We start from the raw sequence: 50184 nt of genomic DNA, 5'->3' as shown, positions 1-50184 counted from the left end.
TGGAATTGTTTAACGTGATTTTCCATCACGATAAGGTTCCGTTCAAGCTTCGATATTGTTCAATTTTCAAGGTCCTGTGCCGCTCCCCCTCGCGGGACAGCTTGTTTATTATATCTCGCGAAGTTCTTTTTGTCAAGCACTTTTTGAAATATTTTTTCAAGCTCTTTCGAGCGGCTTGCCGTCGTTGACGGCTCAGTTATAATATCACAGCCGCGGGGCAGAAGTCAACACCTTTTTTCAAATTTCTTTGAAAAAAGTCATATTTTTCTTTTTGGGCCAAAAACAGCCTTTTCTCTTATATATTGTATATATATGAACCTGTTTTTCCCTGTGCAATCTGTTTTGCACAAAAAAGCCCGGAGGCAATGCTGCCTCCGGGCCCATGAAACGTTTTTTCAGAGATTACAGCTTTTTGTTCTGTTCCTTCACCCAGTCGAACACCTGCTGTGCCACCGGTGCAATGGCCCCCTGCTCAAAGGGAACCGTAAAGCCCGCGGCTTTGACCAGGCCTGCATAGGTGTCGCCGCCACCCTTCTTCACCAAAGCCAGGTAACGCTGCCAGGCGTCTTTCGGATCGTTCAGATGAGCAGCAAAGAACTGCAGCGACACGATCTGCGCCAGGCAGTAGTCGATGTAGTAGAAGGGGTACTGATAGACGTGCAGCTGCCGCTGCCAGCCCGCGCCCCGGCCATAGAAGGGCAGGCCGGCAAAGTCGTTCCAGGGGCGGTACTTGCGCTCCAGCTCCAGCCAGATACCATTGCGCTCATCCGGGGTCAGATGGGGCTGGCTGTAGACGATGTGCTGGAACTCATCCACCATGCAGCCATAGGGCAGGAAGGTGAGCGCCTCCTGGGCATGGGCCAGGGCATACTTGGCGGTGTCTTTGCCGAAGAACAGGTGATGCCAGGGGCTGGTGAGGAACTCCATGGACATGCTGTGGATCTCGCAGCTCTCCAGCCCGGGGTTGGCCAGCTCCTGGCACATCCCCTGGCCGGCCGCCACCCATGCCTGGAAGGCGTGTCCTGCCTCATGGGTGAGCACATCCACGTCGCCGGAGGTGCCGTTGAAGTTGGAGAACACAAAGGGCGCACCGTAGCCGGGGATGGTCTCGCAGTAGCCGCCGGGGGCCTTACCGGGGCGGCTCTCCAGATCAAACAGCTGGCTCTCGGTCATAAAGTCGATGAAGCGGGCGGTCTCGGGGCTCAGCTCCCGGTACATCTGCACCGCCTTGGCCAGCAGATCGGGGGCGGTGCCCTGCGGAATGGGGTTACCGTCCTTAAAGCTGACGGTGGTATCGTAGAATTTTGCGTCAGGCAGGCCGATGCGGGCAAACTGCTCCTTCATGGCCTCGTGAGCCAGCGGGGTCACGCTCTGGGCCACCTGATCCCGGAAGCTCTTCACATCCGCCTCATTGTAGCCCAGCCGGCCCATCCGCAGGTAGGACAGGGGCACATAGCTCTCGTAGCCCAGCTTGCAGGCCTGGGCGTTGCGGTTCTCGATCATCTTGGTGTAGATCTCGTCCAGCTCTTCCCGGTTGTCGTCGAAGAAGCGGCCGTCCGCTTCAAAGGCGGCCTTGCGCACCGCCCGGTCCAGGCTCTGCTTGTAGGGGCCCATCTCGGGCAAGGTCAGGCTCTTGCCGTCGAACTGCACCTGACCGCCCGCGTACAGCTTCTGGTAGCGGCTGGCCAGTGCGTTCTCCTGCTGCATCAGCTCCAGCACTTCCTCGCTGGCGCTGGCAGCGGCCACCTCCATCTTCTGCAGCAAGATCTCGCCGTACTCCGCCGCCAGGCCTTCCTTGTGAGGGCTGGCCAGCAGCGCCCGGTACAGCGCCAGCTGGGCGTTGCCCACGCCGGGGGCCTCCTGGTCGAAAAAGTCGTTTTCCGCATCATAGAATTCATCCCGGGTATCCAGAGTGTGGCGGATCTGCGCCAGGCGGGCCGCGGTGCTGAATTCATCGTCCAGCTTGGTGTGCTCTTTGAAAATGTCCGCCAGCTCACGACCGCTTTCGGCCTTTTCGGCCCGGGCGGTGAGCTGCCGGTAAGCTTCGGTCACCCGCTGCACGTCCGGGCGGGTGTATTCCATCTCGCTGAATTTGCAAACTGCCATAGTCTTGTTCCTTTCCGGCCCTTTCGGCAAGGGCCCTGCCGGAGCTGCCCGCCGGACAATGCTTCCGGCGCGCGGCTTTACTTTTTTCTGATAACATTTTATACTTTTCCAGTGGATATTTCAAACCCTGAGAGGTGGATTGTTGTATATGAAGGAGTCTTCTCCCCTTTCCCGTCCGGCAGTGGCCGCCGCTCTGGCCCTGATTCCCTGCTTTTTGTGGGGCAGCGCGGTGCCCTGCATCAAGATCGGCTGCCAGCTGTTCCAGCTGGCGTCCAGCGACATTCCCGGCCAGCTGGTGTTCGCCGGGATTCGCTTTTCCATTGCCGGGCTGATGGTCATTGTCTTTGCCAGCATCCGGGCTCACCGTCTGGCCGCCCCCAGCAAAGCGACCCTGCCGATGGTCCTCAAGCTTGGCTGCGTGCAGACCATTCTGCAGTACGTATTTTATTACGCCGGTGTAGCCAACACCAGCGGCGTGAACGCGGCCATCATCACCGCCACCAACACCTTTTTCTGCATTTTGCTGGCCACGCTGGTGTTCCGCTACGAAGCCCTCACCGCCCAGAAGCTGATCGGCTGTGCCGTGGGCTTTGCCGGGGTGGCGCTCATCAACCTGAGCAGCTCCTCCGGCGGGCAGAGCAGCCTGCTGGGTGACGGCCTGGTGCTTATCGCCGCCATTGCCTACGCCTTTTCCAGCGTACTGGTAAAACGCTACTCCCGGAAGGAGGACACCTTCGTGCTCTGCGGCTGGCAGTTTTTGTTCGGCGGCGTGGTCATGACCCTGCTGGGTCTTGTGCTGGGCGGGCGGCTGGCCGCACCCACCGCCGGTTCGGCAGCACTGCTGGTCTACATGGGCTTTATTTCGGCAGTAGCCTACTCGCTGTGGTCGGTGCTGCTGGCTCACAACCCGGTAGCCCGCATCTCGGTGTTCGGCTTCATGAACCCGGTATTCGGCGTGCTGCTCAGCGCCCTTTTGCTGGGTGAGGGCGCGGCGGCCTTCCGCCCCCAGGGGCTGGCGGCGCTGGCGCTGATCTGCGCGGGCATCCTGGTGGTAAACAAGGCGGCGGACAAAAAAGACTGACTCTTCAAATTTGCCGTCGGGGCTTGTTTTCCCTTTGCAGCGGGTCTATAATGGAGCGTGCAGAGTAAAAGCCTGTGCGTCAAGTGCCAGCCCGACGGGGAGTTGCGGGCCGGACGAAGAAGCACTCCGCTTCGCGGTACAGGCTTTGCATCCCGCTGCTGCATAAACGAAGTGTGTGCAGGCAAATGCGGGGCGCTGTGCCCTTGCCGCGCCGTGCCCTCCTTTTGTACCCTCACCTCCTTTTGTGCGGCATCCGCGTTCAAAGGAGGTTTTTTCATGTCCAAAATCAAGCAACTCTTTCAGGATTCCGCCGCCCGGTTCCACCAGCCCCGCACTCTGGCGGTGGTGGCGCTGCTCATCGCGCTGAACATCACGCTGGATGCACTGAACATCCGGCTGCAGCTCACCCCCCAGCTGCGCATCGGCTTCGGCTTTCTGACCAGCGCCATGGCCGGTATGCTGTTCGGCCCCGCGGTGGCCATGACCGCCGGTGCCGCCAGCGATTTTCTGGGCTGGGTGGTGAACAACGGCGGCGGCGCCTATTTCCCCGGCTTTACCCTCACTGCCATTCTGGCCGGAATGATCTGGGGCCTGGCCCTCTACCGCCAGCCGCTGCGCTGGTACCGGGTGCTGGCCGCCAAGCTGAGCATCAACATTCTGCTGAACATCTTTTTGAACAGCTTCTGGCTGTATCTTTATTATGGCCAGAATTTTCAGCTGGCCACCCTGCCGCTGCGCATCGGAAAAAATCTGGTGCTGCTGCCGGTGGAGATTCTGCTCACCCTGTTTGTTGGCCGGGTGGTGCTGCGGGTGGAGCAGCAGAGCGTCTACAACCGGGGCAGGCAGTAACGCCCCCGCAAAACCGCATAAAAAAAGAAGGAGCTTCACCCCGGGCTCCTTCTTTTTCTTTTGTTCTGTTCAAGTCCAGCCGAACCAGCCGGCCAGAACCGCCAGCTGCCCGGCCAGTGACAACAAAAACCACAGGCTCACCAGCACACACAAAGCCCCGTAAAACAGCTTCATGCCCTTTGCCGGTTCCCGGTGCAGGCGCATCGCCAGACTGACCGCCCACAGCGCCAGCCCCGCCAGAAACAGCGGCCTGAAAAACAGCAGCCCGGCGATCAGGCAGAGGTTCGCCGCAATGACGCCCTTTTCCCGCAAGAAATCCACCAGCACATCACCTGCCCAGCACGTATTTTTCCAGCGCCAGGGCCACGCCGTCCTCGTCGTTGGTGGCGGTGACCGCCGCAGCCTTCTCCTGAATGAAGCGGGGCGCATTGCCCATGGCCACGCCCAGGCCCACCGTCTCCAGCATGGGCAGATCATTTTCCGAATCGCCGCAGGCCATCACCTGGCTTTTCTCCAGGCCCAGCATCCGGCCCAGCTCCAGCAGGGCCAGCCCCTTGGTCGCTCCCTCGTCGCTGATCTCCAGATTGTTGGATTCGCTGGACACGATGGAAAAGCCGCCCATCTCCTGAGCGATCTGCCGGACCTTCTGCCGGTTTTCCTCACTGGTAAAGAACATGCTGCACTTCTCAAAGCCCTCCTGGGCGGCAATGAAGTCCGGAATGCTCTCCACCGGCTGGCGGCTTATCCGCATATAGGGAGCCATATTGCGGGGGGCCCACTCCTCGGCGGCATCCAGATTTTTCTTCTCGCTGTAGCCGCTGCCGCCCACAAACACGTCGAACACCCGCCAAAGGCCCTGAGTGGCCTCATACAGCTTCTGAAGGCGCGCCCGGCTGAGCCAGTTTTTGATCACGAACTCGCCGTCACTCAGCCGCACCACGGTGGCGCCGTTGGCGGTGACCGCATAATCCACGCCGGGAATCTGAATAAATTCCGGCAGCACGCCCCGCAGCGGCCGGCCGGTGGCCGGGATCACCCGGCAGCCCGCGTCAATGGCCGCCCGAATGGCCGCATGGTTGCGGGGACTGATCTGGTTTTTGGTGTTCAGCAGGGTGCCGTCGATGTCCAGCCCCACCAGCTTGATGTTATACTCGCTCACTGTTTGCCCAGCTCCTTGTTCTTTTCAAAGCTTTTGACCACTGCGTTGATGGCCGCGGCCCGCAGGCCGCCCTCCTCCAGTGCATGGACTCCGGCGATGGTGCTGCCGCCGGGGCTGCACACCTCGTCCTTCAGCTGGCCGGGATGCTTGCCGGTCTCCAATACCATCTGGGCCGCGCCCGCCAGGGTCTGGGCAGCGTATTCCAGAGCCTTCGCCCGGGGCAGGCCGCATTCCACGCCGCCGTCCGCCAGGGCCTCGATGAACTGGTATACATAAGCGGGGCCGCAGCCGGACACCGAGCTGCCCGCGTCCATCAGCTTTTCGTCGATGGAATCGAACCGGCCGGCGGCGTCCATCTTAATGAGGAACTCTTCCAGATCCTCCCGGTCCACACCGGGACCGGCGGTGTACAGGATCATGCCCTCGCCGATGGCCACCGGCGTATTGGGCATGATGCGCAGCATGGGGGCGGGCCGTCCCAGCATCTGGGCCAGCCGGTCCAGCTGCAGGCCCGCGGCCATGCTCACCAGCACGAACTGGTCGGTCCGCTGGGCCAGCACCGGGGCCAGCTCGGCCAGCACCTGGCCCATACCGGCGGGCTTCACGCCCAAAAAGATGAATTTGGCTTCCCGGGCAACGGTGGCGTTGTCCATCGCCACGTCGCAGTCCAGCTCCTCAGCCAGAGAGATGGCCTTTTCCATGCTCCGGTTGGTCAGCACCACCTGGCGGGGGTTCCAGCGGCAGGCCGCCCGGGCCAGCGCGCCGCCCATGTTGCCCACACCGATGAATCCAAAGGTATAGCTCATCGCAAAACGCCTCATTTCCTGATTGATTAACAGCCGCAAAAAGGCGGCAGAGTATGCTGCTTTCAGTATACTCTGCCGCCTTGCGGTTTGTAAAGGCGCGGGGGGCGCTTCTCTTATTCCACCGTCTTTGCCGGGTGGTTCAGCAGGCGCTTGTAGCTCAGATCAATCCCGATTGCCCCCAGCGGCGCGGTGATCAGGATGCCAACCACCGCCACCGACAGCACGATCTGCCCGCAGGCAAGGCCCATGGCCAGCGGCACCGAGCCCATGGCCGCCTGCACCGTGGCCTTGGGCAGGTAGGCGATCACGCAGAACAGCCGCTCCTTCCAGCACAGGGGGGTGGCGGTCACGCAGAGCAGAACGCCCACCGACCGGAAGCACAGCGCGGCCAGGATCATGGCCACAGCCGCAAGGCCCGCGCCCAGAGTATAGCGGATGTCCACCGCCGCGCCCACCAGCACGAAGAGGATCACCTCGGCAGCGATCCACAGCTTGCCGAATTTTTCCGAAAGCCGCTTGGACACAAAGGCCACGCTTTTCAGCTTCAGCACACAGGCCATGCTCACCACCGCCAGCAGACCGGACACCGGCACCACCGGCTTGGCCCAGGTCTCCACAGCCATCAGGAGAAAGGCGGTCCCCAGCAGGATCACTACCTTGGTGCTGTTGCGCACACAGCGCCGCCGGGCGTGGGCCGCCTCAAAAAAGGTGCTCAGTGCCCAGCCCACCGCCGCGCCCAGCAGCACACCCAGGCCAATGGACACCGGGATGGACGCAAAGCTGGACAGCTGCACGCTGCCGCCCTGGGCCATGCCCGCGAAGGTAGAGAACAGCACGATCACGAAGATATCATCGCAGGATGCCCCCGCCATGATGAGCTGTGGGATGCTCTTGTCGGTGCCGTAGCCGGTCTCCATCAGATGGACCATCCGGGGCACCACCACCGCCGGGGAGACCGCCGCCAGCACCGCGCCCATCACCGCGGCCTCCACCCGGTTCACGCCCAACAGCATGGGCGCAAACAGCACAAAGGCCAGGATCTCGAAGCTGGCGGGCACACAGGCCATCATCACCGCCGGCCGGCCCACCTTTTTCAGATCGGCCAGATTCAGCGAAAGCCCCGCCTTCAGCAGAATGATGATCAGCGCCATCTGGCGCAGATCGCCGGAGACGGACAAGATGGAATCATCCAGAAGATTCAGCGCGTAGGGTCCCAGCAAAATGCCGGTGGCCAGCATGCCGATGATGCGCGGCAGGTGCAGCCGCTGGCAGAGCGCCGCCGCGGCAAGCCCCACCAAAAAGATAAATGCAAGTGATGTCAACATAATTCTTCCCTCTCTGTTCTTCCGTTTTTGGACGCAAAAAAGCCGATGGCTTCTGCGTCTGGTTTCGTCGCAGAAGTCATCAGCTTAAAGCAAAGCGGTTTAGGACAGGCCTGTCACGCCCGCCCACGGGAGAACTTCATTCCCGGATATACAAAGCATGATTAAGGATACCGCCGCTTCACGGTTTTGTCAAGGATTTATTCATAACGCAGCGCCTCGATGGGGTCCATCTTGGCTGCCTTGCCCGCTGGGTAATAACCGAAGAACACGCCGATGAGCATGGAGAAGCCCACCGCCAGTCCGATGGCGGCAGGGCTGGGCTTTGCCGCGTAGCCCAAAAGGCCCGCGCCTGCCGCGCCCAGGCCCACACCCAGGGCCACGCCCAGCGCGCCGCCCACCAGACAGATCACCACCGCCTCGGTGATGAACTGCATCCGGATGGCAAAGCCCGGCGCGCCCAGCGCCTTGCGGGTGCCGATCTCCCGGGTGCGTTCGGTGATGCTCACCAGCATAATGTTCATCACGCCGATGCCGCCCACCAGCAGGCTGATGGCCGCGATGGCGCTGATGGCCAGTTTGACGGTGTTCAGCATGCTGGTCATCTCCTCCAGCATGCTCTCCATGCTGGAAGCGGTAGCGGTGTAGCTCTCGTTGCGGGTATAGAAGCTGGCGAAGAAGCTCTCCACCTGCTCCAGGAAGGCGGCGGTATCGGTGCCGGTGGAGGCCACCACGGTGAAGCTCTGGTAGCCGGTCTCACCGGTCAGCTTTTGCGCCGCTTCCATGGGCAGGTACAGCTCGGTCACCGGGTCGGCGCCGGTCATGCTCACAAAGCCGTCGTCATCGTATTCATAAACGCCTGCCACATAGAACTTGAGCAGCTGACCGTTCACCGTCAAATCAAATTCACGCCCCAGCACCGACGCGCCGCTTTGGCCGAACACGCTCTCGCAGAATACGTCGCTCACCACAGCGATCTGGCGCTCGCCGTCGGAATCCTTGATAAAGCGTCCGTGCAGCAGGTTCAGGTCATTGGCCAGCGCGTATTCCTCGTTCACGCCCATGGCGTTCACCTGCGCGGTGGTGTCGCTCTGCTGCACCTGACCGCTGCCCAGGCTCTGGTCCAGAGCGATGGCGTAGATCTGCTCCGGGTAGGCCGCCCGGAACTCCTCGATCATGGCGTCGGTGAACAGGTCCTCGCTGGTGGGGTTTGTCATACTGAACATGCGCACCGCGCCGCCGCTGGTCTCGTCGTCCTCGGTTTTCTGCTGCAGGCTCACGGTGATGTTGTTGATGCCGAAGCTCTGCAGGCTGTCGGTGATGGAGCCGGTAAGCGAGTCGCCCAGCGTAACGATGGCGATCACCGAGCCGATGCCGATGATGATGCCCAGCATGGTGAGCAGCGCCCGCAGCTTGTTGGCCCACAGGCTGCCGAAGGCCAGGCGGATGTTGTCAAACAGCTGCACTGCGTCCCGCCCCCTTTCGCTCGCCCACGAACCGGCCGTCCCGCAGGGTCAGGATGCGTTCGCACTCGGCAGCCAGCTCCTGGCTGTGGGTGATGAGCACGATGGTCATGCCCCTGGCGTGCAGCTGGTGGAAAATATCCATCACGGTGCGGCTGGTGGCGGAGTCCAGCGCGCCGGTGGGCTCGTCCGCCAGCAGCAAAGCGGGCTGGTTCACCAGCGCCCGGGCAATGGCCACCCGCTGCTTCTGACCGCCGGAAAGTTCATTGGGCTGGTGGCGGGCCCGCTCGGTCATGTTCACCATCTCCAGCAGCTCTTTGGCCCGCTGGGTGCGCTGCCGGGCGGGCACCCCGGCGTAGAGCATGGGCAGCTCCACATTTTTCAGAGCGCTGGTGCGCCCGATCAGGTTAAAGGTCTGGAACACAAACCCGATTTTCCGGTTGCGGATGACCGAGAGCTCCTTGTCCTTTGCGCTGGTGATGTCCACGCCGTCCAGCTTGTAGCTGCCCTCGGTGGGCCGGTCCAGCGCACCGATGATATTCATTAAGGTGGACTTGCCGCTGCCGGACTCGCCCACGATGGCCACGAATTCGCCGGGATATACCTGCAGGTCGATGCCGTGCAGGATCTCCAGCTCGTTGGGCTTGCCGATGTAATACCGTTTCACAATGCCCTGCATGTCAATGATCGGCTGCATCTGCATCAGCCTCCCATCGCCGGGCCGCCGGCCATGCCGCCCCGGCCGCCGCCACCGCCATCCGCGGGGGCCGCGATAACCACCGAGCCCTGCATGCCGCCCTCTTCGGCGGGGGCCATGCCGCTCATCTCGCCGGGCATCATGGTGCCCATGTCCAGCTCCTCGGTGGCTTCGTCCGCGTTGGCCGAGGCGCGCACCACCAGACCCTCTTCCAGCTCTGCGCCGCTGATCTGGGCATAGTAGTCGTTTTCCTCGCCCACAGTCACGGCCATCTCCTCAAACACAGGCTCACCGTTCTCCTCGCCGGTCTGCACATAGATCACGCTCTCGCCCGCCTCGTTTTCGCCGATGGCGTCCAGCGGAACGGTGAACACGTCCTCGGTAGTGGAGAGGATGATCTCCACCTTGGCGTTGGTGCCGATCAGCAGGCCGCTGTCCGCGTCATCCACGGTCACCTCCGCCGCAAAGCTGCTGGAGGAGGAACCGCCGCCGGTGGCAGTGGGCGAGATCTGACTCAGGGTGCCGTTCACCTCTTTGTCGGTCACGTCGCTGGTGATGCGGGCGGTCATGCCCACCTTCACGCTCTCAATATCGTATTCCGGAATGGTGATGGCCACCTTCAGGGATTCAGTGTTCTGAATGGTGGCGGCCGCACCCTCGATCATGCTGCCCACAGTGGCGTTCACCGCAGTCACCTTGCCGCTGGTCTCGGCGGTCAGCGTGCACTGCTCCAGCTGCTCCTGCAGGTCGGCCAGCTCGTCGCTCTCGCCGGATTTATTATAGCTCTCCAGCGCATCGTCGCAGGTCTCCTGGGCGGTCTCCTGGTTCTTCACCGCCTGGTCATAGGCGGTCTGGGCCTGCTCGTAGGCAGCCTGTGCCTGCTGGTAGGCGGTTTGCAGGCCGGTCAGGCCCACCGTGCTCTGGGCATCGCTCAGCGCCTTCTGCTTTTCCTGTGCCTGGAGGGAGGTCTGGTCGTAGCTCTCCTGGGCCTTGGTCTGGGCCTCGTTTGCCGCATCCAGCTGGGCCTGGGCATTGTTCATGGCGGTCTGCAGCCCGGCCAGCTTTTCCGCGTCGCCCTCGGCGGGCTCATAGTCCGCCGCCAGCTGACGGTCGCTCTCGGTCTTCCAGGCGCCGTAGGCGTCGTTGTAGGCGGTCTGCTTTTGGGCCGTAACCGCCATGGCATCGTTCAGGGCGCTCAAAGCGTTCTCCTGCCGGGCGGCGGCATCGTCCGCCTCGGTCTGGAAGGAGCTCACCTTGCTGCAAGCGCTGTCGTAGGCGGACCAGGCGTCGTCCTTGGCGCTCTGGGCTTCATCCATATCGGTCTTGGCCTCGCTGGTCTTGGTCTGCGCTTCGGCCAGGCTCTCCTGCGCCTTCTGGTAGGTCTTTTCCGCCTGGGCCATGCTGTCCGCCAGGGCTTCCTTGGCCTTCTCAATGCTCTTTTCCAGGCTCTCGGTGTCCAGGATGCAGATCACATCCCCTGCCTCGACCATATCGCCCACCTGTACATTCACCGTCTTCACGGTGTACTTCAGGTCGGTGGTCACATTGGACACATCACTGCTCTCCACGGTGCCGCTGGCGCTGATGGAGTCGTCCAGGTTGCCCTTCTGCAGGGTCACGGTGCGCACATAGCTGCCCCCCTGCGCCTCCGCGGGCAGCGCGGGCCGCCGCATGCGGAAATACCACAGCCCGGCCACCGCAACCGCCAGGATCAATACTGCCGCAATCAGGGCCTTTTTGTGCCGTCCGAGGCTTCCGCCCACCCGGCCAAGAGCCGTTTTCACCTTACTCATCAATCACGATTCCCCCTTATGGATCATTCAAACTTTCCCCATTCGGGGAAAAGCCGAACTTATTTTAGCCGCCGTTTGTGAAAAGGCTCCGTGCAAAGGGTGAAAGATATGTGAGGGGAAACCTTTACGCAACCTTTATGGGCTGTAAACCTATTGTAAATTCCGGGGGATCGGGCCGGTTTTGGTCTTTTCTTTTTCCCATCGGCTTCGTATAATAAAGCCACATTTCCCTTGCCGCGGCTCCCCCTGCCGTGTTTTCATCCCTGTAAACGGAGGACTCCCCCATGATCAAACGCTGTATCGCCGCCCTGCTCACTCTGGTGCTTTGTCTTGCGCCCACCGGCGCCCTTCTTCTGCCCGCCCGGGCGGAGGACCGGCAGCCCCGGGACTTTGCCAACCTGGTGCTGTTCGCCTATTTCCGCGACGAGCCGGACAAGGACTACTTCAACGCCCCCTCGTCCCAGCCGGGCAAGAGCCGGGCGCAGGCGCTGATGGAGCTTTACGACGGCGAACAGGGCCGCTCCTTCCGGCAGTACATGAACACCATCTCCGGCGGCCAGTTCCGGGTGCACAACCTCTTCCCCCAGTGGGACGGCAAGACCCTGACCGCCTGTGAGCTGCCCTTCACCCGCCAGCAGGCCCAGAGCAGCAGCATGGATTCCTCGATTCTCACCGAGCTGGTGCGCCAGCTGCCCGAGCTGCAGGGCCAGACCCTGGATTACGACGGCGACGGCTGCATCGACAACCTGAGCGTGGTGCTCTTGGGCAAGGCGGACAACGCCACCGGCTCGCCGCCCTCGCTGTATCCCCATCAGAACACCCTCCCCGCGGGCCTGCGCTACAGCGGCAAGGAGGTGGCGGACTACAACATGCTGAACACCGACCGGCTGCTGGACTCCGCCCAGGCGGACGGCTCCGGGCTGATCTGCCACGAATTTCTGCACACGCTGGGCTATCCGGACCTGTACGCCCGGGACGGCTCGGTTCCGGTGGGCACCTGGGACATCATGGCCTTCTCTTCCCGGTATCTGAGCTGGCCGCTGGCCTATCTGCGGTCTCATTTCACCGGCTGGTGCCAGCTGCCCAAGCTGACTGCTTCGGCCCAGAGCATTTCCGTCAGCGCCCCCGGCGAAGCGGGCAATCAGGCCTATGTGATCCGCTCAAAGCGCAATCCCTATGAGGTCTTTGTGGTGGAGATGCGCCGCCAGAACGCCCAGCAGAGCGAGGACACGCTGGACGCACGCATCGGCGGCACCGGTCTCATCGTCTACCGGGTGGACACCACGGTGGACAGCCTGAGCAACTATTTCGGCTCCACCGGCGTGTATGTGTTCCGCCCCCAGCCGGGCCAAAGCGGCTACGTGGAGGGCAGCGAGCGGGCCACCGTGGGCAACGCCTTCCTCTCCGCCGAGAGCGGGCGCACCTCCATTGGCAGCGCGGACCCGAACGCCGGGCTGGCCCAGGGCGCGCTCACCTTCTCGGACGGCACCAACTCCGGCATCGTGATCTCGGATGTCTCCTCTGCCCAAAGCGGAACCATGACCTTCTCGGTCACCATCCCCGAGGCGGACCCTCAGGTTCTCTGGCAGGATGCCCAGTTCCCCGCCCACACCGGCGCGGCGCTGGCCCAGGGGCCGATCCGGGGCCAGATCATGGCCGCCGGATATGACCTGCCCTACACCGGCGACCAGCTGCAGCTTTATGCCTTTGCGGACCCGGGCTGGGCCCCGGTGACCGGGGAGCCCCTCACCCAGGCAGGCGGCTTTGACCGGGTGACTCTGACCAGCCTGCGCGATGCTCCGGTGGTGGCCTGGCGCGCCAGCGACGGCGCGCTGTACCTCTCCATGCTGGCGGACGGCGCCTGGAAGTCTCTGGGCAGCCTGCCGGACGTGGATGACTATGCCCTCACCGCCCAGGGCGGAACCCTGCATCTTGCCTATGTGACCCGCGGCTACGCCCAGGCGGGCTATGCCACCATCACCAGCAGCGGTCTCAGCCGCCAGGGCTTCTGCGCATCCGGCCGGATGTTCGGCAACCCGAAGGCCGCAGTGACCGGGCAGGGCCAGGTGTATCTGGCCTTCCGGGATGTGACCAACAACGACGATCTTCTGGTCTATCAGGTGCAGGACGGCGGCTTTTCCCGGCTGCCGAGCCCGGGCAGCGCCTCCTCCTATGACCTGGCCGCCGGCAGCGGCGGACTTTTGGCCGCTCTGGGCGGCGACGCCCCGGTGGTAAAGCAGCTGGACGGCGATTCCTGGAAAGAGCTGGCCCGGCTGGACAAGGCGGCCCATGAACCCCGGCTGGCCTTTGGCGCAGACACCGCCTTCCTGCTGGCCGCTCCAAACGGCGCTTCCGCCAAGGACCTGCGGGCCTACCAACTGAAGGACGGCGCTCTCACCCCGGTGGGCGACCGGGTGGACAAGGGCGGCGACAGCGCCAGCCTGACGGTGTTCGGCGACCGGCTGTTCACCGCCTACCGGATGGACGGCAAGGCCATGGTACGGTTCAACGGTCCCGACTCAGCCGATGCGCTGCTGTCCCTGTCGGTCACACCGCCCGCTCTCACCTCCTACCGCCTGGGGGACTCGGTCTCCACGCAGGGGCTGCGGGTGTTTGCCAACTACCTCTCCGGCCCCAAAGAGCTGGCCGCCGGAGAATACACTCTGACCGGCTTTGACGCCAGCCAGCCCGGGACCCGGCAGGCCACCGTGACCTACCAGGGCATGAGCGCCAGCTTCTCCTTCACGGTCTTCGAGGCTGCGGCCCCCACCGCACAGCCCACGGCCGAACCGACAGCGGTTCCCACCGCGGAACCCACGGCCGTTCCCACCGCGGAACCCACTGCTGTTCCCACGGCGGAACCTACTGCTGTTCCCACGGCGAAGCCCACCGCCGTTCCCTCGGCGAAGCCTACCGCTGTTCCCACGGCGAAGCCTACCGCTGTTCCCACGGCGAAGCCCACCGCTGTTCCCACGGCGAAGCCCACCGCTGTTCCCACGGCGAAGCCCACCGCTGTTCCCTCGGCGAAGCCTACCGCTGTTCCCTCGGCGAAGCCTACCGCTGTTCCCTCGGCGAAGCCTACCGCTGTTCCCGCAGCGCAGCCCACTGCGGCTCCTGCGGTACAGCCCACTGCGGCTCCTGCCGGTCCGACTTCCGCACCGGCCACTCCCGCGCCTGCGGCCACAATTCCCCCCAGCACTGCGGTGATCCGCCCGGCGCGGCCCACCGCACAGCCCACGGCAGCTCCCTCCGCCTCTCCCTCGGCGGCACCCACGGCCGTTCCCACAGCGCGGCCCACGGAGCAGCCCTCCCCCACGCCGACCCCGTCCAATGACTCCTCCGCCGATTTCTCCTCCGGCGGTGTGCGCCGCCCCAAGGCCGCCCTCGTGCTGGCCGGTGCGGCCGGAGCATGCGCCTGCGGCGCAATTGGACTGTGGTTCTTCTTCAAGCGCCGCTGATCTCCTCCCCACCCGGGGCTTTTCTCCCCCTGCCCCGGGAAACGATCCCCGGCGCGCAAAGCCTGAAAGAGGCGGGGCAGTCCGAAATGGACCTGCACCCGCCTCTTTTGGCAGGCGGCGCAAAATGCGCCGCATTTTCTTTTCTTTCCCGTCCCGGCTGGTACACAGCCGGGCATTTTTTTGTGATATAATCAAAAAGACAGGGATCGGGCGGCAGGGCCGCCGGAAGCACAGAGGGGAGAACCGATGCATTATGATGGAGCATCTGCAACGCTTTTTTGAGGAGATGGACGAGTTCGTCTACATCTCGGATACCCAAACGCACCAGCTGGTCTACATGAACCGCAGAATGCGGGAATCGCTGGGCTACCAGCGCCCGGAGGACTACATGGGCAAGCTCTGCTACGAAGTGCTGCAGGGCAGCGCGCGCCCCTGCGCGTTCTGCAACAACCAGCAGCTGAAGGAGGGGCAGTTTCTTTCCTGGGTCCACAAAAACCCGGTCTTCAACAAGCGCTATCTGGTCAAGGACAGTCTGCTCACCGACCAGGGCCGCAGCTACCGGATCGAGGTAGCCGTGGATGTGGACGCCGAGGTCGTGTGCAACACACCTTATTACTACGCCCGCAGCGAGACCATTCTGAACGAGTGCATGCGGCAGATGTTTTCCACCACCCATCCGAACGATGCGCTGGAGCTGCTGCTGAGCTATCTGGGCCGGACCTTCCAGTGCGACCGGGCCTATGTGTTCGAGATCGACTCCGACGAGCGGGTGGACAACACCTACGAATGGTGCCGGGAAGGAGTCGAGCCCCAGAAGGACATCCTGCAAAAGGTGCCGCTGTCCAGCATTGACTGGTGGATGCAGGTATTCTCCCGGGACGAGGTGATCCTGATCCGGGACCTGGAGGACATCCGCGCCCAGTACCCCATGGTTTACGCCATGCTCAAGCCCCAGAACGTGAACACTTTGGCGGCGGGCCCGGTGAGCAGCGAGGGCAAGGTGACCGGTTTCCTTGGGGTGGACAATCCCAACCGGGAAATGATGGGCATGCTCGCGCCCATCATCAACGTGGTGGGCCGCTTTGTGGCCTCGCTGCTCAGCCGCCGGGACCTGCTGCGCCGTCTGCATGCCCTGAGCTACCACGACCCGCTCACCAACCTTTACAACCGCAACGCCATGAACGCCATGTTCGAGCAGGGCGCCCGGCTGGGCAGCCTGAAGCAGCTGGGCGTGGTCTACTGCGACATCACCAGCCTCAAGCAGACCAACGACTCCATGGGGCACGACGCGGGCGACCGGCTGATCCGTCACTGCGTAAGTCTTTTGCAGGAGACTCTGCAAACGCCCTGGATCTACCGCTCCGGCGGCGACGAGTTTGTGGCCCTGTTCGGGGATTTTTCCCGGGAGCGTTTTGAGGAGAACGTGCAGGCGCTGCGCCATCGCATCCAGCAGGACCAGCATCACATGGCGGTGGGCTATGCCTGGTCCGATCAGCCCCCCTTCGATCTGGACGACCTGATCTGCCGGGCCGACCAGGTCATGTATCAGGACAAGCGGGATTACTACCGCATCAACGGTTCCATCCCCGGCATCGACCGGCGCAAAAGCGACCGCCGGCAGGAGAGCGCCGTGCAGGATAAGGGCAGCCTGTTCTACCACTTCCTGGCCTCCACCTACCATGACATGGAGTTTCTGTTCCAGTCCATCTCCCAGCAGAACACGGTGGGCTACTTCTATTTCGGCGACATGGCCAAGGACCTTTTCTATATTTCCGACAACATGCGGGACGAATTCGGCTTCCGCAGCAATGTGGTGCCGGGTCTTTTGAAGGAATGGGCCAAGCGCATCCCCTCGCCCCAGTACCGGGACATGTACCGCCGCCAGATCCAGACCATGCTGCTGGAAAAGCGCACGGTGCACGATCTGCGCTACCAGATCCGCAACGCCGCGGGCAAGACCATCTGGATTCGCTGCTTCGGCCTTTTAAAATGGAACGAGGACAAGACCCAGCCTTTGTTTTTCGCCGGCCGCGTCACCCATCAGGACGACGACTTCGTGGTGGACCCGGTGACCAACTTTCCCCGGGCCACCGCCATGTTCAGCCGGGTGGAGCAGCTGCGCCAGGCCGGGCGGCAATGCCTTGCCATCGGCTTCAGCTTGAACAGCATCACCGAGCTGAACAACGCCCGCGGCCGCACCTCCAGCGACCATCTGGTGAGCAATATCGCCGATGAGCTGATGAAAAATCTGATGGACAAGATGTCCTTCTACCGGCTGGAGGGCATGCGGTACATGGCTCTGGTGGACCCGGCCTGTGCCGAGAGCCGGGAGGAGCTGGTGCACCAGATCCGCGAGATCGTGGAGAACGGCTACAAGAGCGTGGGGCTTTCGGTGCACCACCCCTGCTCCTTCGCGCTGATGGAATGCCCCAAGGCCCGGCTGACCCCCTCGGATTTCGTGGAGAACATGGTCTCGCTCATCAAGGTGGCCAAGCAGGATTCCAAACAGCTGTTCGTGGTAGATTCCCAGGAAAACAGCGAAAAGATTCGGAACATGTCCAACATTGCCCTGGCTCTGAGCCGCGACGTGCTGCGAGGCATGGAGAATTTCCGCATCGTGATCCAGCCGGTGGTCTCGGTCCAGACCGGCCAGGTGGTGGGCGGCGAGGTTTTGCTGCGCTGGACCTTCCAGGGGCAGGACATTTCCCCCGCCGTCTTCATCCCGCTGCTGGAAAAGGGGAACCTGATCCAGCTGGCGGGCCGGTGGGTCTTTGAGCAGGCCGCCTGCAACTGCATGCGCCTTGCGGCCTGTATGCCGGAATTCTACCTCACCTTCAACATGAGCCTGCAGCAGCTGTCCGACGATCAGTTCACCGACTTCATGCGCGCCACTCTGGAAAAATACCGGGTGAGCGGCAGCAATCTGGTGGCGGAGATGACCGAGAGCTCCATGGACGAGCGTCCTGAGCAGCTGATGCGCTTTGTGGATGCCTGCCGCGAGCTGGACATCGGCATCGCGCTGGACGATTTCGGCAGCGGGTATTCCTCGCTGCGCATGCTGCTGCAATATCCCTCCAGCATCATCAAGCTGGACCGTTCGCTGCTGCTGGAGATGGTCGCCTCGGAGGACAAGATGAACTTCATTTCCAGCATCGTGTACGCCTGCCACCGGTTCGGCAAAAAGGTGTGCATGGAGGGCGTGGAGACCTGGGCCCAGGACGGCATCATCCGGGAATGCGGCTGTGACATGATCCAGGGCTTCTACTATTACTGTCCCATGGAGCTGGAGGACGTGTACAGCCTGGTGTCCAAGGAGGCGGAAGCCGCCCCGGAAAAACCGGAAAAGGAGGAGCAATGACCAACAACACTGTGCCAAACGGCCAGGTCTATGCCTGGCTGAATGAATTCTGCCGCCGGTACTTCCAGCTGCGGGACCCGGAAGGAACGCTGGAGCTGCTCTCTCCCGGATTTCTCAGCGTGGGGACCGGCGAAGGCGAGGTGGCCGTGGGCAAGGAGCAGTTCCGCCGCCTTTTGCTGGAGGAGCTCCAGGTCCTGCCCTGGCCCATGAGCTATCAGATCGAGGATTATGCCCAGAACCAGCGGGCCCCCTCCTGCTGGGACTGCTTTTGCAGCGTGCGCCTGGGGCTGGACCAGCCCGAGCACGGGCTGCACGTGACCTACCGCATCCGCCTGACCGCCGGTGTGCATCAGGAGGAGGACGGCAGCTGGTTTTTCGACACCATGCACGCCTCGGAGGCCAGCCGCACCCAGGAGGAGGGCGAGTTCTTCCCGCTGTCCTTCGTTTTGCAGGGCGCGGAGCAGATCAACCGCAGCACCCAGAAGGAGCTGATCGAGATCCTGGTACAGGTCATGCCCGGCGGCGTGGTGGGCGGCTATGTGGAGGAGGGCTTCCCGCTGTACGTGGCCAACGACCGGATGCTGCAGATGGCCGGTTACCAGAGCTACGAGGAATTCTCCCGCGAGATTCAGGGCCTGGTGATCAACAGCATCCACCCGGATGACCGAGAGTTCGTGAAGATGGTGGTGATGCAGGCCCTGTCCAAGGGGGACCAGTACGAGGTGCAGTACCGGATGAAGCGCCGGGACGGCTCCGACATGTGGGTCCACGACATCGGCCGGAAAACCGTCGCCGACAACGGCCGCGAGGCCATTATCAGCGTACTGGTGGACATCTCCGCTCAGGTCAACGCCAAAAAGGACCTGGAAAAGGCCGCGGACAAGGACCCCCTCACCGGTCTTTACAACCGCAAGGCGGGCCAGACCCGCATTGAAACCGCCATGCAAAGCAGCGGCGGCTACCTGTTCGCTATCCTGGATCTGGACAATTTCAAGCTGGTGAACGATCTGTACGGCCACCAGCAGGGCGATCGGGCGCTGCATGAGTTCGCGGCCCTGCTCACCCACACCTTCCGCCGCACCGACATTTTGTTCCGGCTGGGCGGCGATGAGTTCGGGGTATTTTTCTCCGCACCCCGGGATCTGGGCGTGCTGGAGCGCAAGCTGAACAGCGTAGTCCAGAACTATCGGGCCCTCACCCAAAAGCATTGGCCCGCCGCCGGGTCCGCTGTTTCCATCGGGGGCGTGTACGGTCAGCTGCCCCGGGAATTCTCCGAGCTCTACCGCACGGCGGACCAGGTCCTCTATGAGGTAAAAAATGCGGGCAAGGGCGCGGTGCTCATCCGCCCCTTATAATTCCTTATAATAAATACCGCTTTCTCACAAAAAAAGCAGAGCCTGACGGCTCTGCTTTTTTGTTTGCCCGGTCACAGCTCCGGGCAGATGATGTATTTGCCCCGAGTCCGCAGCTGCGGGTCGGCCAGGATGGCCTGCAGCTGGTCCAGTCCGCAGGGCGGGCAGACCATGCTGCTCACATCCAGACGGCCGGAATCGATCAGCGCCAGCGCCCGGGCCTGGGTATAGGGATTGATGAAGGACGCGGTGATCTCCAGTTCCTTCTGGAACACCTCGAAGGGCTTGAGGGGAATCTCGTCATCCGGCTTGGTGAGGCCGAACATCATCACCACCGCCTTGGGCCCCGCGATCTGGATCGCCTGCCGGATGGTCTCGGTGCGGCCCACACATTCGATCACAGTGTTCACCCAGGTGAAACCAGCCCGGGCCAGGCATTCGTTCACATCCTCGTTCATGGGGTCGATGCACACATCCGCCCCCAGCTGCAGGCCGGTCTCCCGCTTGGCGGCCACCGGCTCGATCAGGGCGACCTTGGCCGCGCCCGCCTGCCGAGCCAGCTGCAGCATCAGCAGGCCGATCATGCCGCCGCCGATCACCACCACCTGGTGTCCCGGCTGGATGCGGCACAGGTCGATGCCGTGCAAACAGCAGGCCACCGGCTCCGCCATGGCGCCCTGGGCATAGGTGGTGTTTTCCCCCAGCTTGTAGACCTGGCGCTGGTTCACCGCGCAGTATTCCGCAAAGCCGCCGTTCACCGTGGTGCCGTAGCCGATCATGTGCTCGCAGAAATGGGCCGTGCCGTTGCGGCAGGGCGCGCAGCTGCCGCAGTAGCAGTTGGGGTCCACGCAGACCCGGTCCCCTACCTGGCAGTTTGTCACCTGCTCGCCCACCTGTACCACCAGGCCGGCAAACTCGTGGCCCAGAATGGTGGGCGGCGTCACCTGGGCCGCGCCCTTGTCGCCTTCATAAATATGTACGTCGGTACCGCATACGCCGCAGGCCTTCACCTGGATCAGCACATCCTGTGGTCCCAGCCGGGGCGTCGGGCTTTCCTCGATGCGAAGATCATGCCTGCCATAAAAAACCGCGCTTTTCATGTTCAAATCCCTCACTTTGCTTGATTTCGAGCGTTTTCCGCCTTCCTGTATAGTGTAGCGCGCGCAGGGGAACATATCCATTGACAGATACCCCAATCTTTTCAATTTATTCTAATTGAAATTGACGATTATTAACTTTATCAAATCAAGCTGCTCATTTTCTCATTATTTCCCGTTTTTCTTTCACTCCTTTCCACGGCTCAGCCGGTCTTTTCCCGCATAAAACCGCTTGTCTCCTTGGTTTTTCCACCATTTCTTTCCAGTGCCCTCTTCGTTAAAAAATCGGCTATTTACTTGAAAAATATGGTTTTCCGTTGTTCAATTGCACAAATTCAAGTTATGTAATGCGTCAAAACGATGAAAATTCAAGTACTTGCTTGACTTTCACTTGAAAATACAGTACCCTAAGACCAGCAAAACAAGTGAATCTCAAACACAAAATCAAGTTGAATTCACTCGAAAATGTGAAAAAGGTACAGAACACAAGGGGGCTTTTACATGGAAAACACCCAAACCCTTCGCCGCTGCTTGGACCTGGTGGAAGAATTCGGCCAGCGGAACGAAAAGGACGCGGCCAGCCGTCTCCATTTTTACGGCGCAGGCGAAAACAAGGACGTTTACAACATCACCGCACCTTTCGAGGACGGCGGCGCCCAGTACATCGCCGGCCGGGTGGAAAGCCGGGACAGCGAATATTCCCAGGTGGTGTTTTTCAAGGGCAGCGGTTATGAGTGGACCGCAGACGACGCCCTGCCCCGCCTGGATCTGCAGGACCCCTTCGTGTGCCGCATCGACGGCCAGCTGGTGGTGGGCGGCGTGGAGGTTTTCGACGACGAGGAAAACCCCGGCCAGCTGAACTACCGCACCGTTTTCTATAAAGGCGAGCATCTGGCAGGCCTTCAGCGCTTCACCCACGGCCCGGACCGGATGAAGGACATCCGCCTGCACCAGCTGGCGGACGGCCGGGTGCTGGTGATGACCCGTCCCCAGGGCGCCGTGGGCGGCCGGGGCAAGATCGGCTGGATCATCCTGGACGATCTCTCCCAGCTGGACATCGCCCACATCGAGCAGGCCACCATTCTGGAGCAGCAGTTCCTGCCCGAGGAGTGGGGCGGCGCCAACGAGCTGCACGCTCTGGGCGGCAGCAAGGTGGGCGTTCTGGCCCACATCGCCCGCTACGATGAAAAGGGCGACCGGCACTACCATTCCGCGGCCTTTGTGTTCGACTGGAGCACCGGCGAATACAGCCCCATGAAGATCATCGCCATGCGGTGCAACTTCCAGGACGGCCCCAGCAAGCGCCCCGACCTGGAGGACGTGATCTTCAGCGGCGGCCTTGTGCGGCTGGAGGGCGACAAAGCCCGGCTGTACTGCGGCGTAAGCGACGCCGAGGGCCACATGATCACCATCGACGATCCCTTCCAAACCGTTTGATAAGAGCCGGTTCAACAACGACGGCTCTTTGAAATAAAAATTCTAAGGAGGAAAACAACGTGAAAATCAAACAGTGCGCCGCCTTGCTCATGGCGGCAACCATGGCAGCCGTTTCTCTGGTAGGTTGCGGCGGCTCCAGCAGCGCGTCCGGCTCCACCGCCGCGAGCGGCGACAGCATCGTGGTGGATTTCTGGACCGCTCCCCAGCAGGTACAGTACAATCTGTGGGAATCCCGTGCACAGGCATTCAACGCCACCGGCACTCAGGTGAACGGCAAGACCGTTACCGTGAAGGTGCAGCAGATGCCCGAAACTCCTTCTTCTGAGGCTGGCATCCAGAATGCCATCGCCACCGGCACCGCTCCCGCCGTGTCCGAGAACGTGAACCGCGGCTTCGCCGCCACCCTGGCTGCTTCCGACGTGGTGTACGATCTGTCCAGCGAGGAATGGTTCAACGACGTGGTGGAATCCCGCGCCATGGGCGAGACCATGAACGCCTGGGCCATCGACGGCAAGCAGTACGTTCTGCCCCTGTACGTGAACCCCATGGTCTGGCAGTGGAACATGAAGGGCCTGCAGGCTCTGGGCTACGATAAGGCTCCCGAGACCGTGGCCGAGTTCACCGAGGTCATGAAGGCCTTCGCCGCGGGCAAGGACGCCCTTGCCGAGGTTGGCGTGACCCATTCCTTCTACCGTCCCTCTCTGACCCGTCCCGACCAGTACTGGGATCGCTGGTTCGACTTCATGATGATCTACAACGGCGTGTCCGGCGGCAAGAGCATCGTGGAAGGCAACAAGCTGACCATGGACCGTGACGCTGCCATCCAGGCGATGGAAGTGATCGGCACCTTCGGCAACACCATCCAGCAGGGCGAACTGTCCAGCATCTGGCTGGAGGAGCAGCCCTCCGTGCTGGTTTCCATCAACGCTCCCTGGGAGATCTCCCTGTACCGCGAGAACAACGTGGTTTACGGTGAGGACTACGTCTACGGCCCCGCTTTCGTGAACAACGCCGGCGACAAGCCCTACAACTACGCTGACTCCAAGGGCCTGGCCTTCTACAAGGCCGACAACATCTCCGAGGAGGAGCACCTGGGCGCCGTGGAATTCGTAAAGTGGGTCTACAACGCTGAAAATTCCGCTCAGTCCGATCTGGAGTGGCTGGAAGCCACCACCATGCTGCCCGTCCGCGGCGACCTGAACACCAACGAGACCTTTACCGCCATCATGGAAGAGTACCCCGAGCTGGCTGCTCTGGCCCAGTGGGTTCCCTACTCCATCCCTGGCCTGGCCACCGATAAGGACGCCGACATCTGGACTGCCTTCACCGAAACCTGCACCGGTCCCTACATGAACGACGTGATGCAGGCTGAGGCGGGCAATGCCCCCGACGCATCCAGCTACGTGGATGCGGCCATGGAAGCCATGAAGACCGCTGGCGGCCTGGAGTAATCGTACCTTTTGTGCGGGGCCGCGCGAGCCGTTTGAAGGCATTGCGCGGCCCCGCATTTTTTTGAACAGGAGTGTTGCATGATGAAGAAAAACAACGCGACCAACCGCCGCCGCGAACTGGTGGGCTGGGCGCTCAACGCGCCTTACCTGCTGTATTCGCTGGTGTTCTTTTTACTGCCCCTGATCTGGGCGTTCTGGCTGTCCATGATGGACTGGAACCTGATGTCCAAGGACAAGACCTTCGTGGGGGCAAAGAATTTCCTTGACCTTTTCTCCGATCCCAAGGTTCAGGCCGCATTTATCAACTCTTACCGGTACCTACTGCCGGTGGTGCTGCTGTGCTTCTTCTTCGGCCTGGTGATCGCGCTGCTGGTCTCCAAACTGCCGGATAAGATCAAAGGCATCGTTGCGGTGCTGTTCTTTATCCCCTACCTCACCTCCGGCGTTGCCACTTCCGTTGTGGTCAAATACTTCTTTAACTACAACTCCATCTTCAACGAGTTTCTGCGCAACAATTTCGACCTGACCATCAACTGGCTCACCGATGAGCGCTACGCCTTCGGCGTGATGGTGGGCATCGTGGTGTGGAAGATGTCCGGCTACTACGCGCTGTTCATCCTGTCCGGTATCGAGAGCATCGGCACCGACGTGAACGAGGCCGCCGCGCTGGACGGCTCCACCGGCCTGCACAAGCTGATCCACGTCACCCTGCCCATGATCATGCCCACCCTTACCACCGTTCTGGTGCTGGCCACCGGCCTGGCGTTCGGCATCTACACCGAGCCCTTCCTGCTCACCGGCGGCGGCCCCAACCTCTCCACCACCACCTGGCAGCTGGAGATCTACAACACGTCCTTTACCCGCTTCCAGTCCGGCTACGGCGCGGCCATGGCCATTGCCAGCGCGGTGCAGATCTTCGTGACCCTGCGCATCGTGAACTTTGTGTCGGATAAGCTCAACAAGCGGTTCGGCTTTTAAGGAGGACCTTTGACGATGAAAAAGAAAGTCACTGTGAAGACCGTCCTGATCATGGCGGTCACGCTGATCCTGCTGGCGATCTCGCTGTTCCCCTTCTACTACATGGTGGTGCAGTCGCTCCAGCCCTGGGACATGGTGGACAAGACCCTTGTTCCCACCGATCTGACCCTGCGCAGCTATGAATACCTGATCGGCAAGGGCGGCGCCACCAACTCCATGATGTGGATTCGCGCTCTGCTGAACTCTCTGCTGGTTTCTCTGCCCACTGCGGTGATCTCGGTTGCCATCGGCCTGGCCATGGGCTACACCCTGTCCAAGCTGGGCTTCCGGGGCGAGAAGTTCATCATGGACTCCCTTTTGTTCCAGATGTTCTTCCCCACCATCATCCTGCTGGTCCCCCGCTACATGATCGCCAAGTCTCTGGCCAACACCTACGCGGGTATGATCATCCCCATGTGTATCTCCATCTGGGCCATCTTCATGTACATCAACTACTTCAAGACCGTGCCCGGCGCGGTGTTTGAGGCGGCCCGCATCGACGGCGCCGGCGATCTGCGCATTCTGTGGAGCATCGCCCTGCCGGTCACCAAGTCGGTGAGCACCATCGTGTTCCTGTCCATCTTCATGCAGCGCTGGAGCGAGCTGATGTGGGACATGCTGATCTCTCCCGACATCAAGATGCAGACCCTGAACGTGTTGATCTCCACCCAGTTCAAGCCCATGGGCGCCTTCCCCGGTCCCATGTACGCAGCGTCTGTGATCCTGACTCTGCCCATCATCATCCTGTTCCTGTGCTTCTCGAAATACTTCAAAGAGGGCATCAGCTTCATGCTGAAGTAACTACCGAAAGGGGTATCCTTTTATGAACATCAAACGTTGTGAAAAAAATCCGCTGATCTGTCCTTCCGACGTAAAGCCCAGCCGTCCGGACTTCAAGGTGGAGGGCGTGTTCAACTGCGGCGTTGCACGCTACAATGACCAGGTCATCCTGCTGTGCCGTGTGGCCGAGTCCGCCGTGGGCACCAGCGAGGACGAAGTCCGCGTGCCCGTGGTGGTCAACAACAACGGCACCGACCAGATCGACGTGATCACCTTCGTGAAGAGCGAGCATCCCGAGCTGGACTTCTCCGACTCCCGCGAGATCCACCGCTCCGGCGCGGCCCGGGGCAAGATCGTGAACCTGACCTCTCTGTCCCACCTGCGGGTGGCCCGCAGCACCGACGGCGTACACTTCGAGATCGCCGACCAGCCCTCCATCCTGCCCAGCTCCGAGGAGGAATCCTGGGGCATGGAGGACCCCCGCATCACCCAGATCGGCGATGTGTACTACATCAACTACACCTCGGTGACCCCCAACGGCCCCGCCACCTCGCTGATCAGCACCCGGGACTTTGAGCAGTTCACCCGCCACGGCGTGATCTTCGCGCCGGAAAACAAGGATGTGACCATCTTCCCCGATAAGATCGGCGGCATGTACATGGCCTTCAACCGCCCGGTGCCCAGCGCCATCGGCGGCCCGGAAATGTGGCTGGCCAAGTCCCCCGACCTGATCCACTGGGGCGAGCAGAAGCACTTCTGCGGCCTGTCCAAGGACAGCGAGCGCTGGGACAACGGCCGCATCGGCGGCGGCGCGGTGCCCTTCCTCACCGAGAAGGGCTGGGTGAAGATCTACCACGCGGCTGACCGGAACAACCGGTACTGCCTGGGCGCCTTCCTGCTGGACAAGGATGACCCCTCCCGTATCCTGGCCCGCACCCGCGAGCCCATCCTGCAGCCCGAGGCCGAGTACGAGCGCAACGGCTTCTTCGGCAACGTGGTGTTCACCTGCGGCTGCCTGCTGGAGGGCGGCGACGTGGTGATCTACTACGGCGCAGCCGACGACAAGATCTGCCGGGTAGACATTCCCCTGCAGGACATTTTCGACGCGATGGAAACGGTTTGACCGCCTTTCGTCCATTCTTTCGGGCCGGCAGCCGCTCAGGCTGCCGGCCTTTCCTTTACAAACATTGTTTTTAAAGTAAAAACAGACGCAGTTTCCCGTGGAGTAAATTGAATCATCCACTACAAATATGCAGGGAAATGTGATAAAATAAAGTGAATCAATGAAGCAAGAAAGCGGTGAGGCAACATGAAACGGAAAACTGCAACCATGAAGGATATCGCCGACCAATTGGGTCTGTCGGTGAACGCTGTCTCGCTGGCCCTGAAGGACCGGCCCGGCGTGAGCGACGAGACCCGCCGACAGGTGATGGAAGTCGCCCAGAATATCGGCTATGAGATCAAGCAGGCCAAACCGACCCGCACCCCGGGCAGCAAAAACATCTGCGTGCTGCTGCGCCACCGCTTTTTCCGGGATTTCCGGTTTTACGGCCGCATTCTGCTGGGCATCGAGGAGGCCGCCAAAAAGGACGGCTACGATGTGATCATCAGCTCCTTTGAGGCCGAGGAAGTACCCGCCAGCGTACAGGAAAACCGGGTGTCCGGCGTGATCGTGGTGGGCTCCATCGACGATAATTTCCTGGCTCGGCTGATGGAATACGGCATTCCCATCGTGCTGGCGGACCACCAGTCCAATGTGCACCAGCTGGACTGCATCGTATCCGACAACTATTTCGGCGCCTACCGCATGACCGTGGAGCTGATCCGCCGGGGCTATACCCGCATCGGCTTTTTCGGCGACCGGGAGTACACCCCCAGCACCCGCGACCGCTTTCTGGGCGTGCTCAAGGCCCTGCAGGACCATCTGAAGCTGAAGGGCTTCCGGGAATCGGTGGATTATCTGGAGCGCTTTTCCGCCTGCGGCCATATCGAAAACTATGTAATTAAGCAGGATGACGCGCACATTCTAAAGCTCTTCCGGGAAATCCCGGAAAAGCCGGAGGCGCTGGTCTGCTCCAACGACGAGCTGGCCATCCTGCTGATGCAGACCTTACAAAAGAACGGGATCTCGGTCCCTGAGGACGTGGGCGTCGCGGGCTTCGACGACATCGAGGCTGGCCGCATGGTCACGCCCCCCCTCACAACGGTTCATGTGCAGAAAAAGCTGATGGGGCAAAAGGCAGTGGAGCGCCTGCTGCACCGTATCGCCCACCCGGACGAAATCCCGGTGAAGCTTGCACTGAGCGTTACGATCGTGGAACGGGAGTCCGTGTGAGACGATCAACGAAATGAGGAACCCTTATGAATCAATGGTGGAAGCACACCGTTTTTTATCAGATCTACATGCCGAGCTTCTGCGACGGCAACGGTGACGGAATCGGCGATTTTATCGGCATCCGCTCCAAATTGGAATACCTGAAACAGCTGGGCGTGGGCTGCGTGTGGCTCACGCCCTTTTATCCGTCCCCCAAGGTGGACCAGGGCTACGACGTTTCCGACTACGAAAACGTGGACCCGGACTACGGCACCCTGGAGGATTTCCGCGCATTTGTCCAGCAGGCCCATGCGCTGGGCATCCGGGTGCTGGCGGACGTGGTGATGAACCACACCTCCACCGAGCATGCCTGGTTCAAGGAATCCCGCTCCAGCCGCACCAACCCCAAGCGGGACTGGTACATCTGGAAGGAGCCGGTGAACGGGGCCGAGCCCAACAACTGGGAATCCTTCTTCGGCGAAAAGGCCTGGGAGCTGGACGAGGCCACCGGCATGTACTACTACCACTCCTTCGCCAAGGAGCAGGCGGACCTGAACTGGGCCAACCCGGAAGTGAAGCAGGCCATGTTCCGCATGCTGGATTTCTGGATGGACCTGGGTGTGGACGGTTTCCGTCTGGATGTGATCAACAACCTTTCCCTGACCGATTGCATGACCGACAACCCCACCGGGCCGGACGGCGAGCAGATTCATCAGTACGACGTGAACCAGCCGGGCATCCGGCAGTTCATGCGGGATCTGCGCACCCACGTGAAGCGCCGGGGGAACATCTTCCTGGTGGGTGAGATCAGCTCGGACAAGCTGGACGTGATCCGCCCCTATGCGGACGACGACCTGCTGGACACCACCTTCAATTTCAATCTGGGCAGCATGGAGCATTTTGACTTCGACGCCTTCACCGCTGAGCTGGGCCGGATGGCCCGGGAGTACACCGGCGAGCACCTGCCCACCATCTTTTTCGGCAGCCACGACATGCCCCGCTTCCCCAGCCGCTTCGGCTTCGACGAGGCCCAGGCCCGCAATCTGTTCACCCTGCTCATGACCTTCCGGGCCTATCCCTTCATCTATTTTGGGGATGAAATCGGCATGGACAACTACGTCTGCCACAGCATCGACGACGCCCGGGACATCCAGGGCGTGATTGCCTACCACAAGGCCAAGCAGGAAAACAAGCCCGAAGAGGAATGCCTGCGGGCGCTGAACAAAGCCAGCCGGGACCACTCCCGCAACACCATGTACTGGAGCGATGCGGAATGGGGCGGCTTTTCCACCGCCCGGCCCTGGATCGGCTGGCAGCCCCAGTCCGTCCCCTGCGCCGAGGCCCAGCAAAAGGACCCGGATTCCCTGTTCCATTATCTGTCCGGCCTGGCCCACCTGCGCGCTGAACTGCCGGTGCTGGCCCAGGGCGACTGCCAGATCGAGTGTCCTGCGCCGCAGGTGCTTCTCTGCCGCCGCAGCATGCCCGGCCAGAAGCTTGTCTCGGTGATGAACTTCTCCGGCCAGCCCGTGGAGCTGACGCTGGAAGAGGGCTGGAGCCTGCACAAGACCACCCTGCCCGGCGCGGCAACGCTGCAGGCCAGCACCCTGGCGCTGCAGGCAAAGAGCGGCGCGATCCTTCTGAGCGAAACGGAGGACCGGGCATGATGCGCAAAGAACAGATGCTGACCGAGGGCTGGCAGCTGCATACCGCCGGACAGCCGGACTGGCAGCCCGCCCGGGTGCCCGGCACCGTTTACACCACCCTGTATGAGAACGGCCGCATCCCCGACCCCTACTGGCGAGACAATGCGGAAACCCTGCTCCCCCTCATGGAGCAGGACTACGAATACCGGCTGGAGTTCGACCTGACCGCCGGATACGAAACCGCCCCCCGGCTGCTGCTGCGGTTCGAGGGCGTGGACACCCTGGGCGAGATCACCCTGAACGGCCAGCTTCTGGGCCGGACCGACAACATGCACCGCACCTGGGAGTTCGAGATCACCGGCAGCGCGCTGCCCCGGGGCAACCAGCTGCTGGTGAAGCTGGCCTCTCCCCTCAAGTACATCCGCGACGCCTTCGCCCAATCGCCGGTGCGGGGCGCGGAGGACGCCATGAACGGCTTTGTTCATCTGCGCAAGGCCCACTGCATGTTCGGCTGGGACTGGGGCGCACATCTGCCGGACGCCGGTCTGTTCCGGCCGGTGGTCCTGGTGGCTGCCGGTGCACAGCGCCTGAGCGATGTGCTGGTGCGCCAGCGCCACAGCGAGAACCTGGTGGAGCTGAACCTGACCGTGAAAAACGAGCAGGGCAATCTGCCGGAATACCGGGCGTTTTTGTACAGCCCGGAGGGCGAATGCCTGTTCCAGGGCGAAAACTGCCCCACCATCCCGGTGCCGAATCCCCGGCTCTGGTGGCCCAACGGCCTGGGCGAACAGCCGCTGTACCGGCTGCGGGTGGAGCTGCTGGACGGCGGCTGCCCGGCCGACGCCTGGGAAAAGCGCATCGGCCTGCGCACCCTCACGGTGAGCCGCAAGAAAGACCAGTACGGCGAAAGCTTCGCCCATCAGGTGAACGGGGTGGAGGTCTTCGCCATGGGCGCGGACTACATCCCGGAGGACCACCTGCTGGGCCGCACCAGCGCCGAGCGCACCCGCCGCCTGCTGGAGGACTGCAAGGCGGCCAACTTCAATCTGGTCCGGGTCTGGGGCGGCGGCTACTACCCGGAGGACTGGTTCTTCGACTGCTGCGACGAGCTGGGCCTTATGGTCTGGCAGGACTTTATGTTCGCCTGCGGCATGTACCAGCTGACCGACTCCTTCGAGGCCACCATCCGGGCGGAATTTGCCGATAACATCCGCCGCCTGCGCCACCACGCCAGCCTGGCTCTGTGGTGCGGCAACAACGAGATGGAGATGTTCACCCAAAGCCGACAGTGGGTGGACGAAGAATGGCAGGTGCGGGATTATCTGATTCTGTTCGAGCGCATTCTGCCCCAGATGCTCCGCCAGCTGGACCCGGACCGCTTCTACTGGCCGGCCAGCCCCTCCTCCGGCGGCTCCTTTGACGACCCCAACTCCCCGGACCGGGGCGACGTGCATTACTGGGACGTGTGGCACGGCAACAAGCCCTTCTCGGAATACCGGAAATTCTTCTTCCGCTATGTGTCGGAATTCGGCTTCCAGTCCTTCCCCTGCAAGGCCACGGTGGACACCTTCACCCTGCCGGAGGACCGGAACGTCTTTTCCTATGTGATGGAGCGCCACCAGCGCAACGGCGCGGCCAACGGCAAGATTCTGAACTACCTGCAGCAGACCTACCGGTACCCCAACCGGTTTGAGACGCTGTTGTATGCTTCTCAGATGCTGCAGATGGATGCCATCCGCTACGGGGTGGAGCACTTCCGCCGCAACCGTGGCCGCTGCATGGGCGCGGTCTACTGGCAGCTGAACGACTGCTGGCCCGTGGCCTCCTGGTCCTCCATCGACTACACCGGCCGCTGGAAGGCGCTGCACTACGCGGCCAAGCGGTTCTTCGCGCCGGTGCTGCTCTCCTGCGAGGAGGAGGGCTGGCTCACCGATCCCAACCCCATGAACTGGCAGCATTTTGCGCCCCGCAAAACCTTCCGGCTGAATCTGTCCAACGAGACCCGCAGCGCCCAGACCGTCACGGTGCGCTGGGCCCTGCGGGAGGCGGACGGCTCGGTGCTGCGCCGGGAGGAGCAGCAGGTCACCGTTCAGCCCCTGAGCGCCCTGTGGCTGGACCGGGTGGAGCTGCCCGAGCTGGAGGAGCACCACCAGTACATCAGCTACGAGGCCGAGCAGGAAGGCCGCATCCTCTCGGAGGGCACGGTCATCCTGTCGCTGCCCAAGTACTTCCAATACCGGCAGCCGAATCTGCGCTGCACCCTGGAGGGCGAATGGCTCACCGTTCATGCCGACGCCTACGCCCGGGGCGTGGAGATTCAGAACGAGGCCGAGACCCTGCTGCTGGACGACAACTACTTCGACATGAACGCCGGAACCAAACGGATTCGCATCCTGTCCGGCCACACCCGCGGCCTTCACTGCCGCAGCGTTTACGACATCGGCCGGGAGGAGTGAGCACTTATGGAATTTGAGGAACTGTACGAGCAGGCCCGGGCCGTCCTGGCGCCCAAGCGGCTTTCGCCCTGGGCGGAGTCCGGCGGCGTGGGCGCTGCAATTTTGACGAAAGACGGCAACGTATACCGGGGCGTCTGCATCGACACCGGCTGCTCCATGGGCTTCTGCGCCGAGCACGCCGCTGCCGCCGCCATGATCACGGCGGGTGAGCATGTGATCGAGAAGATCGTGGCGGTGAACTGGGACGGCAAGGTTCTTCCGCCCTGCGGCCGCTGCCGGGAATTTCTGAGCCAGCTGGCCGAGGAAAACCGAAACGCCCAGGTGTTGGTGAAGGAAGGCGTTGTGGTCACGCTGGAGCAGCTGCTTCCCTGGGATTGGCGGGAAGCGGCGAACAACAACAGTCAATAAATGCCGAATACGGCGAAAGGATGGAACGATATGGAAATCAAGGAGCTGTTTGCACGCTGGCTGGAAAAGGCCACGGAGGACGCGGACGTGGCGGCCGAGCTGGCGGCACTGAAGGAGGCAGGCGACGAGGAGGGCATCCAGGACCGGTTTTACCGGGAGCTGGAGTTCGGCACCGGCGGCCTGCGGGGCGTGATCGGCGCGGGTAGCAACCGGATGAACATTTATAACATCCGCAAGGCCACCCAGGGCTTGGCCAACTATCTGAACGGCACCGAGCTGCCCAAGCAGGTGGCCATCGGCTACGACAGCCGCATCAAGAGCGATGTGTTTGCCCGGGAGACCGCCCGCGTGCTGGCGGCCAACGGCATCACCGCCTGGCTGTACCCCCGGCTGGAGCCCACCCCGGCGCTGAGCTGGGCGGTGCGCTACCTGGGCTGCGGCGCGGGCGTCTGCGTGACCGCCAGCCACAACCCGGCCAAGTACAACGGCTACAAGGTATACGGCGCGGACGGCTGCCAGATCACCCTGGAGGCTGCCAAGCTGATTCTGGGCCAGATCAGCAAAGTGGACTGCTTTAAGGACGTGAAGCTGGCGGACTTTGACGCCGCTTTGGCGGAAGGCGGCATCCGCTACATTCCCGAGGAATGCCTGGACGCCTTTGTGGATGCAGTCTATGCCCAGCGCGTGGGCAGCGGCGAGGGCGTGGCGGACCTGAAGCTGGTCTACACCCCGCTGAACGGCGCGGGCCTGGAGTGCGTGGAAAAGCTGCTGAAAAAGCTGGGCGTGACCCACGTGGACGTGGTGGAAGAGCAGCGCCTGCCGGACGGCAACTTCCCCACCTGCCCCTACCCGAACCCCGAGATTCGCGAGGCCATGCAGAAGGGCCTGGAGCTGTGCGACCGGGTAAAGCCGGATCTGCTGCTGGGCACCGACCCGGACTGCGACCGCTGCGGCACCGCTGTGCCGGACGGCAAGGGCGGCTACCGCCTGATCACCGGCAACGAGATGGGCGTGATCCTGCTGGACTACATCTGCCGCACCCGCAAGGCCCAGGGCACTCTGCCTGCTGCTCCCGTGGCCGTGACCACCATCGTTTCCACCGACATGGCCACTCCTGTTTGTGAGAAGTACGGCGTGGAGCTGCGCCGCACCCTGACCGGCTTCAAGTTCATCGGCGAGCAGATCGGTCTGCTGGAGAGCGAGGGCACCCCGGAGCGCTACATCTTCGGCTTTGAGGAGAGCTACGGCTACCTGTCCGGCGGCCATGTGCGGGATAAGGACGCGGTGAACGCCACCCTGCTGATCTGCGAGGCGGCCGCCTGGTACGCCAAGCAGGGCAAGACTCTGCTGGACGCCATCAACGGCCTGTACGACGAGTTCGGCTGGTACAAGAACGACCTGCTCAGCTTCGCCTTCGAGGGCGAGAGCGGCATGCACACCATGCAGCAGCTGATGAAGGACCTGCGCAGCAATCCTCCCAAGGCCATCGCCGGTCTCGAGGTGGAGCAGCTGGTGGACTACGCCGCCGAGGGCACCGGCCTGCCCAAGGCCGACGTGCTGGAGTTCCGTCTGGCGGGCAAGGCCAAGTTCATGGTGCGCCCCTCCGGCACCGAGCCCAAGATCAAGGTGTACCTGTCCGCCGTGGGCGAGAGCGAAGCCGCCGCGGACGAAATCAACGAAAAGATGGCCGCGGCCGCCAAGGCCATGATGCAGGCGTAAAGGCTGAAAAGGAGCGTGTGACAATATGGCGATTCTGAAACTGAAGCCGGAATGCAAGGATTACATCTGGGGCGGCGAGAAGCTGCGCACCGACTTTGGCATCGAGAGCGAGCTGAACCCCCTGGCCGAGGCCTGGGTGCTCTCCTGCCACAAGGACGGCCCCTCCACCATCGTGAACGGGCCGGACGCAGGCCTGACTCTGCCCCAGTACATCGAAAAACACGGCAAAGGGGTGCTGGGTGCGAATTGTGAGCGGTTCGAGAATTTCCCCATCCTGACCAAGTTCATCGACGCGAAGGATAACCTGTCCATCCAGGTGCATCCCAGCAACGAGTATGCTCTGGAGCACGAGGGCCAGTACGGCAAGACCGAGATGTGGTACGTGCTGGACTGCGAGCCCGGCGCGTTCCTGTACTATGGGTTTGACCATGAGATCAGCAAAGAGGAATTCGAGCGCCGCATTCAGGATAACACCCTCACCGAAGTGCTGAACGCCGCGCCGGTACACAAGGGCGATGTGTTCTTCATCCCCTCCGGCACCCTGCATGCCATCTGCAAGGGCATCGTGATCGCCGAGATCCAGCAGAATTCTAACGTGACCTACCGGGTATACGACTACGGCCGCGTGGGCGCGGACGGCAAGCCCCGTGCTCTGCACGTACCCCAGGCGCTGGCGGTGACCCAGTGCGTTCCTCCCCGAAAGGATTGGAATTTTGACGGACATCTGGTAAAATGTGAGTACTTCACCGCGGATGTGGTGAACGGCGAGGGCAAGGGTGTCTGCGGGCCGGAGAGCTTTGTAAGCTTCCTGGTCACCGAGGGCAGCGGCGCCCTCACCTGCGGCGGCGAGACCCTGGAAATCAAGAAGGGCGACAGCCTGTTCCTGCCCGCAAACAGCGGCGAATGGACCCTTTCCGGCAGCGCCACCACCCTGGTTTCCTGGGTGACCGGCGAGGCCTGAGCGGATACAAAAACTCACATAACACGCAAAACGGAGGATGATCGCAGATGAAACCTTACAAGATCGGCATTGATCTGGGCGGTACCAACATCAAGGCAGGCGTAGTGGACGCAGACAACCACATTCTGGTGAAGCTTTCCTGCCCCACCGGGGCACAGCGCCCCTGGAAGGAAGTGGCGGATGATATCGTCCGCCTGGCCCTGCAGGCACTGGAGCAGGCCGGCGTGAGCCGGGAGGACTGCGCCGGCGTGGGCATGGGCTGCCCCGGCACCGTGAACGCCGAGACCGGTGAGGTCATCTATTCCAACAACTTTGCCAACTGGGAATACCTGCCCCTGGGCTCCTATCTGACCGAGTCCCTGGGCATGCCGGTGAAGATGTCCAACGACGCCAACTGCGCGGCGCTGGGCGAATGCGCCGCCGGTGCGGCGCAGGGCAGCGCCAGCGCCGTACTGCTCACTCTGGGCACCGGCGTGGGCGGCGGCGTTGTGTGGGACGGCAAGGTCTTCGAGGGCGGCCCCGGCGGCATGGAGCTGGGCCACACCCAGCTGATCCACGGCGGCGAGCTGTGCACCTGCGGCCGCAAGGGCTGCATCGAGGCCTATTGCAGCGCCAACGCCCTGATTCGTCAGGCTCAGCGCGCCGCCCAGGCTGATCCCGCCAGCATGATGAACCAGCTGTGCGGCGGCGATCTTGCCAACATGAACGGCAAGATCCCCTTCGATGCCGCACAGGCGGGCGACAAGACCGCCCAGGCGGTCATCGACCAGTACCTGCTCTGGCTGGGCGAAGCCATCACCGACATGGTGAACATCTTCCGTCCCCAGGTGGTGCTGATCTCCGGCGGCGTTTGCGCCCAGGGCGAGGTGCTCACCAAGCCCCTCACCGAGTTTGTGCAGGAGAACGCCTTCGCCGGTCGGCGCATTCCCACGCCTCCGGTGCGCATTGCCAGCCTGGGCAGCGACGCCGGTCTCATCGGCGCGGCCTGCCTGGTCGGCTGATTTTCCGCGTTTTGAATCACAAAAAGGCCCGCACGGCAAATGCCGTGCGGGCCTTTTTTCTGCATTTCGCAGATTTTGAGAAGAGAGAAAAGCCGCCGCTCCCGGATGTGAAACAGGACCAGCGGCTTTTGTTAGGAGGGCTTAAGAATGAATCAGACCAGTTCCTTCACGATCTTCATCAGGTTGCGTACTTCCTCGGGCTTGGTGTTGCCGGTCTCCTTGTCGATGATGGAGGTGTACACATGGGGGATTACCTTCTGCACGCCGGCATTCAGGATGATCTCCATGATCTCGCGGAAGTTCTCGGGATCAATACCGCCGGTGGGCTCCAGAACAAAGTTGTTGCGGGCGCAGGCCTCAGCCACAGCGCGCAGCTCCTCGCGGCACTTCAGGCCGCCCATGGGGAAGAACTTGATGGAGTTGCCGCCCATCTCGCGGATCATGGCGATGGCGGTGTCCACCGGAACGTTGGCGGGCTCGGCGCAGTCCTTGGAGATGGGGCCGGTGGAGATCTTCACCAGACCGGGGGTACCGGTGGGAGATACCAGGGCGTTGATGTGGCTGAACTCATTGTCCACGTTGGCGCGGGTGTAGCCCACAGCGGAGAACACCTGGTTGAAGTGGTTGGCCTTGATCTCCTTGGCGATGTCGGCCACGGCCTTCCACTGCTTGGGGTTGCCGCCGCCCAGACCGACGGACAGGTTGCCTTCCAGCACTTCCATGTAGCGCTTCATGTCCTCCACGGCGCTTTCCACATCGGGATAATTGGTGGACAGCACGCCCACTTCCACATGGCCCTCAGCGGCCTCATACAGTTCCTTCGCGTTCTCCACGCTGCCGCCCAGCACGTTCAGGCATACGCGGTCATGATAATAAGCAATTGCCATAATGATCAACCTCCAATGATTTCCTTCAGGCGTTTCACGATCAGTTCCTTGTCGCCCTCCACCATGGGACGGGGGTCAAAGTCGATCTTGCCCAGATTCAAAAACTCGGTGCGGGCGTAGATGGAGGGGTTGCCCTGCCGCAGCTGGCGGTTGATCTCCTCCATGGTGCACCCGATCTCGACGGCGGGGTCCAGGGTCACCCGGGCGCGGTAGATGGCACGGCCGGCCTCGTCCTGGATCTCCTGAGCCTTCAGCCCGGGAATCTTGCCGATCTCCTCGCACAGGTAGCGCACCTTTTCCCGGTTTTCCCGCACTTCCTTTTCGTGGTCCTTGTTCTCGTAGCGCTCCAGCGCCTTCAGCAGGCCCATGATGCCTTCCTTGCCGATCTTCATGGGACGGCCGATGCCGTGGTACTGCTTCTTCACCCAGTCGATGTACTGCTTTTTGCCGGTCACAAAGCCGGATGTGGTGGCTTCCAGCGCCTTCGCGCCGCTGTAGACCACCAGGTCCGCGCCCAGGGCGATGTACTTGCGGAAGTCCTCCTCCGCAGCCGCATCCACCATCAGGGGCAGGCCGTGCCGGTGGGCGATGTCCCGCATGACCTCCAGCGAGACCATGCCCTTCTGCACGCAGTGGTGGCTCTTCACATAGAACAGCGCCACGGTCTTGTCGGTGATGGCGCCCTCGATGTCCTCAGGCACCACCTCGTTGGCGGTACCGGCTTCCACCGGAACACCGCCGCCCAGCCGGATCATGGTGGGCATGGGCGCGCCGTAGTGCACGCTGTGGCCCTTCTGAATCACGATCTCGTTGGCAAGGCCATCCGAGTTGGGCAGCCGGTCCATGAGCACCTTGTTGCCCTTGGTGATCAGGCCCGCGATGGTCAGGCAGATGGCCGCCGAAGCACTGGAGGTCACGCAGCTGTCCTCGCCGCCGGTATAGCGGGAGATGATCTCGCCTGCCTTGTCGATCAGGTCCTCGATCACCACGTAGGACTGGCCGCCCGCGATGGCCGCCTGGGCCACCTCGTCGCTCAGGGTGGAAACACCCAGAATGGTCATACGGCCGCTGGCGTTGACCACCCGCTTCAAGCCGATTTCTTCATAAACGTTCAACAAAAACGCCCCGCTTTCTCAACTTACAGGAAGATACCGCCGAACAGCATGGCGCCCAGGATGGCGCCGCCTGCCAGCTCCTTGCCCCACTTGTAGAAGATGGCGCAGCCCAGGATGGCGCCGATGCCGGCGTACACATCGTACTGAGTGGCAGCCACCACGATCAGAGGAGCCAGATAACGGCCGATGGCGTTGCCCGCGCCCATCATGATGCTGGTGCCGCCCACGGCGACGCCTTCCGGCACAGCTTTACGGATGAGCATGATCACGCCGCCCATTACCAGGCCGATCATAGCGCCCACCAGCAGGGCAACCGGGAAGCTGGAGAAGGGGAACTGCCAGCCCATGGACAGGAACAGTGCGGGGATACCGATGCCGACACCGGTCTGCAGGGTGCCGCCGATGTCCATCAGGCCAACCAGAGGACCTTCCAGCACGCGGGCGATCAAAAAGCCGGCAGCGAAGCCAGCGGCAGCGGCGTAGTCACCGCCGTCCATGCCGTCCTTCAGCATGGCCACGATGGACAGGTCGTTGAAGGCGCCGGTGCCCAGGTTGATGAACATGTAAGTACCGGCGAAGATGGCGGCCGCAGCGCCCATCACCAGCAGAATAAAGGTGTTGTCCTTCATCATGAAGGCGTCGAACTTATCCCAAAAGGTTCTTTTTTTCATAGTGTTATCCGTTGTTCCGCCTGCTGCTGTTTTGTGGGCGCAGCAGGCCCCTGATTGCCGTTCAGAAGCTTGTCTGCATCCGCTTCTTCCAGCTGGTCGAGCCATTCCACATGGTCGGTCACCTCCAGCAGCAGTCCATTGCCTGCGGGGGCAAGATTGCTCTTGACCGGCACCAGCACTCGCTGGGTGGGGGACTTGCGGTATTTGGTCACTGTGAGGATGGAGCGCACCGCACCGGCCACATCAATAGAACCGCTGGTGCGGTACAAAGCCGAGGTTCCGTTCATCTTGTTCATGTGTGCCACGATCAGGACGGCGCAGCCGGTGCGCTGGGCCATGGAGTACAGGCTACGGAAGGCGCTGCGCACCTCGTTAGCCTGGTTCATGCTGACCGATTCGCCAATGTACGCGGAAAGCGGGTCCAGAATCAGAAGCCGGGCATTTTCCTGCCGGACGGCGGCTTCCAGCCGGGTGTCATCGAAACGCAGTGGCGTTTTTGACTCGTCGATGATCTTGATGCGGGTGCAGTCTGCCTGCGCCCGCTCCAGACGGGGCTTTATGGTGTCGGCAATTCCATCTTCCGACGTCTGGTAAAGAACTGTAATCGGGTCGTTTGCCTGCGGGGAAAAGGGGAGAGCAGCCCCGGTAGAAAGCATTGCCGCCAGCGACAGCGCCACCATGGTTTTGCCGCAACCCGGGTCGCCCTGTAAAATCGTAATTTTTCCATAGGGAATGTAAGGATACTAAAGCCAGTTCACCTCCTCGGTTGGAATGTCTGCAAAGCAGAGGATTTCTTGGTCGTTCGTGAGAGTCACCTCCATTAATATTAAATTTCACGAACCCGTCCCGCCGCGCAGCGGGCAGGATGATAGGCCCTGCGTGGCTGCGCGGACGCGACGGGAACGCGGATCATTGGGGAACATGGATATTCAGTTGTCAAGGTGCCGTGAACACAAGATACCACGGCTTGACCGAAAACGCTATATGTGTTATCTTGAATTCATGTAATGTTGAAATTACACAACAAATTTGCGCCGATACACATGAAAAAACGGCCTTGTTGAGCCATTTTTCGAGGTTTTCAAAAAAAGCGAGGATTTTACGATGTCCACAAGTTTTGTGTTCCGTTTTCAGGAAAAGCAGCTGTGTCTGCCCATCCTGGTACACCGCAATCCGCCCCCGGAGCAGACAAAAAAAGAACCCCGCCGAAGCGGGGAACGGAGATCTGTAATCGAAGTAATGAACCAGATTCAGCAGAACATGAAAGACCCGGAATATGTGGAGCACAACCAGGCCCGGATCTGGATCGAAGAATCCTGTGCTTTGGGCGATCTGGTGTTTGCCGGGCTGGATATGCCCTGGCAGGAATTCTACCAGAAGGCCCAGTCGCTGCTCCAGCAGTTTTCCGGGTGCGCGATTTCGGTCAATGCGGAGCTGCTGGAACAGACGGACTGGCGGAATTACCAGCCCCCGGAACCAGCTGAACCCGCTGCTGCCGAGACGAAAAAACGCAGATCGTTTTTCAGCCGGTTCTCCAAAGCGCCGGAAGAGACGCGCCCTGCGGAACCTCAGCCGGAACCGAAACAACCGGGCCGCAGCATCCGGCAGGCATTGGAGCATCCGGAACAGGCCCTTTATTATCAGCTGGCCCGGCTGTATCAGGAAATCCAAACCGCGCTGGGGGATTATCCGGCCATGCAGACCTTGCTGGAGCGATATTGCACCCAGGCTGCCTCGGACGTCTACCACCAGATGCTGAAAAGGCTGGGCTTCCACAACCTGACCTCGGAAGAACTGGGCCTGGTTATGGCAAATGGATTCGGCAGGATTCTCCATCAGGAGATCCAGCTCTGCTATGCGCTGGAACAGTCCAGCGAGTGTGTGGAGCGGTACCTGACCTGCTGGCCCCAGCCGGATGCAACCATGGTGAGTTATGCCGATATGGATGACCGAGAGTTGAGCGCCGCCACGTATACCTCGCTCACTTTGCTGGCCGGTCAGCTGAAACAGCTGGCAAGTTTTCAACCATCTCTTGCAAGCCTGGTGGAATACACACTGGCCGCAGCGGACGCCGACCCGGAAAAACCGGCAGATTACCGCTATGGAGATGCGCTGATCACCAACCATCGGGCCGCAGTGGAAGGGAACCGGCTGTACGAGAAACTCCACATGCGGATGCTGGGACGGCTGTCCATGCCGAAAGAAGATCCGAAAGCCCGAAAGCATCCGGACATCGCCAGCCGTTCCTATCTGGTGGCGGATTGCCTTACCTCGGTGGTGATGGCGGAATTCGTGCAGATGTGCGCCCAGCACCAGACCGTCCGCCCCTGCCAGCGGTGCGGGAAGCTGTTCGTGCCCTTCAGCGGCACCGCAAAATATTGCAGCCGGACAGCCCCCAATCAGGGGAAATGCACCTGCAAAAAAGCCGCCTCAGACGAGGCGGCGGAACAGAGCCAACGGGAAAATCCGGCCCTGAAACTCTATACCAAAATCGGCAACCGGCTCAACACCGGCCTTTCCCGTGTGGAAGGGCTTACCGCCGAGCGCCGCAGCAAGGTGATGAAATGCTGGCGAGCAGAGGTGAAACCACTGGTGCAGCAGTTCTCCGCTGAAAGGGAAGACTTCGACGCCGCAGCATTCGAGCAGCTGCTCACCGACCATTTCGACGATGTATGGAATCGCAAGAAAACGGAATGGGCCAAAAAGAAGAGGGGAAAGCAAACGGATTGAACGACACTGACCTTTATGGAGGAACTGAAATGAAAAAGATTATCCGAAATGCCATCCGGTGCAAATTCTGCGGTGATGTGATTGAATCGGAAACCGTGCACGATTTCAAATTCTGCTCCTGTAAAACCGTCGCAGTGGACGGCGGACAAGAATACCTTCGCCGCTGTTTCAAAAATTCTCCGGAAGATTTCGAGGATCTGAGCGTTACGGAAGAAGTTGAGGACGAGGAATAAACTGTACCTCACTGAAATTGGTCGTTTTATCTTCCTGCACAGAGCCACCCTCTTTCTAACAATCCATTCTAATCATTATTATAATCATTGTTAGAACGCGCGTTGTCCTAACAATTTAAAACACCTGCTCCGGGCAATAAGCCGAAGCAGGTTTCCTATGAACAGAGTGTTGAGAGTTCGGCTGCTATATCACCCGGTATTTCACTCGGTTTCCATATCGTGTGGAAGCCAGCATCCCCAGGGATTCGAACTTCAGGACAAAACCACGGATGGTGGCATAGGCAGCATTACCGAAATCCTTTTCCAGCTGCTTCGTAGAGAATTCTTCGTCCCCATAGCAGGAAAGGACAAACTGCCACAGAGCTGCTTCTTTTTCCGTAATTTGGCCTTGCGCTAAAGCCTCTTTGAAGGAATCCATTGCATGACCACCCATCTTGTTTTCGCCAAGCGGACGATACACCTGTTCAATAAAATAGGTAAGAAAAGGGGTCAGATCCACAATGCCACTGATTTCCTGATTGCGCTCCACCAGAGAAAATGCATTGTAGTAGCGATTGCGGCTCTCCTCCACATAGCGAGAAAGGGGCACGAACAATGCAGACGAATATCCCTGTTGTACCAGATACCACAGGTGCAAAAGCCGGGCCATCCGGCCGTTTCCATCAAAATAGGGATGGAGATATGCCAGATAGAAATGAAGAATAGCAGCCTTTAGCAGGGCATTCGTTTCGGCCCCCTCCTGGGCAAACTTGATCAGCGCAGCCATGTATTCTGGCAGTTTGGAGCACGGTAAACCAGTGTGTTCTACTTTGGCACCTACCACATACACCGCATCGTGCCGGTATCGGTTTCCTGGCAGAAGCTGGTCCTCTTCCGGCAAAAACTCTCCAATCGTCATCTGATACAACCGATACAGATTTCCCTCGGTGATCGTGTGCGATGGATCTGCAATAAATTCCAAGCCGCGTTTCATCCCATAAACGCGGTGCTCATCTTCATTGCGAGGGGAGTGCCCCGCCAGAACTCGCCGTACACTGTCGCGCGTAGTATTGATTTGCTCAATCCGGAAAGTGGAAAGGATCTCATCCTCCATTGCTTTTGCACCAAACAAGTGGTCGCTGCGCTGCGGCGTGAGAAGAATGCGTACTGCGGACAAGGAGACCTGGGTGACGCTTTCTAAGAAAACAATACGTTCTCCGTCGAAATCGTTCAGCGGTAGCTTATGATAGAAATTCTCCTTTAGAAGTGCCACAAACTCCTGAAGATCCGCTTTAGGATATTTGTAGCCCAGTTTTTTTAGATCCGTTATGCTTTTGTCTGAAAGCATTTTCGCAAACAAGGAAGCATCCATCGAAAGTTCCTCCAATACTGATACAAATTGATACTAGTTAATATCAGTATACGCCAAATCCGCAGAAGATACAACCGAAAGTACAGTAAATCCAGAAGAGATGTCCGGCTCCGGGGGTATACTTCCGCACCTCGGATACTTCGTAACGCACTCGTGTTTCAGAGAAAAGCGAATGGAACGCAAAATCACTCCGAATAGGAAGATGAAACAAAAACTCCCGTTTATGCCACCAAACTTGAAGGCGCATAAACGGGAGTTTCTGCTTGAAAAGAGATACAAACAGCGCTCCAAAATTCATCAGAGAACCAAAACATCACCGCCGCAGACATCAGCGGCGAAAAGGTATCAGTTTATCAATATCCATCAGAGAACCAAAACGGGCATATCTCAGGTGCCGTTGCTTCGCCTGTATCAGTTTATCAATATCCATCAGAGAACCAAAACCTCTGGCCCTGCAGCCATTCCTGCCGGGTCGTATCAGTTTATCAATATCCATCAGAGAACCAAAACGGAGCAAGAAAGCAAAGAACGGACAGGTTAGTATCAGTTTATCAATATCCATCAGAGAACCAAAACGTCTCTGATGACAAAACTCCCAGCCTGCTGGTATCAGTTTATCAATATCCATCAGAGAACCAAAACGGCTGTTCCGCTTGATCTGCTTGATCCGGTCGTATCAGTTTATCAATATCCATCAGAGAACCAAAACAAGCAACCTGGCAGGATGAAGCCCAGAAATGTATCAGTTTATCAATATCCATCAGAGAACCAAAACCGTGGTCTATCAGGGGGGTACAACTCGTCAGTATCAGTTTATCAATATCCATCAGAGAACCAAAACAACATGCTCACCCTTCGCCGCGAAGAACTGTATCAGTTTATCAATATCCATCAGAGAACCAAAACGTTAGCGAGTTTTGATTGAGCCGCTCTTTCGTATCAGTTTATCAATATCCATCAGAGAACCAAAACAAGCAACCTGGCAGGATGAAGCCCAGAAATGTATCAGTTTATCAATATCCATCAGAGAACCAAAACTAAACTGTTCCGCGCCTTTTGTTGCTGGTAGTATCAGTTTATCAATATCCATCAGAGAACCAAAACATACAACAAGGTTACGAACAATTATACCTAGTATCAGTTTATCAATATCCATCAGAGAACCAAAACTCGTACTGGATCATATCGTCCGTCTTTTCAGTATCAGTTTATCAATATCCATCAGAGAACCAAAACGGGAAGGTAACCACAGAAACCTCGTACAGCGTATCAGTTTATCAATATCCATCAGAGAACCAAAACACCCTTTGACATTTACAGCGCACGTTATGGGTATCAGTTTATCAATATCCATCAGAGAACCAAAACGAAGGCTATTTCGCAGTATTCAACAGCAAGTATCAGTTTATCAATATCCATCAGAGAACCAAAACCGCAACATGCCGGGCCCGCGCTACCGAGAAGTATCAGTTTATCAATATCCATCAGAGAACCAAAACAGTATACTGGGAATGATTCAAATACTGTTCGTATCAGTTTATCAATATCCATCAGAGAACCAAAACCCCACGCCCAGCTGCTTGTTATTGTAGGCGTATCAGTTTATCAATATCCATCAGAGAACCAAAACTACAGGGTATCGTGGCCCACCATCATGCCGGTATCAGTTTATCAATATCCATCAGAGAACCAAAACAGTGCCTCCAGAGGGCCGCGCGGTGCTGTTGTATCAGTTTATCAATATCCATCAGAGAACCAAAACAAGCATAAGCGTGTGAAGCAATCTGTTTGTGTATCAGTTTATCAATATCCATCAGAGAACCAAAACAACCATGTGTTGCACTGTGTAACGGACGAGGTATCAGTTTATCAATATCCATCAGAGAACCAAAACAAGATTGATAAAGTTCTGGACGATGCCACCAGTATCAGTTTATCAATATCCATCAGAGAACCAAAACATCACGCTGGGCATTTCCCTGTCGTCGTACGTATCAGTTTATCAATATCCATCAGAGAACCAAAACGTGTAGTGTGTGGTAGTATTGGATTGTATGTATCAGTTTATCAATATCCATCAGAGAACCAAAACCGCAAGATGTTGTGGATCTTGCGGTTTTGACAGCATTTGTTCTACTAGATTATATCTCAAGAAGATCTTTTGTGTCAAGAAAATGCTCGTCCTTCATTTGCGCGCCGCACAGAAGCTTCATCTGGGTGTACTGCTTTTCGGTAACGATCATGGCTCGGACAGAGCCTGCCGGCGGAAGGTTTGCCTCTACAATCCGCAGGTGTTTTTGGGCATCGTCGTGGTTTCGGGTCAGGCGGACATAAACCGAGTATTGCAGCATCATGAAACCATCGTTGATCAGGGATTTACGAAATCTGGAATACTCTTTGCGGCGCTGTTTTGTATTCACAGGCAGGTCAAAAAATACCATCAGGCGCATAAATCTCTCAGCCATCCTGTTCATCCTCAAAGGTGGGGTCGTTGCGGATGAGTTCCGGCAGCCGCAGCAGTCCGGCGTCCTGCCCTTCAATGGCACTGGTCAGGCTTTTGACATACCGATCGATGGCGTACCGCACCCGCATCTTTTGGCCATCCAGCCGGATGATATGGTTCACAAGACCGATCAGTTCCCGGCGGTTGGTGCGACTCAGCTGCTCGTACAGATCGTCGCAGTGATCATCTGTCCACAGATCAACCAGAGGGCGCAGCGGCTCCATCAGGTCGTCTGCCAGATTAAACGGATTGCCCGGACCGATGTGATGCAGCCCCAATACGCCGGAGTAGCCATATCCCGCCAGCGTTTTGGAAACGGCGGATCGGATAATCGCGTAGCCGTAATTCAGCGCAGCGTTGGTCACATCATCCAGCGTGCGGGTAAACCCGGCCCCAAATAAGGCGGGGAAATACAGCTTGGCGGCTTGTGCCTCCCGATTGCCGGAGTCGCCCGGCTGCACCGTGAGCGCCAGTTCCTCCAGCTTTTGCGCTTTGCTGCCGTTTGCCCCCACCAGACGGAGCGTTTTTGCCTGATTCTGGATTTTGGCTGTGACGATGCGCTGCCAGAGCAGGTCTTTAAAGGATTGGGAAAGCTCCATCTGTTTTTGCAGTACCGTCAAAGGGCGGTAGTGCTGTGCCAGCGGCAGGAGTTCGGCGCAGGGGAGATGTTTCTCGTCGCACAGCAGAACATGCACGCCCGCCTGTGCCAGCTGGGTCAAAACCCCCATGCTCAGCAATGTCTGGCGATTATCCACCACGACCGAGTATAGATCGCCGATGGGAACACGGGCCTCCTGCTGGGGGCTGTACACATGAAGCCAGCCATCCCGCACGGTCATTTTCTCTCCGGAAGTAACGATAAGGGTGCGCCACATGGAATTTCGCCTCCTTTTTTGCCCAGAATGCTGATGTCGTATTTTGTTACAGTGGCAGTTCCGGAAATACGGAACGGACGGGAACCGGAAGCATTCTTCTCAATTCCATTGAATTTTGCTTGTTTAATGCCTGCCGGGCTTTGGTAAAATCCTTCAAAGAGCACCCCATTGTGTGTTTGCACCTGAATATAATCATTTTTGAACAGGTACATGATGTGCTCGGCATAGTCGGCGGGGGCGGGACAGGTAAGCCACAGCTTTTTGTCTCTGCGCACCAGATCCGCCCGGGCGATTGCCCGCACTTTTGTTTTTCCGGCAGTGTCACGATAGACTTCGGTGCAATAATAACTGGTGGTGTTGAGGACGGAATAGTTGTTTGGCGCAATCTGCTTGACGCGGTACTGGTCTACCACATTGCCTTTCAGCGTTACCTTCCGGATCAGGCGGCCCTTCCGGGTGCGGAATTCCGTTTTGTTTTGCGCCGACAGAATATCTTCCAGCTTTTTGTCCCCGGTTTCGGCCAGCAGTTCGATCAGGGAGTCCCGCAGATCCCCATCGTTGGTGCAGAGCTGCGAGAGATTTTTCCAGCTCAGCTTCATTACATCGACACGTTTGGCCTCATACAAAACGCCGTCGATTTCCATGGTTCCCAGCGCATTGGCAGTGGTCAGGCCGCCCTGAACCTTTCGCTCCGGTTTGCGGCTGGTGCATGGCGGGGTCAGGCCGGCAGCAAAGGCCGGATCGTCGTGATAATGGTACAGCACACAAGCGCGGTAGGTGTCCGGGTCGATTTCTTCTCCGGGAGAACCAAAGCGGATGTTTACCTCGATATTCAGGGTTGGGATCAGTGCAGTGATCCGGTTTTTACGCTTGAGATAGGCCTGCGCTTTGGCGCGGGGAATGTGATAATACTGTTCCAGCGTTTGCAAGCTGCGCTCCAGCTGGGCACAGTATTCTGCAGTTTCCACTCCATGGCTGCTTTTCAGGATGCGGTTCAGCCGCAGATTGTCTTCCGCGATCAAGGCGGTCGCCGGGGTAATGTTAGCGATCACAACGGCATCCACCGCATGATGCAGGGTAGTCGTCTCACGCAGCTGCCCCTTTTCATCTCCGCCCCAGGTTTCCCGGTCCAGCCAGACGCGGCGGAACCGGCTGGTCAGGCCGCCTTTGACAGGAAACACAAAAGGCGTGCGGTGCTCAGCCGCCGGTGCCAGTTCCCGTTCCAGATATCCCCGCAGATACTTGGCAATATAGCGGGTATCATTTAGATTGCGGGTTTTCCATTCGTCCAGAAGCTCACTGTTTCCCAGATGCTCCAACAACAGATACTGTCGTTTTCGGTCGCTGATCACATGGTTTTTGGCCATTTGATTGACCCGTCCGATAAACAGTTCCCGCTGCTGAGGGTCACGCAGGTACATCAGCGGAGTGCGCTGCCCCTTGGTCTGGTTGGCATCGGCACAGACCAGCGCTTTGTTCTGAAGGGTGTTATCCAAAATCAGCGAAAACGGTACGATGTGGTCTACCTCATAGCTTCGGTTTTTGGAATCCAGTGCAGCCTGTTTGTCCGTGATCGGTTTGCCGGTATACAGACACTGCCAGTTTTGCTGCTGGGCCAATCGGAAACGCTCCAGCATGGAACCGTTCACCTGATCGGGACTGTGGTAGCCCATGATCTCACAAATTTGCTTTTTGTCTTTTTCGGTTTGAGCCAGATTTTGTTTATTCCTGCGATCCAGCTCGTCTCGTTCGGCCCAGGAGCGGCCCAGTTCACTGGCGACCTCTACATTCACAGCCCAGGGAGAACCATATCGTTCAATGACCGCGTTGATCACCTTTCGGGTTTCGTTGAGGCTTCGCATAACCACCGAGTTTTTTGCAAACTCGGCACTGGCGGGGAAGGCGGGTAATTTGAAATTCGCCCCACTGGCCTGACCGGGCAGGGGCTGCTCCTGTTCGTTCATTCTGCGCCACTGAAATTCACCGTACCGCTCGCCCAGCTGAAAGGCTTCCACTGCGTCCCGCATGTAATGGGCGCTGACCTTTGCTGTACCGGAAATCCGCTCTGCAGTCAGTCGGGATGCCAGCTCCGGCGAAATCCCAGGGATTTTCACCAATTCTTCCTTGCGGCGGTGAAGGGTTTGATAGAGCGACAGAACCCGCCCGATCCGATTCAGCATCGTGTTGTCATCCAGCGCTTCTTCCAGAGTGGCTCCCCCAAGAGCCTGTTCCCAGTCTATGCCGTATTTCTCCAGAATGGGACGAATCCGGCGCATAAATTTGATGCAGTTGGGCGCGCGGTCTGCGGTTTTTACGGCTTTGTTATCGATTTTGACACTGTGTTTCCTTGCGAGTTCCTGGATTCTTTTTGCGGGCAATTCCGCATCATGCAATGCTGCCTCCAGAAGATCATTGGCCAGTGTCTTGGGCATACCGAATGCAGAAGTTTTTTCATCTATATATTGATACTGTGACAGTGAGTTGGTCAGAGCATACAGATCCCCCAGCACGCTCATGCGTGGGCCGCGGTCCTCCTGCCGATAAAAGGAGCATTTCCCCAAGGCCTGCAGAAAGCCTGTGTATTTACGCATGGCATCGTCACGGTCACCGGGGCCATCTTCAAAATCCCGTTGCTCAAACATTAGCCATTCCAGAAATTCCCGGTTGGACGGCGTACGGCTTTCCTTGCGCCAGGTCACCTGGTAAGCTTCATTCAGGCAAGGGTAGAATTGTGCCTGGTTCATCAGAATAGCGTCTGCCTCTTTACGCAGCAGATCCCGGCTGATGGGATACCGAGTATCTTTATAAGGATGACTGCGGTAGGTACGCATCGGTCCGCCATCTTCCGAGGCAAAAGCGGCATCGGTCAGAAGCATTTCGGCAACAGAACGGTAATTGCCCTGCTCCATAAGGCCGGTCACCTGCTCGATTCCGCTGCGCTCCTGTTGATATTCTTTCTTTTCGGAAGCGGGCAGTTCATTCAGTTCTTCTTCGGTCAGATTGTAAAACGCCTGATATCCCCGGTGGTTGCTGATGTGAATTAGACAGGCCGCAAGCTCTACTGGTGTGAGCTGTTCGGTCAGTCCTTTGACCCGCAGACGCAGCGGATCGGATTTGCCCGATTCAAAGAATGCTTCCACTTCGCCTTCTCGGAGCAGACCGATTCGTTGTAGATGCTTTTTCAGCATCTCTCTCCGGTGGCTCCGGCGACGCACCACCCGTCTTGCGGCCCGGAACGCACGCCGTTCCTGATTGGCGTTATCTTTGGATTTTCTATTTTCCGTGGTGTCAAATATGCGTACGCCGAAGTCTTCAATGCGTGCAGGCTCATCATAGCGAATTACCGCCCAGCCCACAGACTGAATGCCTATATCCAGACCTAAAACATAGTGCATAATTGATACTCCTTCCATGTTGACAACCATTTTTTAATTCGCTATAATAAGCCCAAGCTTAGATTTTTGATGTGTCAGTTTATCAATATCCATCAGAGTAAACAGCATTGATGCCGTATCGGTTTATCAATATCCATCAGAAGTTCTAAGATAAGGCTTTACGCCGCAGGGTATGGTGGTATCCCGAACAATCCACCGTTTCAGGAATAGCGCAGCACTGGTTTCCAGTGCTGTTTTTGTTTTAATGAGAATTTATTTTATTATATCGAAATGATAAGATGGGTTCAAGGGAGTACACTCTAAACATCGGATTATGAACGGAGCTTCTGGCTATTCGCGATATAGGATCTCTGGTCTGCTATAATAAAATGAAAGTGACCGTAGATTGCAAAAATGTAGGGTCAGGAGGTCGACTGAGTGCCTCCACTGTGGTAAAATTGGCACCTTTTTATGATCGGTGCGATTTTGCTTTATTACTCAAGCAGTAACAAAGCTAAATATGATTTACGATGATCTGAATATTACTCTTGGAGAATTTTTCTCCACACCAGAATTTGACGGTCTGGAACAAGAATTAAAATCATAACCCCACGTTGAACGTGGGGTTTGCAGAACGGCCCTATAAGGGCCATTATTCCAGCAGCACCTAAAGGTGCGTAATGAGCAACGCCAACCGCACTTGGCGTTGCTTTTTTA

Annotated in this window: 36 protein-coding genes, 1 CRISPR repeat array and 2 riboswitches; of the genes, 19 read left to right on the top strand and 17 right to left on the bottom strand. The window is 59.5% G+C overall.

Annotated features, from left to right (window positions below):
* Nucleotides 1-402: 402 nt before the first annotated feature.
* On the bottom strand, nt 403-2106 hold the full coding sequence (locus B5G03_RS16050; protein ID WP_087182677.1) for a M3 family oligoendopeptidase: 1704 nt from the start codon (nt 2104-2106) through the stop codon (nt 403-405).
* 148 nt (nt 2107-2254) lie between these two features.
* Between B5G03_RS16050 and B5G03_RS16045 the strand changes: the two genes are divergently transcribed.
* The gene (locus B5G03_RS16045; protein ID WP_087182676.1) at nt 2255-3187 is read left to right on the top strand and encodes a DMT family transporter; all 933 of its coding nucleotides are present in this window, start codon (nt 2255-2257) and stop codon (nt 3185-3187) included.
* 58 nt (nt 3188-3245) lie between these two features.
* Nucleotides 3246-3347, top strand: a riboswitch (THF riboswitch).
* 116 nt (nt 3348-3463) lie between these two features.
* Nucleotides 3464-4036: a folate family ECF transporter S component gene (locus B5G03_RS16040; RefSeq protein WP_087182675.1), complete on the top strand. Its 573-nt coding sequence runs from the start codon at nt 3464-3466 to the stop codon at nt 4034-4036.
* 69 nt (nt 4037-4105) lie between these two features.
* Here the strand turns inward: B5G03_RS16040 and B5G03_RS16035 are convergent, their stop codons facing one another.
* From B5G03_RS16035 to B5G03_RS16005, 7 genes are all read right to left on the bottom strand, one after another.
* Nucleotides 4106-4357: a hypothetical protein gene (locus tag B5G03_RS16035; RefSeq protein WP_140401727.1), complete on the bottom strand. Its 252-nt coding sequence runs from the start codon at nt 4355-4357 to the stop codon at nt 4106-4108.
* Between the two features lie 7 nt (nt 4358-4364).
* Entirely contained in the window at nt 4365-5195 is an 831-nt protein-coding gene (locus B5G03_RS16030; RefSeq protein WP_087182673.1) for a Cof-type HAD-IIB family hydrolase, read from the bottom strand.
* The gene (gene proC / locus B5G03_RS16025; RefSeq protein ID WP_087182672.1) at nt 5192-6001 is read right to left on the bottom strand and encodes a pyrroline-5-carboxylate reductase; all 810 of its coding nucleotides are present in this window, start codon (nt 5999-6001) and stop codon (nt 5192-5194) included. The genes B5G03_RS16030 and proC overlap by 4 nt, the downstream gene beginning before the upstream one ends.
* A gap of 113 nt (nt 6002-6114) precedes the next feature.
* Nucleotides 6115-7326 (bottom strand): cation:proton antiporter, encoded by a 1212-nt coding sequence (locus B5G03_RS16020; RefSeq protein ID WP_087182671.1) that lies wholly within the window; start codon nt 7324-7326, stop codon nt 6115-6117.
* A 63-nt stretch (nt 7327-7389) separates the two neighbouring features.
* A riboswitch (Fluoride riboswitch) is annotated at nt 7390-7479 on the bottom strand.
* Nucleotides 7480-7523: 44 nt separating this feature from the next.
* Entirely contained in the window at nt 7524-8789 is a 1266-nt protein-coding gene (locus tag B5G03_RS16015; protein WP_087182670.1) for an ABC transporter permease, read from the bottom strand.
* Nucleotides 8776-9483, bottom strand: coding sequence for an ABC transporter ATP-binding protein (locus tag B5G03_RS16010; RefSeq protein WP_343286914.1), 708 nt, complete (start codon nt 9481-9483; stop codon nt 8776-8778). The genes B5G03_RS16015 and B5G03_RS16010 overlap by 14 nt, the downstream gene beginning before the upstream one ends.
* Nucleotides 9484-9488: 5 nt before the next feature.
* Nucleotides 9489-11276, bottom strand: coding sequence for an HlyD family efflux transporter periplasmic adaptor subunit (locus tag B5G03_RS16005; protein WP_087182668.1), 1788 nt, complete (start codon nt 11274-11276; stop codon nt 9489-9491).
* 284 nt (nt 11277-11560) lie between these two features.
* On the opposite strand from B5G03_RS16005, the gene B5G03_RS16000 reads away from it, so the two are divergent.
* From B5G03_RS16000 to B5G03_RS15990, 3 genes are all read left to right on the top strand, one after another.
* The gene (locus tag B5G03_RS16000) at nt 11561-14734 is read left to right on the top strand and encodes a bacterial Ig-like domain-containing protein (RefSeq protein WP_087182667.1); all 3174 of its coding nucleotides are present in this window, start codon (nt 11561-11563) and stop codon (nt 14732-14734) included.
* 253 nt (nt 14735-14987) lie between these two features.
* The gene (locus B5G03_RS15995) at nt 14988-18092 is read left to right on the top strand and encodes an EAL domain-containing protein (RefSeq protein ID WP_162613440.1); all 3105 of its coding nucleotides are present in this window, start codon (nt 14988-14990) and stop codon (nt 18090-18092) included.
* Nucleotides 18089-19447 (top strand): sensor domain-containing diguanylate cyclase, encoded by a 1359-nt coding sequence (locus tag B5G03_RS15990; protein ID WP_087182665.1) that lies wholly within the window; start codon nt 18089-18091, stop codon nt 19445-19447. The genes B5G03_RS15995 and B5G03_RS15990 overlap by 4 nt, the downstream gene beginning before the upstream one ends.
* Nucleotides 19448-19518: 71 nt before the next feature.
* Here the strand turns inward: B5G03_RS15990 and B5G03_RS15985 are convergent, their stop codons facing one another.
* On the bottom strand, nt 19519-20544 hold the full coding sequence (locus tag B5G03_RS15985; RefSeq protein WP_087182664.1) for a zinc-dependent alcohol dehydrogenase family protein: 1026 nt from the start codon (nt 20542-20544) through the stop codon (nt 19519-19521).
* Between the two features lie 498 nt (nt 20545-21042).
* Here B5G03_RS15985 and B5G03_RS15980 point away from each other — a divergent pair, with 498 nt between their 5' ends.
* The 12 genes from B5G03_RS15980 to B5G03_RS15925 all read left to right on the top strand — a co-directional run bounded on the left by B5G03_RS15980 (nt 21043) and on the right by B5G03_RS15925 (nt 35728).
* Nucleotides 21043-21978, top strand: a complete 936-nt coding sequence (locus tag B5G03_RS15980) for a DUF1861 family protein (protein WP_087182663.1) — start codon at nt 21043-21045, stop codon at nt 21976-21978.
* A 59-nt stretch (nt 21979-22037) separates the two neighbouring features.
* Nucleotides 22038-23429: an ABC transporter substrate-binding protein gene (locus B5G03_RS15975; protein WP_087182662.1), complete on the top strand. Its 1392-nt coding sequence runs from the start codon at nt 22038-22040 to the stop codon at nt 23427-23429.
* 78 nt (nt 23430-23507) lie between these two features.
* The gene (locus B5G03_RS15970) at nt 23508-24407 is read left to right on the top strand and encodes a carbohydrate ABC transporter permease (protein ID WP_087182661.1); all 900 of its coding nucleotides are present in this window, start codon (nt 23508-23510) and stop codon (nt 24405-24407) included.
* A gap of 15 nt (nt 24408-24422) precedes the next feature.
* A complete protein-coding gene (locus B5G03_RS15965) occupies nt 24423-25247 on the top strand; it encodes a carbohydrate ABC transporter permease (protein WP_087182660.1) in 825 nt (274 codons plus the stop codon).
* A gap of 22 nt (nt 25248-25269) precedes the next feature.
* The gene (locus tag B5G03_RS15960) at nt 25270-26349 is read left to right on the top strand and encodes a glycoside hydrolase family 130 protein (RefSeq protein WP_087182659.1); all 1080 of its coding nucleotides are present in this window, start codon (nt 25270-25272) and stop codon (nt 26347-26349) included.
* A 186-nt stretch (nt 26350-26535) separates the two neighbouring features.
* Nucleotides 26536-27561, top strand: a complete 1026-nt coding sequence (locus B5G03_RS15955; protein ID WP_087182658.1) for a LacI family DNA-binding transcriptional regulator — start codon at nt 26536-26538, stop codon at nt 27559-27561.
* Nucleotides 27562-27587: 26 nt separating this feature from the next.
* Nucleotides 27588-29204, top strand: a complete 1617-nt coding sequence (locus B5G03_RS15950) for an alpha-glucosidase (protein WP_087182657.1) — start codon at nt 27588-27590, stop codon at nt 29202-29204.
* Complete coding sequence (locus B5G03_RS15945) at nt 29201-31639, top strand: beta-mannosidase (protein WP_343286913.1); 2439 nt, start codon at nt 29201-29203, stop codon at nt 31637-31639. The genes B5G03_RS15950 and B5G03_RS15945 overlap by 4 nt, the downstream gene beginning before the upstream one ends.
* A 6-nt stretch (nt 31640-31645) precedes the next feature.
* The gene (locus B5G03_RS15940) at nt 31646-32047 is read left to right on the top strand and encodes a cytidine deaminase family protein (RefSeq protein ID WP_087182656.1); all 402 of its coding nucleotides are present in this window, start codon (nt 31646-31648) and stop codon (nt 32045-32047) included.
* A gap of 30 nt (nt 32048-32077) precedes the next feature.
* Nucleotides 32078-33766 (top strand): phospho-sugar mutase, encoded by a 1689-nt coding sequence (locus tag B5G03_RS15935; RefSeq protein ID WP_087182655.1) that lies wholly within the window; start codon nt 32078-32080, stop codon nt 33764-33766.
* A 25-nt stretch (nt 33767-33791) separates the two neighbouring features.
* Nucleotides 33792-34727, top strand: a complete 936-nt coding sequence (locus tag B5G03_RS15930; protein ID WP_087182654.1) for a type I phosphomannose isomerase catalytic subunit — start codon at nt 33792-33794, stop codon at nt 34725-34727.
* Between the two features lie 47 nt (nt 34728-34774).
* Nucleotides 34775-35728, top strand: a complete 954-nt coding sequence (locus B5G03_RS15925; RefSeq protein ID WP_087182653.1) for an ROK family protein — start codon at nt 34775-34777, stop codon at nt 35726-35728.
* Nucleotides 35729-35880: 152 nt separating this feature from the next.
* On the opposite strand, the gene dagF is transcribed toward B5G03_RS15925, so the two are convergent.
* From dagF to B5G03_RS15905, 4 genes are read right to left on the bottom strand one after another with little or no spacing between them, the layout of a single operon-like run.
* Complete coding sequence (dagF, locus tag B5G03_RS15920; protein ID WP_087182679.1) at nt 35881-36615, bottom strand: 2-dehydro-3-deoxy-phosphogluconate aldolase; 735 nt, start codon at nt 36613-36615, stop codon at nt 35881-35883.
* A 5-nt stretch (nt 36616-36620) separates the two neighbouring features.
* A complete protein-coding gene (locus B5G03_RS15915; RefSeq protein WP_087182652.1) occupies nt 36621-37730 on the bottom strand; it encodes a DgaE family pyridoxal phosphate-dependent ammonia lyase in 1110 nt (369 codons plus the stop codon).
* Nucleotides 37731-37753: 23 nt separating this feature from the next.
* Nucleotides 37754-38401 carry a DUF4310 family protein gene (locus B5G03_RS15910; protein WP_087182651.1) on the bottom strand — a complete coding sequence of 216 codons (648 nt, stop codon included), beginning with the start codon at nt 38399-38401 and terminating at the stop codon, nt 37754-37756.
* A complete protein-coding gene (locus B5G03_RS15905; RefSeq protein WP_087182650.1) occupies nt 38398-39135 on the bottom strand; it encodes an AAA family ATPase in 738 nt (245 codons plus the stop codon). Before B5G03_RS15905 ends, B5G03_RS15910 begins: the two co-directional genes overlap by 4 nt.
* 370 nt (nt 39136-39505) lie before the next feature.
* Between B5G03_RS15905 and B5G03_RS15900 the strand changes: the two genes are divergently transcribed.
* Together B5G03_RS15900 and B5G03_RS15895 are read left to right on the top strand one after the other, a co-directional pair.
* Entirely contained in the window at nt 39506-41131 is a 1626-nt protein-coding gene (locus B5G03_RS15900) for a DUF6076 domain-containing protein (RefSeq protein WP_087182649.1), read from the top strand.
* 29 nt (nt 41132-41160) lie between these two features.
* Entirely contained in the window at nt 41161-41364 is a 204-nt protein-coding gene (locus B5G03_RS15895; RefSeq protein ID WP_087182648.1) for a DUF7695 domain-containing protein, read from the top strand.
* A 184-nt stretch (nt 41365-41548) separates the two neighbouring features.
* Here the strand turns inward: B5G03_RS15895 and B5G03_RS15890 are convergent, their stop codons facing one another.
* The 4 genes from B5G03_RS15890 to cas9 form a co-directional block, all read right to left on the bottom strand.
* Nucleotides 41549-42715, bottom strand: coding sequence for a Fic family protein (locus B5G03_RS15890; RefSeq protein ID WP_087182647.1), 1167 nt, complete (start codon nt 42713-42715; stop codon nt 41549-41551).
* A 342-nt stretch (nt 42716-43057) separates the two neighbouring features.
* Nucleotides 43058-44807: a CRISPR direct-repeat array (repeat unit 36 nt; unit sequence GTATCAGTTTATCAATATCCATCAGAGAACCAAAAC).
* Nucleotides 44808-44856: 49 nt separating this feature from the next.
* Entirely contained in the window at nt 44857-45180 is a 324-nt protein-coding gene (cas2, locus tag B5G03_RS15885) for a CRISPR-associated endonuclease Cas2 (RefSeq protein ID WP_242962504.1), read from the bottom strand.
* On the bottom strand, nt 45173-46093 hold the full coding sequence (gene cas1 / locus B5G03_RS15880; RefSeq protein WP_087182646.1) for a type II CRISPR-associated endonuclease Cas1: 921 nt from the start codon (nt 46091-46093) through the stop codon (nt 45173-45175). The genes cas2 and cas1 overlap by 8 nt, the downstream gene beginning before the upstream one ends.
* A complete protein-coding gene (cas9, locus tag B5G03_RS15875) occupies nt 46054-49488 on the bottom strand; it encodes a type II CRISPR RNA-guided endonuclease Cas9 (protein ID WP_162613439.1) in 3435 nt (1144 codons plus the stop codon). Before cas9 ends, cas1 begins: the two co-directional genes overlap by 40 nt.
* Nucleotides 49489-50184: the final 696 nt, after the last annotated feature.

Origin of the sequence: Gemmiger sp. An50 (assembly GCF_002161595.1) — a bacterium.
Lineage (GTDB): Bacteria > Bacillota > Clostridia > Oscillospirales > Ruminococcaceae > Allofournierella.
The sequence above is the reverse complement of the archived record's forward strand: the minus strand, read 5'-3'. Positions and strand labels throughout refer to the sequence as shown.

Bases quoted from the DNA above. Each gene is read 5' to 3' on its own strand.
- B5G03_RS16050 (WP_087182677.1), bottom strand. From the start codon at position 2,106: ATGGCAGTTTGCAAATTCAGCGAGATGGAATACACCCGCCCGGACGTG.
- B5G03_RS16045 (WP_087182676.1), top strand. From the start codon at position 2,255: ATGAAGGAGTCTTCTCCCCTTTCCCGTCCGGCAGTGGCCGCCGCTCTG.
- B5G03_RS16040 (WP_087182675.1), top strand. From the start codon at position 3,464: ATGTCCAAAATCAAGCAACTCTTTCAGGATTCCGCCGCCCGGTTCCAC.
- proC (WP_087182672.1), bottom strand. From the start codon at position 6,001: ATGAGCTATACCTTTGGATTCATCGGTGTGGGCAACATGGGCGGCGCG.
- B5G03_RS16020 (WP_087182671.1), bottom strand. From the start codon at position 7,326: ATGTTGACATCACTTGCATTTATCTTTTTGGTGGGGCTTGCCGCGGCG.
- B5G03_RS16010 (WP_343286914.1), bottom strand. From the start codon at position 9,483: ATGCAGCCGATCATTGACATGCAGGGCATTGTGAAACGGTATTACATC.
- B5G03_RS16005 (WP_087182668.1), bottom strand. From the start codon at position 11,276: ATGAGTAAGGTGAAAACGGCTCTTGGCCGGGTGGGCGGAAGCCTCGGA.
- B5G03_RS16000 (WP_087182667.1), top strand. From the start codon at position 11,561: ATGATCAAACGCTGTATCGCCGCCCTGCTCACTCTGGTGCTTTGTCTT.
- B5G03_RS15995 (WP_162613440.1), top strand. From the start codon at position 14,988: ATGATGGAGCATCTGCAACGCTTTTTTGAGGAGATGGACGAGTTCGTC.
- B5G03_RS15990 (WP_087182665.1), top strand. From the start codon at position 18,089: ATGACCAACAACACTGTGCCAAACGGCCAGGTCTATGCCTGGCTGAAT.
- B5G03_RS15985 (WP_087182664.1), bottom strand. From the start codon at position 20,544: ATGAAAAGCGCGGTTTTTTATGGCAGGCATGATCTTCGCATCGAGGAA.
- B5G03_RS15980 (WP_087182663.1), top strand. From the start codon at position 21,043: ATGGAAAACACCCAAACCCTTCGCCGCTGCTTGGACCTGGTGGAAGAA.
- B5G03_RS15970 (WP_087182661.1), top strand. From the start codon at position 23,508: ATGATGAAGAAAAACAACGCGACCAACCGCCGCCGCGAACTGGTGGGC.
- B5G03_RS15965 (WP_087182660.1), top strand. From the start codon at position 24,423: ATGAAAAAGAAAGTCACTGTGAAGACCGTCCTGATCATGGCGGTCACG.
- B5G03_RS15960 (WP_087182659.1), top strand. From the start codon at position 25,270: ATGAACATCAAACGTTGTGAAAAAAATCCGCTGATCTGTCCTTCCGAC.
- B5G03_RS15955 (WP_087182658.1), top strand. From the start codon at position 26,536: ATGAAACGGAAAACTGCAACCATGAAGGATATCGCCGACCAATTGGGT.
- B5G03_RS15950 (WP_087182657.1), top strand. From the start codon at position 27,588: ATGAATCAATGGTGGAAGCACACCGTTTTTTATCAGATCTACATGCCG.
- B5G03_RS15945 (WP_343286913.1), top strand. From the start codon at position 29,201: ATGATGCGCAAAGAACAGATGCTGACCGAGGGCTGGCAGCTGCATACC.
- B5G03_RS15940 (WP_087182656.1), top strand. From the start codon at position 31,646: ATGGAATTTGAGGAACTGTACGAGCAGGCCCGGGCCGTCCTGGCGCCC.
- B5G03_RS15935 (WP_087182655.1), top strand. From the start codon at position 32,078: ATGGAAATCAAGGAGCTGTTTGCACGCTGGCTGGAAAAGGCCACGGAG.
- B5G03_RS15930 (WP_087182654.1), top strand. From the start codon at position 33,792: ATGGCGATTCTGAAACTGAAGCCGGAATGCAAGGATTACATCTGGGGC.
- B5G03_RS15925 (WP_087182653.1), top strand. From the start codon at position 34,775: ATGAAACCTTACAAGATCGGCATTGATCTGGGCGGTACCAACATCAAG.
- dagF (WP_087182679.1), bottom strand. From the start codon at position 36,615: ATGGCAATTGCTTATTATCATGACCGCGTATGCCTGAACGTGCTGGGC.
- B5G03_RS15910 (WP_087182651.1), bottom strand. From the start codon at position 38,401: ATGAAAAAAAGAACCTTTTGGGATAAGTTCGACGCCTTCATGATGAAG.
- B5G03_RS15900 (WP_087182649.1), top strand. From the start codon at position 39,506: ATGTCCACAAGTTTTGTGTTCCGTTTTCAGGAAAAGCAGCTGTGTCTG.
- B5G03_RS15895 (WP_087182648.1), top strand. From the start codon at position 41,161: ATGAAAAAGATTATCCGAAATGCCATCCGGTGCAAATTCTGCGGTGAT.
- B5G03_RS15890 (WP_087182647.1), bottom strand. From the start codon at position 42,715: ATGGATGCTTCCTTGTTTGCGAAAATGCTTTCAGACAAAAGCATAACG.
- cas2 (WP_242962504.1), bottom strand. From the start codon at position 45,180: ATGGCTGAGAGATTTATGCGCCTGATGGTATTTTTTGACCTGCCTGTG.
- cas1 (WP_087182646.1), bottom strand. From the start codon at position 46,093: ATGTGGCGCACCCTTATCGTTACTTCCGGAGAGAAAATGACCGTGCGG.
- cas9 (WP_162613439.1), bottom strand. From the start codon at position 49,488: ATGCACTATGTTTTAGGTCTGGATATAGGCATTCAGTCTGTGGGCTGG.